This is a genomic window from Pseudomonas sp. GZD-222 (assembly GCF_049310525.1).
In the GTDB taxonomy this organism is placed as follows: Bacteria; Pseudomonadota; Gammaproteobacteria; order Pseudomonadales; family Pseudomonadaceae; genus Aquipseudomonas.
In genome coordinates, this window is sequence record NZ_JBMOWO010000114.1 from 57099 (window position 1) to 114286 (window position 57188).

At 61.3% G+C, this 57188-nt stretch carries 52 protein-coding genes (2 of these 52 cut by a window edge); 26 read left to right on the forward strand and 26 right to left on the reverse strand.

Annotated elements, in window-relative coordinates; genetic code table 11:
- Nucleotides 1-3112: the 3' portion of a hypothetical protein gene (locus ACO6VD_RS21520; protein ID WP_422421963.1), read on the forward strand. The gene continues 2378 nt to the left of window position 1, outside the view; the window shows 3112 of its 5490 coding nt (coding positions 2379-5490); the start codon falls outside the window, past its left edge; the stop codon is at nt 3110-3112.
- 46 nt (nt 3113-3158) lie between these two features.
- Here ACO6VD_RS21520 and ACO6VD_RS21525 read toward each other — a convergent pair whose 3' ends face one another.
- From ACO6VD_RS21525 to ACO6VD_RS21560, 8 genes are all read right to left on the reverse strand, one after another.
- A complete protein-coding gene (locus tag ACO6VD_RS21525; protein WP_010221227.1) occupies nt 3159-3374 on the reverse strand; it encodes a TOBE domain-containing protein in 216 nt (71 codons plus the stop codon).
- 18 nt (nt 3375-3392) lie between these two features.
- On the reverse strand, nt 3393-4205 hold the full coding sequence (gene ssuB / locus ACO6VD_RS21530) for an aliphatic sulfonates ABC transporter ATP-binding protein (RefSeq protein ID WP_422421966.1): 813 nt from the start codon (nt 4203-4205) through the stop codon (nt 3393-3395).
- Nucleotides 4202-4996 (reverse strand): aliphatic sulfonate ABC transporter permease SsuC, encoded by a 795-nt coding sequence (gene ssuC, locus ACO6VD_RS21535; RefSeq protein WP_422421968.1) that lies wholly within the window; start codon nt 4994-4996, stop codon nt 4202-4204. Before ssuC ends, ssuB begins: the two co-directional genes overlap by 4 nt.
- Before the next feature lie 10 nt (nt 4997-5006).
- Nucleotides 5007-6155 carry an FMNH2-dependent alkanesulfonate monooxygenase gene (gene ssuD / locus ACO6VD_RS21540; RefSeq protein WP_400170366.1) on the reverse strand — a complete coding sequence of 383 codons (1149 nt, stop codon included), beginning with the start codon at nt 6153-6155 and terminating at the stop codon, nt 5007-5009.
- A 59-nt stretch (nt 6156-6214) separates the two neighbouring features.
- Nucleotides 6215-7180 (reverse strand): sulfonate ABC transporter substrate-binding protein, encoded by a 966-nt coding sequence (locus tag ACO6VD_RS21545; protein ID WP_422421970.1) that lies wholly within the window; start codon nt 7178-7180, stop codon nt 6215-6217.
- 94 nt (nt 7181-7274) lie between these two features.
- Nucleotides 7275-7868, reverse strand: coding sequence for an NADPH-dependent FMN reductase (ssuE, locus tag ACO6VD_RS21550; protein ID WP_400170368.1), 594 nt, complete (start codon nt 7866-7868; stop codon nt 7275-7277).
- 200 nt (nt 7869-8068) lie between these two features.
- On the reverse strand, nt 8069-8707 hold the full coding sequence (locus ACO6VD_RS21555; RefSeq protein WP_038605590.1) for a peroxiredoxin: 639 nt from the start codon (nt 8705-8707) through the stop codon (nt 8069-8071).
- A 159-nt stretch (nt 8708-8866) separates the two neighbouring features.
- Nucleotides 8867-10228, reverse strand: coding sequence for an OprD family porin (locus ACO6VD_RS21560; RefSeq protein WP_422421972.1), 1362 nt, complete (start codon nt 10226-10228; stop codon nt 8867-8869).
- Between the two features lie 542 nt (nt 10229-10770).
- On the opposite strand from ACO6VD_RS21560, the gene tauA reads away from it, so the two are divergent.
- Genes tauA through tauD form a run of 4 tightly spaced genes read left to right on the forward strand, consistent with a single transcriptional unit; the run spans nt 10771 to nt 14244 of the window.
- Entirely contained in the window at nt 10771-11748 is a 978-nt protein-coding gene (gene tauA, locus ACO6VD_RS21565) for a taurine ABC transporter substrate-binding protein (protein WP_422421973.1), read from the forward strand.
- 12 nt (nt 11749-11760) lie between these two features.
- On the forward strand, nt 11761-12555 hold the full coding sequence (tauB, locus tag ACO6VD_RS21570) for a taurine ABC transporter ATP-binding subunit (protein ID WP_422421975.1): 795 nt from the start codon (nt 11761-11763) through the stop codon (nt 12553-12555).
- Nucleotides 12552-13391 carry a taurine ABC transporter permease TauC gene (tauC, locus tag ACO6VD_RS21575; RefSeq protein WP_422421977.1) on the forward strand — a complete coding sequence of 280 codons (840 nt, stop codon included), beginning with the start codon at nt 12552-12554 and terminating at the stop codon, nt 13389-13391. Before tauB ends, tauC begins: the two co-directional genes overlap by 4 nt.
- A gap of 19 nt (nt 13392-13410) precedes the next feature.
- Entirely contained in the window at nt 13411-14244 is an 834-nt protein-coding gene (gene tauD / locus ACO6VD_RS21580; RefSeq protein WP_422421979.1) for a taurine dioxygenase, read from the forward strand.
- A gap of 75 nt (nt 14245-14319) precedes the next feature.
- Here the strand turns inward: tauD and betT are convergent, their stop codons facing one another.
- Both betT and epsC read right to left on the reverse strand, forming a co-directional pair.
- The gene (betT, locus tag ACO6VD_RS21585) at nt 14320-16320 is read right to left on the reverse strand and encodes a choline transporter BetT (protein ID WP_422421980.1); all 2001 of its coding nucleotides are present in this window, start codon (nt 16318-16320) and stop codon (nt 14320-14322) included.
- Nucleotides 16321-16493: 173 nt separating this feature from the next.
- Nucleotides 16494-17426 (reverse strand): serine O-acetyltransferase EpsC, encoded by a 933-nt coding sequence (gene epsC, locus ACO6VD_RS21590; RefSeq protein WP_400170376.1) that lies wholly within the window; start codon nt 17424-17426, stop codon nt 16494-16496.
- 192 nt (nt 17427-17618) lie between these two features.
- On the opposite strand from epsC, the gene ACO6VD_RS21595 reads away from it, so the two are divergent.
- From ACO6VD_RS21595 to ACO6VD_RS21645, 11 genes are all read left to right on the forward strand, one after another.
- Nucleotides 17619-18617: a D-cysteine desulfhydrase gene (locus ACO6VD_RS21595; protein ID WP_422421982.1), complete on the forward strand. Its 999-nt coding sequence runs from the start codon at nt 17619-17621 to the stop codon at nt 18615-18617.
- A 107-nt stretch (nt 18618-18724) separates the two neighbouring features.
- Complete coding sequence (tcyJ, locus tag ACO6VD_RS21600) at nt 18725-19519, forward strand: cystine ABC transporter substrate-binding protein (RefSeq protein WP_400170378.1); 795 nt, start codon at nt 18725-18727, stop codon at nt 19517-19519.
- Complete coding sequence (gene tcyL, locus ACO6VD_RS21605) at nt 19516-20181, forward strand: cystine ABC transporter permease (protein ID WP_051939131.1); 666 nt, start codon at nt 19516-19518, stop codon at nt 20179-20181. Before tcyJ ends, tcyL begins: the two co-directional genes overlap by 4 nt.
- Nucleotides 20182-20187: 6 nt before the next feature.
- Nucleotides 20188-20949: an L-cystine ABC transporter ATP-binding protein TcyN gene (gene tcyN / locus ACO6VD_RS21610; RefSeq protein ID WP_422421985.1), complete on the forward strand. Its 762-nt coding sequence runs from the start codon at nt 20188-20190 to the stop codon at nt 20947-20949.
- A gap of 169 nt (nt 20950-21118) precedes the next feature.
- A complete protein-coding gene (locus ACO6VD_RS21615) occupies nt 21119-21841 on the forward strand; it encodes a hypothetical protein (protein ID WP_422421986.1) in 723 nt (240 codons plus the stop codon).
- 174 nt (nt 21842-22015) lie between these two features.
- Nucleotides 22016-23257 (forward strand): SfnB family sulfur acquisition oxidoreductase, encoded by a 1242-nt coding sequence (locus tag ACO6VD_RS21620; protein WP_422421988.1) that lies wholly within the window; start codon nt 22016-22018, stop codon nt 23255-23257.
- Nucleotides 23258-23278: 21 nt separating this feature from the next.
- Nucleotides 23279-24484, forward strand: coding sequence for an SfnB family sulfur acquisition oxidoreductase (locus tag ACO6VD_RS21625; RefSeq protein WP_422421990.1), 1206 nt, complete (start codon nt 23279-23281; stop codon nt 24482-24484).
- Complete coding sequence (locus ACO6VD_RS21630) at nt 24484-25869, forward strand: LLM class flavin-dependent oxidoreductase (protein WP_422421992.1); 1386 nt, start codon at nt 24484-24486, stop codon at nt 25867-25869. The genes ACO6VD_RS21625 and ACO6VD_RS21630 overlap by 1 nt, the downstream gene beginning before the upstream one ends.
- Nucleotides 25862-26668, forward strand: coding sequence for a MetQ/NlpA family ABC transporter substrate-binding protein (locus tag ACO6VD_RS21635; RefSeq protein ID WP_422421994.1), 807 nt, complete (start codon nt 25862-25864; stop codon nt 26666-26668). The genes ACO6VD_RS21630 and ACO6VD_RS21635 overlap by 8 nt, the downstream gene beginning before the upstream one ends.
- A gap of 1 nt (nt 26669) precedes the next feature.
- Nucleotides 26670-27797, forward strand: coding sequence for a methionine ABC transporter ATP-binding protein (locus ACO6VD_RS21640; protein WP_422421996.1), 1128 nt, complete (start codon nt 26670-26672; stop codon nt 27795-27797).
- Nucleotides 27787-28431 (forward strand): methionine ABC transporter permease, encoded by a 645-nt coding sequence (locus ACO6VD_RS21645; RefSeq protein ID WP_128323237.1) that lies wholly within the window; start codon nt 27787-27789, stop codon nt 28429-28431. Before ACO6VD_RS21640 ends, ACO6VD_RS21645 begins: the two co-directional genes overlap by 11 nt.
- An 83-nt stretch (nt 28432-28514) precedes the next feature.
- On the opposite strand, the gene ACO6VD_RS21650 is transcribed toward ACO6VD_RS21645, so the two are convergent.
- Nucleotides 28515-29570 (reverse strand): haloacid dehalogenase-like hydrolase, encoded by a 1056-nt coding sequence (locus ACO6VD_RS21650; RefSeq protein WP_422421998.1) that lies wholly within the window; start codon nt 29568-29570, stop codon nt 28515-28517.
- A 241-nt stretch (nt 29571-29811) separates the two neighbouring features.
- Here ACO6VD_RS21650 and ACO6VD_RS21655 point away from each other — a divergent pair, with 241 nt between their 5' ends.
- Complete coding sequence (locus ACO6VD_RS21655; RefSeq protein WP_422422000.1) at nt 29812-31203, forward strand: L-cystine transporter; 1392 nt, start codon at nt 29812-29814, stop codon at nt 31201-31203.
- 91 nt (nt 31204-31294) lie between these two features.
- Here ACO6VD_RS21655 and ACO6VD_RS21660 read toward each other — a convergent pair whose 3' ends face one another.
- Entirely contained in the window at nt 31295-31813 is a 519-nt protein-coding gene (locus ACO6VD_RS21660) for a dihydrofolate reductase (protein ID WP_422422002.1), read from the reverse strand.
- 63 nt (nt 31814-31876) lie between these two features.
- On the opposite strand from ACO6VD_RS21660, the gene ACO6VD_RS21665 reads away from it, so the two are divergent.
- Nucleotides 31877-33268, forward strand: coding sequence for a DUF2868 domain-containing protein (locus tag ACO6VD_RS21665; protein WP_422422004.1), 1392 nt, complete (start codon nt 31877-31879; stop codon nt 33266-33268).
- The gene (locus ACO6VD_RS21670; RefSeq protein WP_422422006.1) at nt 33261-34625 is read left to right on the forward strand and encodes a GTPase/DUF3482 domain-containing protein; all 1365 of its coding nucleotides are present in this window, start codon (nt 33261-33263) and stop codon (nt 34623-34625) included. Before ACO6VD_RS21665 ends, ACO6VD_RS21670 begins: the two co-directional genes overlap by 8 nt.
- On the opposite strand, the gene ACO6VD_RS21675 is transcribed toward ACO6VD_RS21670, so the two are convergent.
- The 7 genes from ACO6VD_RS21675 to ACO6VD_RS21705 all read right to left on the reverse strand — a co-directional run bounded on the left by ACO6VD_RS21675 (nt 34608) and on the right by ACO6VD_RS21705 (nt 43571).
- The gene (locus ACO6VD_RS21675; RefSeq protein WP_422422008.1) at nt 34608-35162 is read right to left on the reverse strand and encodes a phosphonate degradation HD-domain oxygenase; all 555 of its coding nucleotides are present in this window, start codon (nt 35160-35162) and stop codon (nt 34608-34610) included. The two genes, ACO6VD_RS21670 and ACO6VD_RS21675, sit on opposite strands and share 18 nt — an antisense overlap.
- Nucleotides 35163-35172: 10 nt before the next feature.
- Nucleotides 35173-36300, reverse strand: coding sequence for a TIGR03364 family FAD-dependent oxidoreductase (locus ACO6VD_RS21680; RefSeq protein ID WP_422422010.1), 1128 nt, complete (start codon nt 36298-36300; stop codon nt 35173-35175).
- 132 nt (nt 36301-36432) lie between these two features.
- Nucleotides 36433-37458 (reverse strand): putative 2-aminoethylphosphonate ABC transporter substrate-binding protein, encoded by a 1026-nt coding sequence (locus ACO6VD_RS21685; RefSeq protein ID WP_400170393.1) that lies wholly within the window; start codon nt 37456-37458, stop codon nt 36433-36435.
- A 41-nt stretch (nt 37459-37499) separates the two neighbouring features.
- On the reverse strand, nt 37500-39224 hold the full coding sequence (locus tag ACO6VD_RS21690; RefSeq protein ID WP_422422012.1) for a putative 2-aminoethylphosphonate ABC transporter permease subunit: 1725 nt from the start codon (nt 39222-39224) through the stop codon (nt 37500-37502).
- A gap of 1 nt (nt 39225) precedes the next feature.
- Nucleotides 39226-40290: a putative 2-aminoethylphosphonate ABC transporter ATP-binding protein gene (locus tag ACO6VD_RS21695; RefSeq protein ID WP_038605521.1), complete on the reverse strand. Its 1065-nt coding sequence runs from the start codon at nt 40288-40290 to the stop codon at nt 39226-39228.
- A 145-nt stretch (nt 40291-40435) separates the two neighbouring features.
- The gene (locus ACO6VD_RS21700) at nt 40436-41305 is read right to left on the reverse strand and encodes a LysR family transcriptional regulator (protein ID WP_422422014.1); all 870 of its coding nucleotides are present in this window, start codon (nt 41303-41305) and stop codon (nt 40436-40438) included.
- A gap of 7 nt (nt 41306-41312) precedes the next feature.
- Complete coding sequence (locus ACO6VD_RS21705; RefSeq protein WP_422422016.1) at nt 41313-43571, reverse strand: heavy metal translocating P-type ATPase; 2259 nt, start codon at nt 43569-43571, stop codon at nt 41313-41315.
- A gap of 82 nt (nt 43572-43653) precedes the next feature.
- Between ACO6VD_RS21705 and cadR the strand changes: the two genes are divergently transcribed.
- The 4 genes from cadR (at nt 43654) to ACO6VD_RS21725 (ending at nt 46387) form a co-directional block, all read left to right on the forward strand.
- On the forward strand, nt 43654-44097 hold the full coding sequence (cadR, locus tag ACO6VD_RS21710; protein ID WP_422422017.1) for a Cd(II)/Pb(II)-responsive transcriptional regulator: 444 nt from the start codon (nt 43654-43656) through the stop codon (nt 44095-44097).
- A gap of 329 nt (nt 44098-44426) precedes the next feature.
- On the forward strand, nt 44427-44687 hold the full coding sequence (locus ACO6VD_RS21715) for a hypothetical protein (RefSeq protein ID WP_422422019.1): 261 nt from the start codon (nt 44427-44429) through the stop codon (nt 44685-44687).
- A gap of 226 nt (nt 44688-44913) precedes the next feature.
- Nucleotides 44914-45402, forward strand: coding sequence for an Hcp family type VI secretion system effector (locus tag ACO6VD_RS21720; RefSeq protein ID WP_422422020.1), 489 nt, complete (start codon nt 44914-44916; stop codon nt 45400-45402).
- Nucleotides 45403-45409: 7 nt separating this feature from the next.
- Complete coding sequence (locus ACO6VD_RS21725) at nt 45410-46387, forward strand: hypothetical protein (RefSeq protein WP_422422022.1); 978 nt, start codon at nt 45410-45412, stop codon at nt 46385-46387.
- A gap of 932 nt (nt 46388-47319) precedes the next feature.
- Here the strand turns inward: ACO6VD_RS21725 and ACO6VD_RS21730 are convergent.
- The 3 genes from ACO6VD_RS21730 to ACO6VD_RS21740 are packed head-to-tail and all read right to left on the reverse strand — an operon-like array spanning nt 47320 to nt 49945.
- Nucleotides 47320-48291, reverse strand: a complete 972-nt coding sequence (locus tag ACO6VD_RS21730; RefSeq protein WP_038605514.1) for a thymidylate synthase — start codon at nt 48289-48291, stop codon at nt 47320-47322.
- A 47-nt stretch (nt 48292-48338) separates the two neighbouring features.
- The gene (gene lgt, locus ACO6VD_RS21735) at nt 48339-49148 is read right to left on the reverse strand and encodes a prolipoprotein diacylglyceryl transferase (protein ID WP_400170401.1); all 810 of its coding nucleotides are present in this window, start codon (nt 49146-49148) and stop codon (nt 48339-48341) included.
- A 14-nt stretch (nt 49149-49162) separates the two neighbouring features.
- Entirely contained in the window at nt 49163-49945 is a 783-nt protein-coding gene (locus ACO6VD_RS21740) for a sulfite exporter TauE/SafE family protein (RefSeq protein WP_422422025.1), read from the reverse strand.
- 129 nt (nt 49946-50074) lie between these two features.
- On the opposite strand from ACO6VD_RS21740, the gene ACO6VD_RS21745 reads away from it, so the two are divergent.
- The gene (locus tag ACO6VD_RS21745; RefSeq protein WP_422422027.1) at nt 50075-50821 is read left to right on the forward strand and encodes an NRDE family protein; all 747 of its coding nucleotides are present in this window, start codon (nt 50075-50077) and stop codon (nt 50819-50821) included.
- Nucleotides 50822-50944: 123 nt separating this feature from the next.
- On the opposite strand, the gene ptsP is transcribed toward ACO6VD_RS21745, so the two are convergent.
- Together ptsP and ACO6VD_RS21755 are read right to left on the reverse strand one after the other, a co-directional pair.
- Entirely contained in the window at nt 50945-53224 is a 2280-nt protein-coding gene (gene ptsP / locus ACO6VD_RS21750; RefSeq protein ID WP_422422029.1) for a phosphoenolpyruvate--protein phosphotransferase, read from the reverse strand.
- A 22-nt stretch (nt 53225-53246) separates the two neighbouring features.
- Nucleotides 53247-53726, reverse strand: coding sequence for an RNA pyrophosphohydrolase (locus ACO6VD_RS21755; RefSeq protein ID WP_010222140.1), 480 nt, complete (start codon nt 53724-53726; stop codon nt 53247-53249).
- 140 nt (nt 53727-53866) lie between these two features.
- On the opposite strand from ACO6VD_RS21755, the gene ACO6VD_RS21760 reads away from it, so the two are divergent.
- Nucleotides 53867-54523 carry an HAD family hydrolase gene (locus tag ACO6VD_RS21760; protein WP_422422030.1) on the forward strand — a complete coding sequence of 219 codons (657 nt, stop codon included), beginning with the start codon at nt 53867-53869 and terminating at the stop codon, nt 54521-54523.
- 127 nt (nt 54524-54650) lie between these two features.
- Here ACO6VD_RS21760 and ACO6VD_RS21765 read toward each other — a convergent pair whose 3' ends face one another.
- Both ACO6VD_RS21765 and ilvA read right to left on the reverse strand, forming a co-directional pair.
- Entirely contained in the window at nt 54651-55079 is a 429-nt protein-coding gene (locus ACO6VD_RS21765) for a DUF2269 family protein (RefSeq protein WP_422422032.1), read from the reverse strand.
- A 38-nt stretch (nt 55080-55117) separates the two neighbouring features.
- Nucleotides 55118-56632 carry a threonine ammonia-lyase, biosynthetic gene (gene ilvA / locus ACO6VD_RS21770; RefSeq protein WP_400174141.1) on the reverse strand — a complete coding sequence of 505 codons (1515 nt, stop codon included), beginning with the start codon at nt 56630-56632 and terminating at the stop codon, nt 55118-55120.
- Nucleotides 56633-56768: 136 nt separating this feature from the next.
- Between ilvA and rpiA the strand changes: the two genes are divergently transcribed.
- A protein-coding gene (gene rpiA / locus ACO6VD_RS21775; RefSeq protein ID WP_038605494.1) for a ribose-5-phosphate isomerase RpiA crosses the window boundary here: on the forward strand, nt 56769-57188 show its 5' portion. 252 nt of this gene lie beyond the right edge of the window; 420 of the gene's 672 nt are visible here — the first part of the coding sequence; its start codon is at nt 56769-56771; its stop codon lies beyond the right edge, outside the window.

Here is a 57188-nt window from a genome sequence, read left to right on the forward strand (position 1 = left end):
GAAGATCAATCTCACCTTCGTCGCCAATCTGGTGAAAGAGCTGGACCTGGCCGGAGCCTACGAACAGCAGATACTCAGTGCCTTCAAAGGACAGGCGGATGAGACGGCTTGGGAAGCACAATTGCGCCAGGAAATCCACAGCTCACCGTTCGAACATCAGCTGTCGATTATCAATCTGGGCAGATCGGTTGACCTGGACCTGGAAGGCCAGCAGTTGCTCGAACGTTTCTGCCGGGAACAACAGGATCACACCCTGACCCGAACCACCAGCTACCGTACGCTGGAATTGATTCCCGGCGTCGCGGCGGATGGTTCGAGCAACAGGGTTGACCTGTCCGGCGTCTTCGTTCTGCAGGCTACGACCGGCCCCACCCTCCTGCTGCTGCCCGACGCTCCCAATGGGAAAGTCATCAGCCAGCACAACAATGCTGAGGATGCTTGTCGTGCTCTGGAAGAAATGGCCGTCTCCGAGCCAATGCGCAGCTACCTTGCCGGCCGGCCCCTGGAAGGCGATGCAAGCGAGCACCTCAGTTATATCAACACTGCGGTATTGCAGCAGTACTCAGGTTTCATCGGCCTCGGGTCATTGCGCCAGGAGTCGTTGGCGCTGCTTCAGGCCAGTTTGCATATGGGACGATTGATTCTGGAGAATCGGGCATCGTCTCGCAGCCAGAGCGATTTGTTCCTCGAACAGGAAGCCATCCGTCACGGCCGAGTGTACGACTACATCAAAATGGCTTTGGGTCTGGTGCCGTTGGTTGGTACTGCCATCGCCCTGTTCGATGGATGGAACGCTGCCAACGCGAGCGTGGAGGCCTTCCTGCGGGGAGATTCCGGCGAAGGAATCGAACACCTGAACAGTGTGTTCCTGTCGCTGGTAGACGCCCTCCTTGATCTGACACCTGCCTCTCTGGTGCCCAACAGCAACGCCGTGGCACGCACAAGCACTCGCCAGCGCCCGATGGGCTTGCGGCGCATCACGGTGACACGCCGCAAACACCCGGAACCGTTCGTCGGCTATGCCTCCGAGGCACCTGCAGGCCGTTGGGTGGATCATCCGGCAGACTATGGCGCGGGTGTACTTCGACATCCCGAAACCCACTCGGATTACATCGTGCACCAGGGACAGTACTACCAGGTCGAGTGGGACGAAACCTACCGTACCTGGCGGCTCAAAGGCACCCATGCGCGGACTTACAAGCAACCCGTGAGGCTCAGCGAAGCGGGCGTTTGGGCATCTCATGGCAGCTTGAGTGGGCAGATCATCGACAATGGCCTGGCTGGCGGGGGTAATTATCTGGGCACCTTGTACAACCAAGGCTGGCAAACCTTGCGTGGCTACCTGAGACCCGAGCCCGCGCTCATGTCGCCGGTGGATGTAGTGAGCAGTATCGCTGCGGAGCGTCGGATCCAGAGTACCCGGAGCTTGGAAAAACTAAGTGCATTGAACAAGGCGCAGGGCTATGGGCCTGATGGCCCAGTAGGAACACCCGCTGACCACGCGACCATCAAACGGACACTGCAAGAAGCCTCGGAGCAACTCCAGGAGTTTTTAACCTTCCATGAGCAGAGCCTGGACCGTCTACGCACGATCCGCCCGCACCTGCGCCCCGAGGACTACCGAAACATGAGTCAGGGCCTGGCTTTCGGTCTTGGCAGGAACCACCCGACGCTGATTTCTCTACGCCAATCACAAGTGCACAAGTCGTTCAGCGAACTGACTCGACTCCACCGGATGATGGAAGAAGCCCCCGGCAACCCGTTGAACCATCTCAAATTGCTGCAAAACGCACATAGGGAACTGGCCGCTACCCTGGAGCGACTGGAGGCGGAGATCCGCCGCATCAACCCTGTACGTAATCGGCTGCACAAAGACAACCTGACGACCTACGAGCAACACATCGCCGACCTCGACATCTCACAAGATCCCCACCACTACCGGGTGGTGCGGTTATCGTTCCTGGCTGCCGGTATCTTCAAGGCACCGACAGCGGACAGCTATGACTTCCTGCTGATGTTGCGCAGAGTGGAGGGGGAGACTCAGGAGTTGCGTAATGCCTTGTTCAGCCACGGCGATCTAGCCGCAGCCGGGCTCAGCCGCGCCGAGTCGCACCGTTTCCTGCTGCAACTCAAGCAGCGCTATCAACGCTTCGTCAACCACATGCTCAGCTGGCAGGACACTTTTCCTGACCTTATTACAACCGAGACAACCCGGCAGACACGGCAAGAACTAGCCAGTTTGATCAACGAGATCAACGGCGCGCTTTCTGCCACCGCGCCGGTCAAGAAACCTGTCGGCAACCGTGGCCCCAGCAGGCCACGCCTGTTTGAAACCGTCGACCAGCAGTTGCTGATCGGTCACGAGATCAGTGTGAATGGTCAAGCAGCAATGGTCGTCAAGCGCATGGTGAACAGTGAAGTACATGCCACTTTTACCCGTGCCCCGGACGGCAATTGGCAATCGGCTCTATCAACACCTGCAGTCCCTTCCGCCGCGCTCCAGTCACTGGTAGCCACAGCGAACAAACGGCTGGCAGATGTTCCCGCGCAGCGCGCCAAACTACTGCAGTACAAAGGGCTGAACATGCTGCCTGCCGACTTGCAGGACCTGGCGCATGGCTATGCTGCCACGCTGCGGGATTTGGCGCAGGATATCACTCACAAAACCGGGAACGACCTCACCGATGCCCAGAAAACCTTGGTCCAGCACCTTGAACAGGCAGTCGCTGAGCTGGGTAGTTTTGGCCGGCAGCTACGCATCGAGCAGATAAAGGCCAACCAGCAGCCCACCGTCGGACACCTGCAATACCTGCATGCCGAGAAGCAGGTAAGGATCCATTGGTCACGAACACTGGAACCGGCCAAGAACAAACAGGGCAGAGCGATCGAGTACCTGGAGGAGTACCGTATAGACGACATTTCAAGCAATACCCCGCTCTGGTACGCTCACTTTCACTTCAAGCAGAAACCGGGCAGAGGCTTTCCGCGCCTGGAGGCAGGCCACCTGAAACTGGCAAGTGAGGTGAACCTGGGTATCGGCGCATGGCGAGGTCCCATAACTGAAAGCCAGGCCAACGCATTGTTCGAAGGTTTGCGCCCGCACGACGCCTGAACTGAACGATCACGCCCTGGCCAGCGCATGGCCAGGGCGTTGGTCATTACAACTTGGCGATAGACACTTCAGTCGACTTCACAAAGGCAATCACTTCACTGCCAATGGTCAGCTCCAGCTCGCGCACGGAGCGGGTGGTGATCACCGAGGTGACGATACCCGACGCGGTCTGCACGTCGATTTCCGACAGTACCGGGCCTTCGAGGATTTCCTTCACGGTGCCTTTGAACTGGTTACGTACGTTGATCGCTTTGATGGTCATCGGTTTGCTTCCTTCAGGTCAGTGAGCCCAACGCAGTTGCGTCGGCAAAGGTGCTACGGGTTCCGGCTCGGGCGGTGCACCCGGCACCGAGAGCACGCGGTTGAGAACTTCGGTTTCCAGCGCCGCCAGGCGATGGGAGCCGCGCACACGGGGGCGTGGCAGGTCGACGATCAGGTCCAGGCCCACTTCACCGTCTTCGATGAGAATCACCCGGTCGGCGACCGCAACCGCTTCGCTGACATCATGGGTCACCAACAGAACGGTAAAGCCATGCTGGCGCCACAGCCGTTCGATCAGCTGCTGCATTTCGATTCGGGTCAGGGCATCCAGCGCACCGAGCGGTTCGTCGAGCAGCAACAGGCGCGGCTGGTGGATCAGGGCACGGGCCAGGGCCACACGCTGCTTTTGTCCGCCAGACAGTGCTGCCGGCCACTCATTGGCACGTTCGGCCAGGCCGACGGCCTCCAGGGCTTGCAGCGCCTGTGGCCGCCAGTTACCCGACAAGCCCAGGCCGACGTTGTCGATCACCTTCTTCCAGGGCAGCAGACGCGCCTCCTGGAACATCAGCCGGGTATCTTCACGGGCCTCGCTCAACGCTGCCGAACCGGCCAACAGTTCGCCGCCGCTGGGCTGGTCGAGGCCGGCGAGCAAGCGCAACAGGGTGCTTTTGCCACAACCGCTACGCCCGACGATGGCAACGAACTGCCCGGCAGGAATGTGCAGGTCGATGTCGCGCAGCACCTGGCGCTGGCCAAAGGTTTTCTGCAGGTTGTTGGCCGCCAGCGGTATGCCGCGCAACAGCCGTGCCGGTGGTTCTTTGAGGATGGTCATGCGCCCTCTCCCCGCGTCGGTTGATAAGCCGGATGCCAGCGCAGCCAGACCCGCTCCAGGCCCCGCGCGGCCAGGTCGGCAAGCTTGCCGAGCACGGCGTAGAGCACAATCGCCAGGACCACGACATCGGTCTGCAGGAACTCGCGGGCGTTCATCGCCAGGTAGCCGATACCGGCGTTGGCCGAAATGGTTTCGGCAACGATAAGAGTCAGCCACATGAAGCCCAGGGCGAAACGCACACCGACCAGGATCGAAGGCAAGGCCCCCGGCAAAATCACCTGGCGAAACAGCTCGAAGCCAGACAAGCCATAGCTGCGCGCCATTTCCACCAGCGCCGGATCGACGTTGCGGATGCCGTGGTAGGTATTGAGGTAAATCGGGAACAGGGTGCCCAGGGCCACCAGGAAAATCTTCGCCGACTCATCGATGCCAAACCACAGAATGACCAACGGGATCAGCGCCAGGTGCGGCACGTTGCGGATCATCTGCACCGAACTGTCGAGCAGGCGTTCGCCCCATTTCGACAGACCGGTGATAAAGCCCAGGGCCAGGCCGATCGCACCGCCGATCAGAAAGCCAAGCGCGGCGCGCCAGCCACTGATCGCCAGATGGGTCCAGATTTCACCGCTGCGCACCAGCTCGACACCGGCGCTGAACACAGCGCTCGGTGCCGGCAGGATGCGCGTCGACAGCCAGCCAACGCTGACTGCCAGTTGCCAGACCGCCAACAGCAGCAGCGGTAGCGCCCAGGGCGCCAGGCGCTGCGGCCAGGGAGTGGATACACGACTCATGGCGATATCCTCAGCGCTGCGCTGCGGACTTTGGCAGGATGTCGTTGGCGACCATCTCGCCGAACGGGCTCACGTAACCCGCGCTTTTCGGCAGCTCAGGGCGCTCCACATCCAGGTGCGGGAAGAGCAATTCAGCAACCCGGTACGACTCTTCAAGGTGTGGATAGCCGGAGAAGATGAAGGTATCGATGCCCAGTGCGGCATATTCCTTGACCCGTTCGGCCACGGTCGGGCCATCGCCCACCAGTGCCGTACCGGCACCGCCACGCACCAGACCGACGCCGGCCCAGAGATTGGGGCTGACTTCCAGGTTGTCGCGGTTGCCGCCGTGCAGTGCGGCCATGCGTTGCTGGCCGACCGAATCAAAGCGCGCCAGCGATGCCTGGGCGCGGGCAATGGTGTCGTCGTCCAGGTGCGAAATCAGCCGCTCGGCAGCCTGCCAGGCTTCAGCGTTGGTCTCACGCACAATGACGTGCAGACGAATGCCGAAGCGCACGGTACGACCCTGCTTGGCGGCCTTGGCGCGGACTTGCTCGATTTTTTCGGCAACGGCCGCCGGTGGCTCACCCCAGGTCAGGTACAGCTCGACCTGTTCGGCAGCAAGATCCTGAGCCGCTTCGGAGGAGCCACCAAAGTACAGTGGCGGACGTGGCTGCTGGATCGGCGGATAGAGCAGCTTGGCGCCTTTGACCTGAATATGCTGACCGTCGTAATCGACGGTTTCGCCTTCCAGCACCCGGCGCCAGATGCGGGTGAATTCCACTGAAGCCTGGTAGCGCTCTTCATGGCTGAGGAACAGGCCGTCACCCGAGAGCTCTTCCGGATCACCACCGGTGACCAGGTTGAACAAGGCACGGCCGCCGGACAGACGATCCAGGGTTGCGGCCTGACGTGCTGCCACGGTCGGCGAGATGATGCCCGGGCGCAGGGCGACCAGGAATTTCAAACGCTGGGTCACCGGAATCAGCGACGCGGCGACCAGCCAGGAGTCCTCGCAGGAGCGCCCGGTCGGGATCAACACACCACCAAAACCCAGGCGGTCGGCAGCCTGGGCGACCTGCTGCAAATAACCGTGATCGACTGCTCGCGCACCCTCGGAGGTGCCCAGGTAGTGGCCGTCGCCGTGGGTAGGAAGAAACCAGAAAACGTTGAGGCTCATTGGAGTTGTCTCCTAAGGGGAACGCAAGCCGGGACCAGGTCCCGGCACGGGCGAATCAATCAAGGCGCGGTAGCGACCTTGGCCGGGGGAGTCCAGATCACATCCTTGATGCTCAGCGGCTTGGGAATCAGCTTGAGCGAGTGGAAGGTATCGGCGATTTTCTGCTGGGCGCTGACCACGTCAGGGGTCAGGAAGTGCGCGCCATAGCCCTGGCGCTTGACCGACGTCAGAGTGATGTCGGCCGGCAGGCCAAGCAGCGGTGCGACCTGGTCGGTGACTTCCTGCGGGTTGGCCTTGGACCACTCGCCTACGGCGCGTACTTCCTCGACCAGCGCGTTGATCACTTCTGGGTGCTTTTGCGCATAAGGCTTGGTAGCCAGGTAGAACTGGTGGTTGTCGACGATGCCTTTGCCGTCACGCAGCGTGCGTGCTTGCAGCTGCTGCTCGGCGGCCGCCTGATAAGGGTCCCAGATCACCCAGGCATCGACACTGCCACGCTCGAACGCGGCGCGGGCATCGGCCGGAGGCAGGAATACCGGCTGGATATCGGTGTATTTAAGGCCGGCGTCTTCCAGGGCGCGTACCAGCAGGTAGTGCACGTTGGAGCCTTTGTTCAGCGCAACTTTCTTGCCCTTGAGTTCCTTGACCGACTGGATCGAAGAACCTTTGGGCACCAGGATCGCTTCGCTGTGTGGTGCAGGCGGCTCGTACGCCACATACAGCAGGTCAGCACCCGCCGCCTGGGCGAACACCGGTGGGGTTTCGCCAGTGACACCGAAATCGATTGAGCCGACATTCAGGCCTTCCAGCAGCTGCGGGCCACCGGGGAACTCCGTCCATTGCACCTGTATGCCCTGGGCCGCCAGACGCTTCTCCAGCGAGCCCTTGGCCTTGAGCAGCACCAGAGTGCCGTATTTCTGATAACCGATACGCAGGCTTTCAGCCTGAGCTTGAGTAATGGCGCCGAAGGACACAGCCGCAGCAAACAGAGCGACCAGACCACGACGCAAAATGACAGTGCGCATAGCGCTCTCCTTTTGCTGTTGGGGTTCAGGCTGCACCTGCTTGCCCGTTGGCGGGCGAGTAAGGTGGGAACTACAGAAAATCGGGTGGTGCGGCTCAGATGCTCCAGCGAGCGCTGAGCAAACGCTCATTCAGGACACCGGGCGCGACCGGTTTCGGTCGGCGTGCCAGGGCACTGTGAAACAGTTCAAGCGATTCGTTCAGACGCTGCTCCAGGACCGGTGCCAGGTGCGCAGCAGCATTGCCTTCGCCGTAAGTGATCTGGCTGTCGTCAGCGAAGATCCCCTGCAGGGTTTCCTGGGCCTTGAGCGCCGACAATACCGGCTTGAGTGCGTAATCCACTGCCAGCATATGGGCGATGCTGCCGCCAGTGGCGATGGGCAGTACCACCTTGTGGCTCAAGGCGCGTTCTGGCAGCAGGTCGAGCAGGGTTTTCAGTGCACCGGCAAACGACGCCTTGTACACCGGGGTTGCCACCACCAGGCCGTCGGCTTGCTCTACCAATTGCAGAAAGTGCTGCACTCTGGGGCTGTCGAAACGGGCATGGAGCAGATCTTCGGCCGGAAAGTCCCGCACCTGGAAGGTCACCACTTCAACGCCCTGGCTCTGCAACCACTGGCGGCTGCGCTCGAGCAGCACGCCGGAGCGCGAACGTAAACTGGGACTACCACCGAGAGAAACAACCAGCATTGGAGCGCATCCTTGATCGTGTTCTAGAGGGCCGCGAGTTTGAGTTCTCGCTGGAATGCAGAGACCTTAACAGCTCGACACATATATCTATAAATCATATTTTTTCATTTGTTTATTCCTTTACGAGCTATACGTTTTTCAACGACCCCCAATAAAAAAGGGCCGTCGAAACGGCCCAAAATCCCTGCTATGGCTAAAGATCAGCGGTTGGGTTGCGGGGTCAGGCGCAGGTACGGCTTGACCGCTCGGTAACCCTTCGGAAAGCGTTGCTTGATTTCATCTTCGTCTTTGAGCGATGGCACGATCACCACCTCGTCACCGTCCTGCCAGTTGGCCGGCGTGGCGACCTTGTGGTTGTCGGTCAGTTGCAACGAGTCGATCACCCGCAGAATCTCGTGAAAATTGCGCCCGGTACTGGCCGGATAGGTAATGGTCAGGCGGATCTTCTTGTTCGGGTCGATAACAAACAAGGAACGCACTGTCAGGGTATCGCTGGCGTTGGGATGAATCAGGTCGTAGAGGTCGGACACCTTGCGATCGGCATCGGCCAGGATCGGGAAGTTGACAATGGTGTTCTGGGTTTCGTTGATGTCTTCGATCCAGCGGTGATGGGAGTCCACCGGGTCCACCGACAGGGCAATGGCCTTGACCCCACGTTCGGCGAACTGTTCCTTGAGCTTGGCGGTGAAGCCCAGCTCGGTGGTGCATACCGGGGTGAAGTCGGCCGGGTGCGAGAACAGCACGCCCCAGCTGTTGCCCAGCCATTCATGGAAGCGAATCTTGCCTTCGCTGGATTCCTGTTCGAAGTCGGGGGCGATGTCGCCGAGTCTGAGGCTCATGGTGCGGCTCCTTGGCTGGGTTCGTTATGGGGTTACTGTGCCTGCATCGGAATAAAAACAAAAAGAATAAATATTGATTTATTTATAACTTTTTTAACTATCAATTGGCAGGCAAAAAAAAGCCTCGCATTGAGCGAGGCTTCTTCGTTTCAACCGGACTTACATGAAGCTGTAAGTGTAGTTGAAGATCAGACGGGTCTGGTCCATGTCATCGCCAGCTTCGCCGCTACCACGGTACACACCATGACGCAGGCTGGCGCCCAGGCCTTTGAGGGTACCTTCTTGGATCACGTAGTCGATGCGCGCATCGCGCTCCCACTCGTTGTAGGAGCCGTTACCGCTCTTGTTACGGATGTCATCGCCACGAAGGTATGCAATCGAAGTCTTCAGACCTGGCACACCCAATCGAGCGAAGTCGTAGGAGTACTGACCGAAAGTAGTGTTCTCACCCGCACGAGCAAACTGGTTAATCATGCTATCAGTGAACAGATAGAAGCTAGCTCCACCGGCGCCTTCCGAGGAAGAGTTACGACCATCGGTGCGAACGTTGCCCTGATTCAGCCAAACAAAACCACCATCATCACCGATCTGTTGATGACCGAGCATCAGCGCGTGGCCACCGAGAGTGTAAGTGAACATGGCGCTCCAGGTCTTGTTGTCGACCTCGCCGGCGTTCTTGGCATAACCGCCGTTGTTGCTGAAGGCATAACCCTCTTCACCATTCTTACCATCGCCACTGCTGTCAAAGTAACGCAGATCGGTCTTGAACGATTGGTCTTCAGCGATAGGCAGAACGTGTACCAGGCCCAAGAAGTGCTGCTTGTAATAGTCTTCCAGGTTCGAGTAGTAGTACTGCAGAGTCAGGTCTTTGGTGACCTTCCAGTCACCACCGGCGAACTGGAACTTGTTGCTGTCGCGATAGCCACGGTTGGTACCGGAAGTGGCGCCAGCAATGGAAAGACCAGTACGGTTGCTCGACGCACGACCCATAGCGTGAGTCAGCTGGCCGGCATTCAGAGTCAGGTTATCGATTTCTTTCGACTGAATGGTGCCGCCTTCAAAGGTTTGTGGCAGCAGACGACCGTCGTTGGAAACCAGGATTGGCAGGTTAGGTGCCAACGCGCTACCGAAGTGAGCTTCGGTTTTGGAGAAGCGAGCCTTGGCGTTAGCGCCAAAGCGACCCCACTGGCTTACAGCCGAACCATCAGTGTCACTTGGGAAGAAGCTGCTGTTGTCTGGATGGTGGCCTTTACCGCCATCCAAATGAATCCCCCACAACGCTTGCGCGTCAATACCAAAACCCACGGTACCTTCGGTGAAACCCGAGATGTAGTCGAGTTTGAAGCCTTGGCCAGATTCACGGTTGTCCGCGTTCTTGCCATGAGCATCACGGTTGTCGTTGTCGAAATACATGGTCCGCGAACTGAGCGACAGCTTGCTGTCTTCAACGAAACCCGCGGCATTCGCCTGCTGGGCCAGAACCCCTACGGCCACGGCAAATGCCAATGTGGACTTGTGCATGTTTTGCTCCTCTCATTTCTAATTCTTGTGTGTCGCTTACGGCAGGATCTGTTGTCCTGCTCGACGTCGATTGGCGATTAGCACCAAAGCGTGACCGTCAAGTCAATCGTAACTATTCATTTCACTACTTTGGTCTAATGCGCCAGCCATGGCGGTCAAGGATAATGACAATCCTATAATTCCAAAAAGACTATTTTCGTAATTTTTCAGATTATTACGGAATATAGACCTAAATTTTCTCCGCTGCCGTTATCGGCACACCTGCTAATTCCTAAAGGGTATTTGAAAGCGTTTCTTTAGATCGCTTGGCTTTGTCGTCACTCTCCCCCAACGACAAGGCCCCCTTCACGGCCAGACTCCCATCATTTCGTGTTCTGCTGACCCTGGCCTTGACCATCGTCACGTTCGCAGAGCTCGTCAGCCCCCTGCGCTTACAGCAAATGGCTCCTAAGCTAATTCTAAAAAGTTATTTATTTTAAGTTTCTTAGATCATCTAGTCTTTGGCCACACAACACCGACATCCGCCTGAGAAGGAGTTCACCATGACCCTGCATGCTCCGCTGCGCCTGTTTGCCGCCCTGACCCTGGCTGGCGCCAGCTGGTTCGCTCAGGCGGCTGACCTGACCGTTGCCTACCAAACCACCGTGGATCCGGCGAAAGTCGCCCAGGTCGACGGCGACTATGAAAAAGCCAGCAAGGCCAGCATCGACTGGCGCAAGTTTGACAGTGGCGCCGACGTGATCACTGCCGTGGCCTCCGGCGACGTGCAGATCGGCTACCTCGGCTCCAGCCCCCTGGCCGCCGCTGCCACCCGCAAGCTGCCAGTGGAAACCTTCCTGATCGCCACCCAGATCGGTGCTGCCGAAGCCCTGGTGGCCCGCGAGGGTGCCGGGATCAACTCGCCCCAGGACCTGATCGGCAAGAAAATCGCCGTGCCCTTCGTTTCAACCGGCCATTACAGCCTGCTGGCCGCACTTAAACAGTGGAACATCGACCCGGCCAAGGTGCAGATCCTCAACCTCGCACCACCGGCAATCATTGCCGCCTGGAAACGAGGTGACATTGACGCTACTTACGTCTGGGACCCGGCCCTGGGTGTAGCCAAGGAAAACGGCAAGGTGCTGATCACTTCCGGCGAACTGGCCGAGAAAGGCGCGCCGACCTTCGATGCCTGGATCGTACGCAAGGACTTTGCCGCCAAGCACCCTGAAATCGTCAAGGCATTCGCCAAAGTCACCCTGGATGCCTACGCCGACTACCGCAAGGATCCACAAGCCTGGCTGGCCAACCAGAGCAACGTCGACAAACTGGTCAAGCTCTCCGGCGCCAAGGCGTCCGACATCCCCGCCTTGCTGAAAGGCAACGTGTTCCCGCTGGCCGCAGACCAGGTCGCCGCGCTCGGCGCACCGACCACCCAGGCCATCACCGACACCGCCACCTTCCTCAAGGAACAGGGCAAGGTCGATGCCGTACTGCCGGACTACGCGCCGTACGTCAGCGCCAAGTTCATCGCCAACTGATCGGAGCTTGTCATGGCATTGCTTGAGCTGGAGCGCATCAGCGCACAGTACCCCGGCGCAGCCGAACCGGTGCTGGCCGACATCAACCTGAGCCTGGGCCCACAGCAGTTGCTGGTGGCCCTCGGCCCTTCGGGCAGCGGCAAGACCTCGCTGCTCAACCTGATCGCCGGATTCGTAACGCCCAGCGCCGGGCGCATCACCCTCGACGGTGTTCCGGTACAAGGGCCCGGCGCTGAGCGCGGTGTAGTGTTCCAGGACGATGCCTTGCTGCCCTGGCAGGATGTGCTGGCCAACGTCGCCTTCGGCCTGGAGCTGGCCGGTGTGCCGCGCGCCGAGCGTGAACGCAAGGCCCGCGAGATGCTCGCTCTGGTCGACCTGGCCGACTTCGGCACACGGCGCATCTGGCAATTGTCCGGCGGCCAGAAGCAGCGCGTGGGCCTGGCTCGCGCACTGGCCGCCGATCCGCGCGTGTTGCTGATGGATGAGCCGTTCGGTGCCCTCGATGCCTTTACCCGTGAACAGATGCAGGAGCTGCTTCTGCAAGTCTGGAAGCGCACTGCCAAACCGGTGTTCCTGATTACCCACGACATCGAAGAAGCGGTGTTCCTCGCTACCGATCTGATCCTGCTGGCACCCAATCCGGGGCAGATCGTCGAGCGCCTGCAACTGGACTTCGGTCAGCGTTATGCCGCTGGAGAATCGGCCCGGGCGATCAAGTCCGACCCACGTTTTATCGAAACCCGCGAGCACGTGCTCAGCCGGGTGTTCTCTCAACGCAGCGCCGCCGTGCGGCAGGAGTTCGCATGAGCAGCCTGGAAGTGCCGGTTGCGGCCAAACGCAGCAGCCCGTCAACGCCGGCAGTGAAGATCCGCCGCAGCCTGAGCACCCGCTGGATCAGCGGCCTGACCCTGGCCAGCCTGCTGTTGCTGTGGTGGGCGGTGACCGCCGCTGAGTGGATCGAGCCGTTGTTTCTACCGTCCCCTGAAGCGGTGCTGGCCAAGGCCTGGTTGCTGCTGACCCAGGGTTATATGGAATCGACGCTGTGGCAGCATCTGGGCGCAAGCCTTGGGCGTATCGGACTGGCACTCGGCGCGGCGATTGCCACGGCGATTCCGATCGGCATTGCCATCGGCCATAACCGTATCGCCCGCGGCATCCTTGATCCGCTGATCGAGTTCTACCGCCCTATCCCACCCCTGGCCTACCTGCCGCTGATCGTGATCTGGTGTGGCATCGGCGAGTTGTCGAAGGTGCTGCTGATTTACCTGGCGATCTTCGCTCCGATCGCCATCGCGACGGCCACCGGTGTGCGCACGGTCGACCCGACCAAGCTGCGTGCCGCGCAATCGCTGGGTGCCACGCGGGCGCAACTGATCCGCCACGTCATCCTGCCCAGCGCCCTGCCCGAGATCCTTACCGGTGTACGCATCGGCCTCGGGGTGGGGTGGTCGACCCTGGTCGCCGCCGAACTGATCGCCGCCACCAGCGGCCTGGGCTTCATGGTTCAGTCAGCCGCGCAGTTTCTGGTAACCGATGTGGTGGTGCTGGGCATCCTGGTGATCGCACTGATTGCCTTCGCCCTGGAAATGGGGCTGCGCGCCCTGCAGCGTAAATTGGTGCCCTGGCACGGCCAGAGTCATTGAAGACAAGTCGAGAATAACCATGAGCCTGACCATTACTCCGCTGAGCACTGCACTCGGCGCACAGATCAGCGGCATAGACCTCAGCCACGCGATCAATGACGAACAACGCGACACCATTGAACAGGCCCTGCTCAAACACCAGGTGCTGTTCTTCCGTGACCAGCCGATCAACCCGCAGCAGCAGGCCGCTTTCGCTGCGCGCTTTGGCGATCTGCATATCCACCCGATCTACCCCAATGTGCCAGAGACCCCGCAGGTGCTGGTGCTCGATACCGCCGTGACCGATGTGCGCGACAACGCCATCTGGCACACCGACGTGACCTTCCTGCCGACCCCGGCATTGGGCGCGGTACTCAGCGCCAAGCAGCTGCCAGCCTATGGCGGCGATACCTTGTGGGCCAGCGGCATCGCTGCCTTCGAGGCCTTGTCGGCACCGCTCAAGCAACTGCTCGACGGCCTGACTGCCACCCACGACTTCACCAAGTCGTTCCCGCTGGAGCGCTTCGGCACCACGCCCGAAGACCTGCAACGCTGGGAAGCGACGCGGCGCAACAACCCGCCGCTGTCGCACCCGGTGATCCGCACCCACCCGGTGAGCGGGCGCAAGTCGCTGTTCGTCAATGAAGGTTTCACCACGAAGATCAATGAGCTGAACGAAGCGGAAAGCGAGGCGATCCTGAAATTGCTGTTTGCCCATGCCACGCGGCCGGAGTTCACCATCCGCTGGCGCTGGCAGGAGAATGACGTGGCCTTCTGGGACAACCGCGTGACCCAGCATTACGCCGTGGATGACTACCGGCCACAACGGCGGGTGATGCACCGGGCGACGATTCTGGGGGATGCACCATTTTGATGGTTTTCGCGGGGCAAGCCCGCTCCCACAGGGGGCATGTTGCCTCTGTGGGAGCGGGCTTGCCCCGCGATGCGCTTAACGCACCAGATGCAAGAACTGCATATGCCGTTCGTACTGGTCGAGGATGTCGTTGATGATCTGTTCCTTGCTGTAGCCCACCAGGTCATAGTCCTGGCTGCCTTCGCTCAGATGCACCTCGGCCCGGTAGTAGCGGCGGTTCTTCAACTCCTGGGTACCCAGCCCGCCCAAGGCGAATGATGGTGTGAAGTAACCACGCATCTGCACCTGATAGATGAAGGGCTGCTCCTCGCCATGACCAATCTTCAGACTGACGTTGTCATGGCTCGGGTCTTCCTGGGTAATGACGTTCAGGCCCTTCTCGACGAACACCTCGGTCACCTCGGCAATCGCCGGGCGCACCACGTCATCCATGAACCGGTAGACCTCATCGCGCGACGGGAAATGCACCGCCTGGCTCAGACGCTGACGCCAGCCACCACGGCCACGCCGCGAGTTGGCGAACGGCGCGAGAGAATGCATCTGCGCAATCTGACGCTGCGACTCCAGGTAGAACGCCTTGTGCAGGCCCCACATCATGGCCAGCAGAATCACCGAGAACGGCAACGAGGTCAGTACCACCGCCGATTTCAGTGAGTCGATGCTGCCGGCGAACAACAGGCCGATGGTCACCAGGGCCGTCATTGCGCCCCAGAACACCCGCAACCAGTTCGGTCCGTCTTCGTCTGCGTTACCGCCACGGGCGGACAAGGTCGACAGGACCACGGTGCCGGAATCGGCCGAGGTGACGAAGAAGACAAAGCTGATGAACACCGTGACCGCGATGACCGCCTTGCTCCAGGGGTAGGTTTCCAGCAGCAGGTAGAGGGTCATCGACGGGTTGTCGATCGCGGACTGCCCTAGCGCCGTCATGCCGTGATCAAGCACCTGGGACATTGCGCTGTTGCCGAAGATCGACATCCACGCCAGGGTGAAACCCAGCGGGATCAGCAGCACGCCGAAGACGAACTCACGGATGGTCCGGCCACGGGAGATCCGCGCAATGAACAGCCCGACAAAGGGCGCCCAGGCAATCCACCAGGCCCAGTAGAACACGGTCCAGCCACCCAGCCAGTCTCTGGCTTCGTTGTAGGCATAGACGTCGAAACTCTTTCTCGGCAGTGCGCCAAGGTAGTCACCGAGGTTCTGGATCAGGGTATTGAACAAGTGCTGGGTAGGCCCGGCGAACAGCACAAACAGCAGCAACGCACAGGCGAGGAACATGTTGATGTCGGACATCACCCGCACACCCTTCTCGACTCCGGCCACGGCAACCGCCACCGCCGCGCCCATCATCAGGGTGATCAGCGCCACCTGCACCCATTGGGTATGCGGAACGCCGAACAGATAATCCAGGCCCGAGTTCAGGTGCAGTACACCAAAGCCCATGTCGGCACCCAGGCCAAACACCGTGGCGATGATGCCGAAACCATCCACCGCATAGCCGATGGGGCCGTTGATGCGTTTGCCGATCAGCGGATAAAGCGCTGAGCGCAACGCCAGCGGCAGGTTATGACGATAGGCGAAATAGGCCAGGGCCATACCGACGAAGGCGAACACCCCCCAACCGTGCAGGCCCCAATGCAGGAACAGCAACTGCATGGCCTGGCGCCCGGCCTCGACCGTTCCGGCTTCACCCTGCGGTGGCTGGAGCATATGCGTCAGCGGTTCGGAGACGCAGAAGAAGAACAAGGTGATGCTGATACCGGCGGCGAACAACATGCCGGCCCAAGACAAATAGCTGAACTCGGGTTCGTCGTGGTCGGCACCGAGCTTGATCTTGCCGTAGCCGGACAAGGCGGTGACCACCACGAAGACCAGGTACAGCGTCATCGCCAGCATGTAATACCAGCCGACCGTATTGGCCGCCCAGTTCTGTGCCGCCAGCAACCATTCACCGGCCGCTTGCGGATTACTGATGACCACCAGTGCGAAAATGAGGATAAAACTCGCCGCGAAATAGAAAACCGGCGGATTCATGCGGATCTTGCCGCTGGATGTAGGACTCGGTGCACCCATTAAACGTGCACCTCGAGATGAGGGGAAAGGCTTGGATTGAACGGGTTCAGCAAAGGGATTCCTCCTGTTGAACGCCGGCAGCGGACCACCGTTTTAACTTGAACAAGCGTTCAAGTTAAACATGGATGGGGTCCGCAATGCGACCCAATGCCGCAATCCAAGCCCTGCTGCGGTTACTTCTGGGTCCCGTCATCGTGCTGCAGATTGGCCTGGGTCAGGTTGCTGCCCGGCGCCACACTGCGGGTCAACCAGACGTTGCCGCCGATGGTCGAACCCTTGCCGATGGTGATACGTCCCAGAATAGTTGCACCGGCATAAATCACCACGTCGTCCTCGACGATCGGGTGGCGCGGATGGCCCTTTTGCAACTGGCCGTCTTCATCCGCAGGGAAGCGTTTGGCCCCCAGGGTCACGGCCTGGTAGATGCGTACCCGCTCGCCGATGATCGCCGTTTCACCGATCACCACGCCGGTACCGTGGTCAATGAAGAAGCTCTGGCCGATCTGCGCCCCCGGATGGATATCGATGCCGGTCGCCGAATGCGCCAGCTCGGAACTGATTCGCGCCAGCAAAGGCAGGCCGGCGCGGTAAAGGTGATGGGCCAGGCGATGATGGATCACCGCCAGAATCCCCGGATAGCACAGCAACACCTCATCGACACTGCGCGCCGCCGGATCGCCATGGAAAGCCGCCAGCACATCGGTATCGAGCACGCTGCGCAGGCCCGGCAACGCCGCTGCGAAGTCCTGGATCAGGCGCAGCGCCTTGGCGTCGACATCGGCGGTGTTGCACTTGCCGTGACGGGCGACATAACGCAGCTCCAGACGCGCCTGGGCCAGCAAGGCAGTCAGGGCCGAATCGAGGGTGTGGCCGACATAGAAGTCTTCGCTTTCCTCACGCAGGTCCACCGGACCCAGGCGCATGGGAAACAGCGCACCGCACAATTGCTCAAGGATGTGGCGCATGGCCTCGCGCGAAGGCAGCTCGCGCCCGCCTTGCTCGCCACTGCTGCGACCATTGCTGCTGCGCCATTTGTCACGGGCGCTACGCAAGCCGGCAACAATACCCTGCAGTTGCCAATGCCCAGTCTGCGCGTTTTCGCTCACGGTTACGTCTCCTGCCGCGGCGGCGATAAGGGAATGAGAGGGCCGCCAGATAGACACTCACTTTACGGCAAATGGCCTTGAGAAAAAAAATAACCCTTTATTCCAAAACGCGATAAAGGTGGCATAAGGCCGGGAGTTGCCCACTGGCCCAGTGCTGCCTATAGTCGGATTTTCCCTTGCAGATGCACCGCCATGATCGACCGACAGCTTTCCCGCTTCAATCGTCTGGACCTGCTTGGCGCACCGACCGCGCTGGAAAAGCTCCACCGCCTCTCGGCCTGGGTCGGCCGCGATATTTATGTCAAACGCGACGACTGTACGCCCCTTGCCTTGGGCGGCAACAAATTGCGCAAACTTGAATACCTGGCCGCCGATGCCTTGAGCAAGGGCGCCGATACCCTGGTCACGGCCGGGGCGATCCAGTCCAACCATGTGCGTCAGACCGCTGCACTGGCGGCGAAGCTGGGCCTCGGTTGTGTCGCGCTGCTGGAAAACCCGATCGGCACCGACTCCGCGAATTATCAGGGCAACGGCAACCGCCTGCTGCTGGAGCTATTCGACGCCAAGGTCGAGCTTGTGGATAACCTCGACAACGCCGACGAACAACTGCAAGCCCTGGCCGTACGCCTGCACGCCAGCGGGCGCAAACCCTACATCGTGCCTATCGGTGGCTCCAACGCACTTGGCGCCCTGGGCTATGTGCGCGCCGGGCTGGAACTGGCCGAACAGATCAACCACTGCGGCCAGACCTTCGCCGGCGTCGTCCTCGCCTCCGGAAGCGCCGGCACCCACAGCGGCCTGGCCCTGGCCTTGGCTGAAGCCTTGCCACAACTGCCGGTGATTGGCGTCACGGTGTCGCGCAGCGACGAGGCCCAACGGCCCAAGGTACAGGGCCTGGCTGAGCGCACTGCGGAACTCCTGGGCGTGCGCATCCCGGCTGCGTTCAAGGTTGAGCTGTGGGATGAGTATTTCGCGCCGCGCTATGGCGAACCGAACGCCGGCACGCTCGCCGCGATTCGCCTGCTGGCGAGCCAGGAAGGCTTGTTGCTCGACCCGGTGTACACCGGCAAGGCCATGGCTGGGTTGCTCGACGGTATCGCGCGCCAGCGATTCGACGACGGTCCGCTGATTTTCCTGCATACCGGTGGGGCACCGGCATTATTCGCCTACCCTGAGGTCTGGAATAGCTAAGTTATATATTCACAAATAATATAAGAAAATGACTTTATATTATTTTTAAGCCTATTAGCGTCACCCTATAGTCGCCAACCACTACACAACAACATTGGGGCTTCGTCATGACAGTAATCGCTAAACAGATTCTCAATGCGGGCGTCGCCCTGCTGCTGGGCGCCACGCTGCTCGGTCAGGCGGTTGCCGGCGAGCAGCTGAAAACCATCAAGGACAAGGGTGTTATCAACATCGGCCTGGAAGGCACCTACCCGCCGTTCAGCTTCGTCGATGAAAGCGGCAAACTGTCGGGTTTTGAAGTGGAGCTGTCAGAGGCCCTGGCCAAGGAGCTGGGCGTCAAGGCGAAGATTCAACCCACCAAGTGGGACGGCATCCTGGCTGCCCTGGAGTCCAAACGTCTGGACGCCGTGGTGAACCAGGTGACCATCTCCGAGGAACGCAAGAAGAAGTACGACTTCTCCGAGCCTTACACCGTTTCCGGCATTCAGGCGCTGGTGCTGACGAAAAAGGCCGCCGAGCTGAACATCAAATCCGCTGCCGACCTGGGCGGCAAGAAAGTCGGGGTAGGCCTGGGCACCAACTACGAACAGTGGGTCAAAGCCAATGTACCGACCGCTGACGTGCGCACCTACGAAGACGATCCAACCAAGTTCCAGGAACTGCGTGTCGGCCGTATCGACGCCATCCTGATCGACCGTCTGGCCGCGCTGGAATACGCCAAGAAAGCCAAGGACACCACCGCCGCCGGTGACGCATTCTCGCGCCAGGAAGCCGGTATCGCCCTGCGCAAGGGCGAGCCTGAACTGCTCGACGCCATCAACAAGGCACTGGACAAGCTGCGTGCCGACGGCACCCTGACCAAGCTCTCTGAGAAGTACTTTGGCGCCGACGTGACTAAATGATCGAAGACAGCCTGCAGCTTGCGCTCGACAGCGCGCCCTTTCTGCTCAAGGGCGCGTACTTCACCGTCATTCTCAGCCTCGGCGGGATGTTCTTCGGCTTGCTGCTGGGCTTTGGCCTGGCGCTGATGCGCCTGTCGCGCATCAAGCTGGTGAGCTGGATCGCACGGGTCTATGTGTCGTTCTTCCGCGGCACCCCGCTGCTGGTACAGCTGTTCGTGATCTATTACGGCCTGCCCCAGGTAGGCCTGGAGCTGGACCCGCTACCGGCGGCGCTGATCGGCTTCTCGCTGAACATGGCCGCCTATGCCTGTGAAATTCTGCGCGCAGCGATCGGCTCCATCGACCGCGGTCAGTGGGAGGCCGCCGCCAGTATCGGCATGACCCGTGGCCAGGCCATGCGCCGGGCCATCCTGCCCCAGGCGGCGCGCACCGCACTGCCGCCGTTGGGCAACAGTTTCATTTCGCTGGTCAAGGACACCGCCCTGGCCGCGACCATCCAGGTGCCGGAGCTGTTCCGCCAGGCGCAGTTGATCACCGCACGCACCTTTGAAGTCTTCACCATGTACCTTGCCGCCGCACTGATCTACTGGGTGCTGGCCAGCGTTCTGGCGCACCTGCAGAACCGCCTGGAAGCGCGAGTCAACCGGCACGACCAGGAGTAACACGGCATGATCGTGGTAGAGCGACTGAGCAAACAGTTCAATGGCCAGACTGTACTGAACGACATCAGCCTCACGGTCGAGGCGGGCGAAGTCATCGCCATCATCGGCCCCAGCGGCTCCGGCAAGACCACCTTCCTGCGCTGCCTGAACCTGCTGGAAACCCCCAGCAGCGGCCGCATTCAGGTCGGTGACGTGGCCATCGATGCCAACCAGCCGCTGACCAAACAGCAGGGGCTGATCCGCAAGCTGCGCCAGCAGGTCGGCTTCGTGTTCCAGAACTTCAATCTGTTCCCTCATCGCACAGCCCTGGAGAACGTCATCGAAGGCCCGCTGGTGGTCAAGAAGACGCCCCGCGAGCAGGCCGTGGCCCTGGGCATGAAGCTGCTGGCCAAGGTCGGCCTGGCGGGGAAAGAGGCGTCGTATCCACGCAAGCTGTCCGGCGGTCAGCAACAACGGGTAGCGATTGCCCGGGCCCTGGCCATGGAGCCGCAAGTCATTCTGTTCGACGAACCGACCTCGGCGCTGGATCCGGAGCTGGTCGGCGAAGTGCTGGCGACCATCCGCGGCCTGGCCGAAGAACGGCGCACGATGATCATCGTCACCCATGAAATGAGCTTCGCCCGGGATGTGGCCAACCGGGTGATCTTTTTCGACAAAGGCGTGATTGTCGAACAGGGCGAAGCCCGGGCGTTGTTCGCTCACCCCAAGGAAGAACGAACCCGGCAGTTCCTCGGCAAGTTTCTCGGTACCCAGAACACCGGGTACTGATTTCCCGGCCAGATCCCCCTACCCTCCTCGCCCGCAGGTTTCACTGCGGGCGTAGTCCTGTTCCGAAGTTGACCGTCGCCCGCCAGAAGGCACAGCTCGGGCTTGATCCTTTTGCTGCACTGGCCAATAACCGCCCATCCCGCAGATGTTCATGCCAAGGATGCGCGCCATGCCTCATATCCGTCAGACAAGCGAACTTTTCCCACCAACTCTTCCGGGCATTAACGCCGCCGGTATCGGGCGCAACAGCGCTGCTCGACTCTGTGCACAGATACCCGTTCAGCCACTGATGGAAGCCGGCGATCTTCTGCTGCTGTTCTGGGGACAACGCTTTGTCAGCGCCCACACCCTGCAAGCGCGCGAAGTGAAAGACGCTATCGACATGCGCATACCCGCAAGCTACCTGCACAACGGTATCCATCGCCTGCACTACCGTCTGCTCAAGCCCGGCAAGCGCCCGCTGCGTTCGCCCGAGCAACAGGTACAGGTCAAGCTGGACTGCCCCGGAGGCAATGGCGCTGACGAGTACCTGCAGCCTTTGCAGTTGCCCCGCCAGTTGCGTCGTGAGGGCCTTTGCCTCGCTGCCTTGAGCGACGCCGTGCCTTGCACCCTGGCCCCTTACAGAAACATGGCCGAAGGTGACCGGATTACTGTGCGCTGGGGTGACCTACGCCTGGATCTGCCTGCTCTGAAGCAGTCTCAAGTCGGCAACCCGGTGCAGGCGCAAATCCCCCTGGCACTGATCTGCGAAGCGGGTCCAGACCGGCACATGGAACTGAGCTACTGCATTCTCGACCGGGTCGGCAATCGGTCGCATTGGGCACCCACCACGCAATTACAGGTATTCGCCGAATGCCCGCCGAGTACTTCTATATATATTCCAAAAATGTAGTTTATTTAATTTTTATACGCCTTTAGGGTATATGAACCGGACCACCGGACCAGCGCATTTCGGTCGGCGCAGCCAGCGCCGACGTTTCCAATACGTGAGGTAAGGTATGGTCAGGAACACAATCACCCCAGTGCGTAACGCCAGGGCATTGAGTACAGCCAAGGAGCAGTACTGATGTCCAGTCTGGCAGATACGAACGTCCACAGTGATCTGGACAGCGCCCCGCTGCTGTTGCCGGCCAAGGTGCTGCGCAGTGATGCCGAAGCCCTGCAGGCCGCCCATGAGCTGGCCGAAGTGGCCCGCCATCAAGCCGCCCGACGCGACCAGCAACGCAAACTGCCCTGGGCAGAAATCGAACAGTTCACCCGCAGTGGCCTGGGCAGCATTTCCATTCCCCGCGCTTACGGCGGTGCGCAGGTGTCGTTTGTCACCATCGCCGAGGTGTTTCGCATCATCAGCGCCGCGGACCCGGCGCTGGGACAAATCCCGCAGAATCAGTTCGGCATCCTGCAGTTGCTCAAGGGCACAGCCAGCGAGCGCCAGAAGGACCTGCTGTTCAAATCGGTGCTCGACGGCTGGCGTATCGGCAATGCCGGGCCGGAACGTGGCAGCAAGCACACCCTGGAGCTCAAGGCACGAATCACCCGCGAGGGCGATCACTATGTGCTCAGCGGGCAGAAGTTCTACTCCACCGGCGCGCTGTTTGCGCACTGGGTGGCGGTAAAAGCACTGAACGATGAAGGCCGTCAGGTCATGGCCTTTGTTCGCCGCGGCACTCCTGGGCTGCGCATCGTCGATGACTGGTCCGGGTTTGGCCAGCGCACCACCGCCAGCGGCACCGTGCTGCTGGACCGGGTTCAGGTCGATGCCGAGCTGGTCATCGACAACTGGCGCCAGAACGAGGTGCCGAACATTCAGGGCGCTGCCTCGCAACTGATCCAGGCGGCCATCGACGCCGGCATTGCCGAAGCGGCCGTCGCCGACGCCATCAGCTTTGTCCGTGAGAAGTCACGGCCATGGATCGACGCCAAGGTCGAGCGCGCCAGCGATGACCTCTACGTGATCGCCGATATCGGTCGTCTGCAACTTGAGCTGCATGCGGCCCAGGCTTTGTTGAGCAAGGCGGCGCGCACCCTTGATGAGGTCAACGCCGCACCGGTGGATGCCGCCTCCGCTGCCCGCGCCTCGATTGCCGTGGCTGAAGCCAAGGTGCTGACCACTGAGATCGCCCTGCAGGCCAGCGAAAAGCTCTTCGAGCTCGCCGGCAGCCGCGCCACCCTCGCCGAGTTCAACCTCGACCGGCATTGGCGCAATGCCCGCGTGCACACCCTCCACGACCCGGTGCGCTGGAAATACCACGCTGTCGGCACTTATCACCTCAACGGTACGTTGCCTGCCCGGCATTCCTGGATTTGACCAGACCACTGGAGCCCTTTTATGAGCCTTCTGCCGCAACCGCACGATAACGTCGCGGTCATCCACACTGACGCCCAGGCGTTGCAAACTGCCGAAGAAGTGGCCGTTCAGCTGCGTCGCGATAGCGCCCTACGCGACCGCGAACGCCGTCTGCCGCACGCTGAACTGGCACTCTTTTCTCATTCCGGGCTGTGGGGCATCAGTGTCCCTAAAGCCTTTGGTGGCGCAGGCGTGTCGAACGTCACCCTGGCCAAAATCATCGCCCGTATCGCCCAGGCCGACGCTTCGCTCGGGCAGATTCCGCAGAATCATTTCTATGCCCTGGAAGTGCTGCGGGTAAATGGCAGCCCGCAGCAACAGCAGCGCCTCTACGCCGACGTACTGGCCGGCAAACGCTTCGGTAACGCCCTGGCCGAACTGGGTACCAAGACCGCCCACGACCGCACTACGGCACTGAGCCGTGACGGTGACGGCTACCGCATCAACGGCCGCAAGTTCTACGCCACCGGCGCCCTCTACGCCCAACGCATTCCTACGTCAGTGATCGACGAGCAGGGTATCCAGCAACTGGTCTTCGTCCCGGCCGACAGCGCCGGGCTGCAAGTGATCGACGACTGGAGCGGCTTCGGTCAGCGCACCACCGGTAGCGGCTCGGTGCAGTTCGACAATGTCCGGGTTGCCGCTGAGGATGTGGTGCCGTTCCAGAGTGCCTTCGAACGACCCACCACCGTTGGCCCGCTGGCGCAGATTCTCCATGCCGCCATCGACACCGGCATCGCCCGTGCTGCCTACGAAGACGCCCTGCAGTTCGTGCGAACCCGCAGCCGTCCGTGGATTGACTCCGGCATCGACAAGGCCAACGACGATCCGTTGACCCTGAAGTCCTTCGGTCATCTGGCAATCCGCCTGCATGCTGCCGAGGCCCTGCTTGAGCGCGCCGGCGAATTCCTCGACCAGGCCCAGGCCGAGCCCAACGCCAGCACTGTCGCCGCCGCCTCGATCGCCGTGGCCGAGGCTCGCGCGATCAGCACCGAAATTTCCCTGGCCGCCGGCACGACCCTGTTCGAACTGGCCGGCAGCCAGGCCACCCTCGCCGAACATGGCCTCGATCGCCACTGGCGCAACGCCCGCGTCCACACGCTGCACGACCCGGTGCGCTGGAAGTACCACGCCATTGGCAATTACTACCTCAACGATGAGAACCCACCGCTGCGGGGGACCATCTGATGGCCAAGAAAAAAATCCTCCTCAATGCTTTCAACATGAACTGCATTGGCCACATCAATCACGGCCTGTGGACCCACCCGCGGGACACCTCGACCCAGTACAAAACCCTGGAGTACTGGACCGAGCTGGCTCAGTTGCTTGAGCGCGGACTGTTCGACGGCCTGTTCATCGCCGACATTGTCGGGGTCTACGACGTCTACCAGAACAGTGTCGAGGTACCGCTCAAAGAGTCGATCCAGCTGCCGGTCAACGACCCCTTGCTACTGGTCTCGGCCATGGCTGCGGTAACCCGCAATCTGGGCTTCGGCCTGACCGCCAACCTGACCTACGAGCCGCCCTACCTGTTCGCCCGCAAGCTCTCGACCCTCGACCACCTGAGCCGTGGCCGGGTCGGCTGGAACATCGTCACCGGCTACCTGGACAGTGCAGCCAGGGCCATGGGCCTTGAGCAGCAAGCTGAACACGACCGCCGCTACGATCAGGCCGACGAGTACATGCAGGTGCTGTACAAGCTTCTGGAAGGTAGTTGGGAGCAAGGCGCAGTCGCCAATGATCGCCAGCAGCGGGTCTATGCCCACCCGGAAAAAGTCCACAAGGTGAACCACCAGGGCGAGTTTTACCGGGTCGAAGGCTACCACCTGTGCGAACCCTCGCCGCAGCGCACGCCAGTGCTGTTCCAGGCGGGCAGCTCCGAGCGCGGCCTGGGTTTTGCCGGCAACCACGCCGAGTGCGTGTTCATCAGTGGCCAGACCAAGGCCGGCACCCGCGCCCAGGTCGACAAGGTCCGCGCTGCCGCAGTAGCCGCCGGCCGTGATCCCGAGGCGATCAAGGTGTTCATGGGCGTGACCGTGATCGTCGCCCGCAGCGAGGAACAAGCCTGGGCCAAGCACGCCGAATACCTGCGCTACGCCAGCGCCGAAGCCGGGGTTGCGCACTTCGCCAGTTCCACGGGTATCGACTTCTCTGCCTACGAACTGGACGAACCGATCCAGTACGTCAAAAGCAACGCCATTCAATCGGCGACCAAGACCCTGCAGAACAACGACTGGACCCGACGCAAGCTGCTCGACCAGCATGCCCTCGGCGGGCGCTACATCACCCTGGTCGGCTCACCGACCCAGGTCGCCGACGAGCTGGAAAGCTGGATCGCTGAAACCGGCCTCGACGGCTTCAACCTGACCCGCACCGTAACCCCGGAAAGCTATGTCGACTTCATTGACCTGGTGATCCCCGAGCTGCAGCGTCGCGGCTCGTACAAGACCGCCTACGAACAAGGCACCCTGCGCGAAAAACTCTTCGCCAGTGACCAGCCACTGCTGCCCGCCGACCATCCCGGCGCCAGCTATCGCCACACCACCCCGACTGGAGCGCTACAGCATGCTTAAGACCTTCCTTGCCCGCCCTGTCGCGGCCCTGCTGCTGACCCTGGGTCTGTCCGGTCTGGCCCAGGCCGGCGACGCGCCACTGAAAGTCGGCACCACCGCTGCCTTCGCCATTCCGCTGGAAGCGGCGGTCAGCGAAGCGAAAAAACAGGGACTGACTGTCGAACTTATCGAGTTCAGCGACTGGATCGCGCCAAACGTCAGCCTGGCCAGCGGCGATATCGACGTGAACTACTTCCAGCACATCCCCTTCCTGGAAAACGCCAAGGCTGCCGCGGGTTTCGATCTGGTGCCCTATGCACCGGGGGTGATCAACAACGTCGGCCTGTATTCCAAGCAGTACAAAAGCTTCGATGAACTGCCGCAAGGCGCCAGCGTGGCCATCGCCAACGACCCGATCAACAGCGGACGCGGCCTGCAGCTGCTGGCCAAGGCCGGTCTGATCACGCTCAAGCCCGGCGTTGGCTACAAGGCCACCGAAGAGGACATCGTCGCCAACCCCAAGCAGCTGAAGATCCTTCAGGTCGAGGCGGTACAACTGGTACGTGCCTACGATGATGCCGACCTGGTCCAGGGTTATCCGGCCTACGTCCGCCTGGCCAATACCTTCGACGCCACCTCGGCCCTGCTGTTCGACGGCCTCGATCACAAGGAATACGTGATCCAGTTCGTCATCCGCCCGCAAAACAAGGACGATCCGCGCCTGGCCAAGTTCATCGACATCTACCAGCACTCGCCTGCCGTACGTGCCGCCCTCGACAAGGCCCACGGCAAGCTCTACCAGCCAGGCTGGGAGAGCTGAGATGAGCGCCGCCACCGCCCTCCTGGCGCCGGGAGAACACCCGCTTGCGCCACTGCACCAGGCTCAGCGACTGGCCTTGCACCCGGAGCTGGGCAGCGCCCACGTGCGCTTCATCGGCCTGGGCAAGACCTACCCGGGGCAAGCCGCCCCGGCGCTGGAAGCCATCGACCTGAACATCCAGCGCGGCGAAATCTTCGGCATTATCGGCCGTAGCGGCGCGGGCAAGTCGTCACTGATCCGCACCATCAACCGTCTCGAACAACCCAGTACCGGCCGGGTACTGATCGACCAGGTGGACATCGGCGAGTTCGACGAAGAGCGCCTGGTACGCCTGCGCCGGCGCATCGGCATGATATTCCAGCACTTCAACCTGATGTCGGCCAAGACCGTGTGGCAGAACGTCGAGCTGCCGCTGAAGGTCGCCGGCGTGCCCAAGGCCCAGCGCCAGCGCAAGGTTGCCGAGCTGCTGGAGCTGGTCGGGCTTGAGCAAAAACACCAGGCCTACCCCGCGCAATTGTCGGGCGGGCAAAAGCAACGCGTCGGCATCGCCAGGGCACTGGTGCACGACCCGGATATTCTTCTGTGCGATGAAGCGACCTCGGCCCTCGACCCGGAAACCACCGCGTCGATCCTTGAACTGCTGCGCGACATCAACCAGCGCCTGGGCCTGACCATCGTCCTGATCACCCACGAGATGGCGGTCATCCGCGATATCTGCCAGCAAGTGGTGGTACTTGAGCGCGGACGCATCGTTGAGCAGGGCGCAGTCTGGCAGGTTTTCGGCGATCCCCGCCATGAGGTCAGTAAAACCTTGCTGGCACCGTTGCAGGCCGCCTTGCCTGCTGCCTTGCAGGCACGCCTGCAACCCCGGGCGAGCAGCCCCGACGCCGCGCTGGTGCTGAATCTCAAGGTCAGCGGGACGGACCACGAAGCACCGGAGTTATCCACATTGTTCGCCAGCCTCGGTGGCCGGATCAGCTTGCTGCAAGGTGGGATCGAGCCCATCCAGGGGCGGCCTTTGGGGCAACTGGTGGTGTCGGTGGCAGACTCGCCGCACAGCCATGAACAGATCATCGTACGGGCCCGGCAGTGGGCCACGCAGGTAGAGGTATTGGGTTATGTGGACTGATCGCCTGCTCCAGGGTGTACTGGATACCCTGCTGATGGTCGGGGTGTCATCGCTGATTGCGTTACTGGCCGGGATACCGCTTGCGGTGATCCTGGTAACCAGCGGCAAGGGCGGGATCTTCGAAGCGCCAGCCCTGAACCGGGTGCTCGGGGCCTTCGTCAACCTGTTCCGCTCGATCCCGTTCCTGATCCTGATGGTCGCCCTGATTCCCTTCACCCGCCTGATCGTCGGTACCACCTATGGTGTCTGGGCGGCCGTAGTGCCGCTGACCATTGCCGCCACGCCGTTCTTTGCGCGGATTGCCGAAGTCAGCCTGCGCGAAGTCGACCATGGCCTGATCGAAGCCGCCCAGGCCATGGGTTGCCGACGCTGGCATATCGTCTGGCACGTGTTGCTGCCCGAGGCCCTGCCGGGCATCGTCGGCGGCTTTACCATCACCCTGGTGACCATGATCAACTCCTCGGCCATGGCCGGTGCCATCGGTGCTGGCGGCCTGGGCGACATCGCCTACCGCTACGGCTACCAGCGCTTCGACAGCCAGATCATGCTCACCGTGATTGTCATGCTGGTGGTACTGGTGGCGCTGATCCAGCTGGGCGGTGATCGGTTGGCCAAAGGCCTGAACAAACGCTGATCCCCGTTGGGAGCGGGCTTGCCCCGCGATAGCGGTCTGTCTGCCACACCGCATCGCGGGGCAAGCCCGCTCCCACAGGGTTCCTATTGGATCTGCTCGGGGGTGACAATCACCCAGTTCTTGTCCGCCGTTACCGGCAGCCCCTCTTTGGCCTGGGCTGCCGCGTTCTGGGCAATCATGCCGTTGAGCTGGTCCATGTACTTGGCTTTGCGGTTTATCCACAGGTGAATGCCACCCTTGCTGACATCGACACTGTGAAACTGCATGTAGCCGTCGCTGGTAGGCGTGTCGCCGCCAACCAGCACTGGCTTCTTCCACTGATCGATGTAAGTAAGGATGGCGGCCTGCTTGCCCGCCATCCAGGTCGCCGGGGTCCACAGGTAAGGGGTCAGTTCCAGGCCCATGTTGGCCTGCGGGTCATAACCACCCGCACTGATCTGCTTGCGTGCAGTGGTCAGGGCGCCGCTCTCGCGGTCCTTGAGCAACAGGCTGACGCCAATGACATTCTGCGGTTTGACGTTGTAGCCGTACCTGGGGTCGGAGGCGACCATTCGCACCAGCTCTTCGGAGGCGGCGGTCATGACATACACCTCGATGCCATTGGCCATCAGCTTGTTGAACAGCTCAGTCTGGCCGGTGAAGATTTTCGGTGGCTGCACCTCGATGGCCTTGACCTGATCACCCTCGTAATAGGTGCTGGGGATCGGCTTGCCAGAGGCCATCAGCTCATCGACATAACCCTTGAGCTCCTTGAGGGTGAAGCCGGAAAACACCTGGGCGACCCAGGGGTAGCAGACCATGTCGTCGACTTCGCAGAGCCGGTAGTAATAGCTGAACAGGCTTTCCTTGTGGTCGGCGGTGTCCTTGAACGGCATCAGTTTCAAGGAAGGATCGAGTTTTTCCCGGCTGAGCAGTCCTTTGTTTTCCATGAACGGCAACAGCGACTCTTCGAGATCGAAGCGGTAGCTGGTGTTGTCCATGTCAAACACCGCGTAGTTGCCCTGGTTGGCATTCGCCGCGATCATGCTGTCCAGTTGTCTGGCAGCGTCAGCAGGCCAATGCTTGAGTTCACTGGCCCAGGCTTGACCGGCCAGCAGCAGTGCCAGGCCGGCGGCGAGAACTTTCGGAGCAGACGTCATGTGCATTTCTCCAGAAAAGAGGCTCGCCCACGCTAGCCAAAGTGCACGCGCCAGCACGACCTGACAGCGACGCCGACACAGCCCTCAGCGGCGCCATACGTACCATTCGCGACACGCCTATATTCCAAAAACGACTATGCAAATTACCTTTTGATATAAATTCGTTCGTTTTCATGCTGTTAGCATTTCTGTTCGCAATCGCACACAGAGGCGATGCCCCCGCCTTTTCTCTGGAGCTTCAATGAATCTGCCGCTGTCACTCAATCTGCTGGCGTTCCTGGCATTGCTGCTAGGCCTGGCCCAAACCCGTCATGGCAACTGGAGCCTGGCCAAGAAGGTTCTGGTCGGTCTGGTCCTCGGCGTACTGTTCGGCGCTGCCCTGCATGCCATCTATGGCGCGGGCAACCCGGTGCTCAAAGCCACCATCAGCTGGCTCGATCTGGTCGGTAACGGTTATGTGCAGTTGCTGCAGATGATCGTCATGCCGCTGATCTTCGCCTCGATCCTCAGCGCCGTGGCCCGTCTGCACAATGCGTCGTCGCTGGGCAAGATCAGCTTCCTGACCATCGGCACCCTGCTGTTCACCACAGCGATTGCCGCGCTGATCGGTATCGTGCTGACCAACCTGTTTGGCCTGACCGCCGAGGGCCTGATCGCCGGTACCGCCGAAACCGCACGGATGCAGGCGATCCAGAGCGACTACGTGGGCAAGGTCGCCGACCTGAATATCCCGCAGCTGCTGCTGTCGTTCATCCCCAGCAACCCGGTGGGCGACCTGGCCCGGGCCAAGCCAACCTCGATCATCAGCGTGGTGATCTTTGCCGTGTTCCTCGGCATGGCTGCCCTGCAGCTGCTCAAGGATGACGCGGAAAAGGGCAATCGCGCCCTGGCCGCCATCGACACCCTGCAAGCCTGGGTGATGCGCTTGGTGCGCCTGGTGATGAAGCTCACCCCGTACGGCGTACTGGCGCTGATGACCAAGGTGGTGGCCAGCTCGAACCTGGACGATATCCTCAAGCTCGGCAGTTTCGTAGTGGTGTCTTACATCGGTCTGGGGCTGATGTTCGTCGTGCATGGCGTGCTGCTGGCGATCAGCGGCGTCAACCCGCTGCGCTTCTTCCGCAAGGTCTGGCCGGTACTGACCTTTGCCTTCACCAGCCGCTCCAGCGCAGCCAGCATCCCGCTGAGCATCGAGGCGCAAACCCGTCGCCTGGGTATTCCGCAATCGATCGCAAGCTTTGCCGCATCGTTCGGCGCGACCATCGGCCAGAACGGTTGCGCCGGTCTGTACCCGGCCATGCTGGCAGTGATGGTGGCTCCGGCCGTTGGCATCAACCCACTGGATCCGCTGTGGATTGCCACGCTGGTAGCCATCGTGACCCTGAGTTCGGCGGGCGTTGCCGGTGTCGGTGGCGGTGCAACCTTTGCCGCGCTGATCGTGTTGCCGGCCATGGGCCTGCCCGTTGAACTGGTGGCGTTGCTGATCTCGGTTGAACCGCTGATCGACATGGGCCGTACGGCGCTGAACGTGAATGGTTCGATGACGGCGGGGGCGATTACCAGCCAGATGATGCAGCAGACCGACAAAACGCTGCTGGAAGCTCAGGAGCATGCGGAACTGACGCACTCCTGACAGCCTCATCGCGGGGCAAGTCGGGTCGCCGCACCGCCGCTCCCACAGGTTCTTCATACCTTGGTGGGAGCGGGCTTGCCCCGCGATGCATTCAGAGCTTCTCCCACACCTCGAAGTGATACGCCGGCTTCTCTCCCTCCGCCGGATTCTCCTGGCTCGACGCCAACCGCCACTGCGCCGCATCAAACTCAGGGAACCACGCATCCCCTTCCGGGCTCAATTCGACCCGCGTCAGGTACAGCCGATCCGCCAGACCACGCTCAATCGCCTGGGTATACAGCTGCGCGCCGCCAATCAGCATCAGCTCATCAACGCCCTGCTCCAGCGCCCACTGCTCGGCGCGCAGGATGGCTTCGTCGAGCGAAGTAAACACTTCGGCGCCGTCGAGCTGCAGTCCCGGCTGGCGGCTGACCACCAGGTTCAAACGCCCGGGCAATGGCCGCCCCAGCGAGTCCCAGGTCTTGCGCCCCATGATGATCGGCTTGCCCAGGGTGGTGGCCTTGAAATACTTGAAATCCCCCGGCAGGTGCCAGGGCATGCTGTTGTCGATGCCGATCACACGGTTCTCGGCGAGCGCCGCGATCAGGCTGAGGGGAAGTGATGTTTTCATGTCGGCGAGGATAGCAAAGCCCGATCTTCGATGCCTGGGTTATGCTTTGGGCTGACTTGATCAATGGAAGACCGTGTGACTGCACTGACTGACCTGGACAAACGCTGGCTCACTGAAGCGGTTCGCCTGCGCGAGGAACACGCAGGCCCCCTGGAGGATCAGGAAGCCAATCGCCGCGCCCGGCAACTGGGCGGCGACCTGCCGGCGCGCATCGAACAGCGCGCCTTGTGGCTGGCCGAACGCGACGGTATGCGCAGCGCCCTGCAGCACTGGAAGCAAGGTGCGCGGTTGGCCCTGGTGGTGTTGCTGGTACTGGCGATCTTCAGCGGCGCCGGCCTGGCACTGGCCGCCCTGGGCGACAGCCAGCGGCCGGTGAACGTGTTCTGGGCCTTGGGCAGCTTGTTGGGCTTGAACCTGTTGTTGCTGGCAGGTTGGGCCTTGGGCTTTTTCTTCGCCGGTGAGCAAGGTGCGACGCTGGGCAGGCTGTGGTTATGGCTCAGCGAAAAATTCGCCCGTGATGCCCAGGCCGCACATTTAGCGCCCGCGCTGCTGGTGTTGCTGCAACGCCAGAAGCTCAATCGCTGGTTGCTCGGCCTGCTGGTCCACAGCTTGTGGCTGGTGGCCTTGGCCACGGCGCTGGTGATGCTGCTGATTCTGCTCGCCACCCGGCGCTACGGTTTCGTCTGGGAAACCACCATTCTCGGCGCCGACACCTTCATCGGACTGACCCAGGCCCTCGGCGCCCTGCCCGCCTTGCTCGGTTTCAACGTACCGGACATCGACATGATCCGCGCCAGTGGCGACAGCCAACCCGCCCTTGAGCTGGCTCGCCAGGCCTGGGCCAGCTGGCTGCTCGGGGTGCTGCTGGTGTTCGGCATCGTTCCACGTTTGCTGCTCGCCGCCTTGTGCCTGTGGCGCTGGCGCAGCGGCCGCAAGCGCCTGGGCTTGGACCTCAACCTCCCCGGCTACAGCCAGTTGCGCGAAGCGTTGATGCCCAGCAGCGAACGCCTTGGCGTCAATGACGCCGCCCCGGATGCTCTGCCACAGATTGTCCGTGGCGTGGGTGATGAACACAGTGACGGCGCCTTGCTGGTCGGTCTTGAACTGGACGACCAGCGCCCCTGGCCGCCCGCCCTGCCCGCCACGGTCAACAACGCCGGGATTCTCGACAGCCGCGAATCGCGCAACAAGCTGCTCGAACAACTCAGTCGCTTCCCCCCGGCGCGCCTGGCCATTGCCTGCGACCCGCGCCGCTCGCCGGACCGTGGCAGCCTGGCGCTGCTCGCCGAACTGGCCCGCAACGCTGGCGCCACCCGCATCTGGCTGCTGCAGGCTTTGCCCGGCCAGGCCCTGGATGCTGATCGCCTGGGCGACTGGCATCAGGCCCTGGACCAGCTTGGCCTGACGCATGCCGACAGCGCCCCGCTGAACTGGTTGGAGCATGGCCATGACTAAGCCGCTGAAACTGGCCGTGGTCGGCCATACCAACGTTGGCAAGACGTCGCTGCTGCGCACCCTGACCCGCGATGTCGGCTTTGGTGAAGTGTCCCACCGCCCCAGCACCACCCGCCATGTGGAAGGTGCACGGCTGTCGGTGGACGGCGAGCCCCTGCTGGAGCTCTATGACACGCCGGGCTTGGAAGATGCCATTGCCCTGCTCGACTACCTCGAACGCCTGGAACGGCCGGGTGAACGCCTCGACGGTCCGGCGCGCCTGGAACGGTTTCTTCAGGGCAGTGAAGCGCGCCAGCGTTTCGAGCAGGAGGCCAAAGTGTTGCGCCAGTTGCTGGCCAGCGATGCCGGCCTGTATGTGATAGATGCCCGCGAGCCGGTACTGGCCAAATACCGGGATGAACTGGAAGTACTCGCCAGCTGTGGCAAACCGCTGCTGCCGGTGCTCAACTTTGTCGCCAGCAGCGACCATCGCGAGCCTGACTGGCGTGAAGCACTGGCCCGCCTTGGCCTGCATGCGCTGGTGCGCTTCGACAGTGTCGCGCCGCCGGAAGATGGTGAACGGCGCCTCTACGAAAGCCTGGCGCTGATGCTGGAAAAATCCCGCCCGGCACTACAACGGCTGATCGATGACCAGCAGGCTCAGCGCCTGGCCCGCCAGCTCAGTGGTAAACGCCTGATCGCCGAGTTGCTGCTCGATTGTGCCGCTTGCCGGCGTAGCGTGGTGGCTGAGCCAGGTGCTGAGGCTGCAGCCATCGAAGCCTTGCGCAAAGAGGTTCGCCAGCGTGAACAACGTTGCGTCGAGGCCTTGCTCAAGCTGTATGCCTTTCGCAAGGACGACGCCAGCGCCAGCGAGTTGCCGTTGCTGGACGGGCGTTGGGGTGATGACCTGTTCAACCCCGAGACCCTCAAACTCTTGGGTGTGCGCCTGGGCAGCGGTGTCGCGGCCGGCGCGGCGGCGGGTGCCGGGGTGGATCTGCTCGTTGGTGGCTTGACCCTGGGTGCTGCAGCACTGGTCGGCGCCATTGCCGGCGGCGCATTGCAGACCGCACGCAGCTACGGTTCGCGTCTGCTCGGCAAGCTCAAGGGGCAGCGGGAACTGACAGTGGATGACAGCGTGTTGCGCCTGTTGGCCCTGCGTCAGCATCAGCTGATCCAGGCCCTGGACAGTCGCGGGCATGCGGCGATGGAGCGGATCAAGTTGAGCGCGCCGCAGGAGCAAAGCTGGCGCGAGGGCAAGCTGCCGGAAGCCTTGAGCAGAGCCCGGGCGCATCCGCAGTGGTCGTCGCTCAATCCCGGCGCGCGACTCAATCAGGCCGAGCGCCAGGAGCAGATCGACTTGTTAGTGCAGGAGCTTTAGCGCCTTGGCCTTGAGCACATCCAGATCAATCACCGGCACATGCATCTCCTTGGCCAGCTCATCCCATTCGCGCATGCGCAGGCTCACCTTGCACAACGGATCGCGTTCGAAAGCATCGGCCTCAGCCTCGCTCATCACCCCACCCTGATACTCAAGGGTGCGGCGGCTGGCTTCGCTCAAACGCTGGTAGTAGCCCGGTTTGCGCAGCGTCAGATAGCGTTTGGCTTCGACATGGTATTGCACCAGTTTGGCCAGCCGCTCGCTGAAACCGCAGCGGCGCAGGTAGTTGGCGCCGACCTGTTCATGACTGACCACGCCATAGCCCCCCATGTTTCCCTCGGCATCGCCGCAGATGTGGCCGATGTCATGAAAGAACGCCGCCAGCACCACTTCATCATCGTAACCTTCATCCAGCGCCAGCTGCGCCGCCTGGGACATATGCTCCAGCTGCGACACCGGCTCGCCGATGTAGTCCTCATCACCATGCTGCTGGTACAGGGCGAATACTTCGCTGACAACCTGTTCGGCCGTTCTCATTGTTATCCCCTCAAGCGGATTCGTTGAACAGTCGAGCGATATGCCGCTCGGCCAGGGCGGGACCGACGCTCATGCCGACACCACTGTGCATCAGCGCCGCGTTGACACCTGGCGCCACCTGCAACAGCGAAAACGGTCCGGGACCGCCAGAACCATAGACGCCCTGCCAGCGTTCGACCACCTCGATGCGACCACCGAGCGTGTGCTCGGCCAGTTCGATCATCCAGTTGTCGACCTGTTCGGCATTGAAGGGTGCGGCATCGCTGCCATAGGCATGCGAGTCACCGATGATCAGCTCGCCATGGGGCGTGGGGCTGATCAGCAAGTGAATACCGTGCTCCATCAGGTGCGGGCTGTCCGCCTGCAACTGCGCCTTGAGTGCCTGGGCCTGAGGCAGGTCGGCGAAGGCGCCGTAATGCACACAGCTCAAACCGGTCAGCAGCGCATGCTGCAAGTCCAGTTGGAAACGCGGCCTGGCACGCAGCATCTGCAAGCGGCAGACCTGTGGTTGCAGCTTGGCGATGGGGTCGGCGAGCAGGGTCTGATAGTCATGCCCGGAGCAGACCACGATCTGCGCGGCGCTGAAATCGCCGGCAGTAGTCGAGACCTTTCCAGGTTCGATATCGCGAACCAGGGTGGAGAAATGAAACTGTACATCCAGTTCCTGCTGCAGGAAGCGGATCAGTGTGGGGATGGCTTCACGCGAGTACAGCTGCTGGTCGTCCAGCCCGCGCAAGGCGGCGCGGTGGTGGCGAAACTGGCCGCCATACAGATCGTTGAGCGCCGCACCCGACAACAGCTCGACCTGGTAGCCCTGCTCTACAGCCCGTTCGCCACAGAAAGCTTCAAGCAGTTCCTGCTCAAGGGCGCTGCGCGCGAACAACAGCGAGCCATTGCTCTTCAATTCGAAGCCGGCCTGCCGCGACCAGTGCGCCCAGATTCCGCGGCTGGCCTTGGCCAGATCGAGCATTTCTCCAGGAGGCTGGCCGGTGACCAGCGCCTGGCCGAAGTTGCGTAACGAGGCGCCCAACGGGGTAGCGGTGCGTTCGAAAACACGCACCTTGAGGCCGCGCCGGGCGGCGGCGTAGGCGTGGGACAGGCCTAGAATGCCGGCGCCGACGATTAATAGATCGGTCATTGGAGTGTCCTTCAGAATTAGCGTGTAGGAGCGGATTTATCCGCGATGGGCCACAACGTGGCCCCCGAAGCTGGGCCTGCTACGCAGTCCATCGCGGATGAATCCGCTCCTACAGATCAAGCCAACGCGGTCTTACTGCTGCGCCACCTTCTCCGACTTGCCGTCATAGCGCTTGCGCCATTCGGCGAGGATGCTGTCGCGGTTCTTCGAGGCCCAGGCAAAGTCGTTCTTGATCAGGCGCTGTTCGTAGTCAGCTGGCAGCTCGGTCTGCGGCTTGGCGATACCCGGCTGAGCGAGTACGGCGAAGTTTTCCTTGTACAGCTCCATCGCTGCCGGACTTGCCGAGAAGTCGGCCAGGCGCTTGGCGGCGTCTTCATGCTTGCTGCCCTTGAGCACGGCGGTGGCTTCGATTTCCCAGCCCAGGCCTTCCTTCGGCAGGACGATGTCCAGCGGCGCGCCCTGACGCTTGAGCTGCACGGCCGGGTATTCGAAGGAGATACCGATCGGGAACTCACCGGCCGCCGCCAGCTTGCACGGCTTGGAACCGGAGTGAACGTATTGGCCGATGTTCTGGTGCAGGCCGTCCATGTACGCCCAGCCCTGCTTCTCGCCAAAGGTCTGCAACCAGGCGCTGACATCGAGGAAGCCGGTGCCGGACGACGCCGGGTTCGGCATGACGATCTTGCCCTTGTACTCAGGCTTGGTCAGGTCCTGCCAGCTCACCGGCTTGGTCAGGCCCTGCTTCTCGGCTTCGATGGTGTTGAAGCAGATGGTCGCCGCCCAGACGTCCATACCGACCCAGGCTGGTGGATTGGCAGCATCGCGGTAGTTACCGCCGATTTTGTCCAGATCCTTCGGTGCGTAGCTTTGCAGCATGCCTTGCTGGTCGAGGATCGCCAGGCTGGAAGCAGCCAGGCCCCACACCGCGTCAGCCTGCGGGCGGTCTTTTTCGGCCAGTAGCTTGGCGGTGATGATGCCGGTGGAATCGCGTACCCACTTGATCTCGATATCCGGGTTGGCCTTTTCGAAGGCCTGCTTGTAGCTCTTGAGCTGTTCGGCTTCAAGCGCGGTATAAACCGTCAGCTGGGTGTCGGCAGCAGTGGCCTGCAGGCTGAACGCAGTGAGGACGGCAGCGGCAAGAGCAAGTGGCTTGAACATGATGCGGTTCCTTTGAACGGTACGAGGGATGGGTAAGGCAATCATTGGCCCGGCGCGCGCTGGCGCCAGGCTTGGGAACGTTGCAGCAGGCCACGCGAGGCCCAGGCCAGCAGCAGCGAAACGCTGGCGCTGGTGAGCAGGATCAGGGTCGACATCGCCGCCGCGCCGCCGACATTGCCGGCATCGTCCATGTTCAACACGGCGACGGCGGCAAGGATGGTGTCCGGGCTGTAGAGGAAGATCGCCGCCGACACCGTGGTCATTGCCGAGACGAACAGGTAGCGGACGATGTCCAGCAACGCCGGCAGGCAGATCGGTACGGTGACCCGCAGAAAGTGCCGGTACAGCGGCGCCTTGAGCGACAGCGCAGCAGCTTCGAACTCGCCGTCGAGCTGGCGCAGGGCGGTGGTCGCAGTCATGTTTGCGGTGGTCAGATAGTGAGCAATGGTGCACACCACCAACAGCGCCATGCTGCCGTAGAACACATGCAGGGGGTTGCTGGTCAGGTTGAAAAAAAACACATAGCCCAGGCCCAGGACCAGGCCGGGTACCGCCATCGGCACGAAGCTGAGCAAGCGCAGCAGCAGATTGAGCGAACGCTGGCCCTTGGTTTTTTCCATCAGGTAGGCGCCGGTGAAAATCACCGCGCTGCCGATCAATGCGGTGCCCAGCGCCATGGTCAGGCTGTTGGTGTATGCCAGCCAGCCACCACCCGCGGTTTCATCGAACTGATAGTGCTTGAGCGACAAGGTCATGTTGTACGGCCAGAAGGTCACCAGCGATGAGTACACCGCCATGCCCACGACCAGCAGCAACACCGCACATACCGTCAACACCACGGCCAGGAACCAGGCATCGCGACGACGCGACGGCTGCGGGATATACACCTGCGCACGGCCACTCATGGCATCGCCCTGACGGCGGCGCAGCCAGGCATCGACGGTGAAGCTGAGCAGCGCCGGCACCAGCAGGACCATGCCGATCAAGGCGCCGCGACCGAACTGCTGCTGGCCGACCACTGCCTTGTAGGCTTCCAGAGCCAGCACCTGATAATCGCCACCGACCACCACTGGCACGCCGAAATCGGTGATGGTCAGGGTGAACACCAGGCAGAACGCCGCGAACACCGCCTGACGGGTAGCCGGCCAGGTGATGCTGTGGAAGGCGCGCCAAGGACCGGCGCCCATGCTCGACGCGGCATCGAACAAGCGTGCGTCGGCCAGCGACAGCGCCGACAGCAGGATCATCAGGGCATGCGGAAAGGTGTAGATGGCCTCACCGAGGACAATGCCCCAGAAGCCATAGATATTGTCGCTGAGCAGCCCGCGCAACAGCCCCTGGTTGCCAAACAGGTAGACCAGGGCAATGGCTGGCAGCATCGACGGCGCCAGCAATGGCAGCAGCGAAATGCCGCGCCAGATGCGCTTGCCGGGGATCAGCGTGCGCTGCAGGGCGTAGGCGAACAGGTAAGCCAGCGGCACGACAATCGCGGCGACGCTGAGCGAGACTTTGAGGCTGTTGCCCAGCAGCCAGTGAAAGTTGGCGCTGGCAAACAGTTCCCGTGCGGCGACCAGGCCACCGCCCTGCCCGGCATCGCTGCTGAAACCACGCCAGAAGATCGCCAGCAGCGGCATCAGCACCGCAACCGTCAGCAGGAGCAGCAGCAACCATTTACCGCCGACCACGAACAGTCGATCACCCAGTGAAGCGCCGGAACGCTGTGCTGCCTTCGCCTGCGCGATCGGCATGGCCATTGGCGCGGCCATCTCAGGCAAACACCTGCAGGCTGCGCGGTGGCAGGGCGACCCAGATGTCCTGGGAGCCCAGGCGCGGCATCGACTCGGGCGCAACTTCGGCCAACAGTGCGTGCCCCGGCAACTCGTTGAACTCGAAACTCATGCGGCAACGGTTACCGAGGAAGGTGATTTCGCGCACCCGCGCCGGAAACAGGTTCTCTTCATGCACCGGCGGGTTGACGCTGATCGCTTCCGGGCGGCAGAACAAACGACCGCTGCGCGCCTGGCCGGCACCGTCGGCCAGACGCATGTTCAGGCCGCCGACCTGGGCGTGGCTGTCGGTGTGACGCTGGAACGGCAGCCAGTTGCCCTGGCCGACGAACTCGGCCACGAACGGCGTGGCGGGTTTGTCGTAGATTTCCTGGGGCGTGGCGTATTGCTCGACCTGACCGTTGTTCATCACCGCGATGCGGTCGGCCATGAGCATGGCCTCGTCCTGGTTGTGGGTGACCATCAGGGTGGTGATGCCCAACTGGCGTTGCAACTGACGCAGTTCGGTACACAGGTGCTCACGAACCCGGGCGTCGAGGGCCGACATCGGCTCGTCGAGCAGCAGCAACGAAGGTGCCGGGGCCAAGGCGCGCGCCAGGGCTACCCGTTGCTGTTGGCCACCGGAGAGCTGGCCGGGGTACTTTTTCTCGCTACCGGTCAAACCGACCAGCTCGAGCATCTGTGCCACCCGCTGGCGCACTTCGTCACGACCGCTGCCGGCCAGGCCGTAGGCGATGTTGGCCTCGACCGTCAGGTTCGGGAACAGCGCATAGGACTGAAACAGGATGCCGTAGTCACGGGCCTGGGGCGGCAACTCGGAAATGTCGCGGTCGCCGATGTACAGGGTGCCCCGGTCCTGGCGTTCGAGGCCGGCAATGCAGCGCAGCAGCGTGGTCTTGCCACAGCCGGACGGGCCGAGCAGGCACACCAGTTCACCGGCGGCGATGTCGAGGGAGACATCCTGCAGGGCGGTAAAGGCGCCGAAGCGCTTGTGGATACCGCGCACTTTCATCTGTGCGCCTGGGTTTGCGACCGGAGTGTTCATGGCAGGACCTCATCGAACGAATGAGGGCCATGCTAGGGAGGTAATGCGAAGGTTCTGTGGCTGGGAAGCAAAAGATGGCGATAGTGGTATAGGCAGATTTGGGTGTTGAGATAAATGATTCCCCAGAACCCCGCTCCTACAAAGGTTAGATCTCTAGCGCCGACACTTCCTGGGCCAACCCCAGGAAAGCCGCAGGCAAACGCGCCTGCCTGCGCTCCTTCAGGCAATACAGGTATTCATGCATCACCGGTGCATTTTCCAGGCTCAACACCCGCAGTTCAGGGTTATGCGGTACTTCATGACGAGCGATGAGGCTGATGCCGATGTTGCGCAACACCGCTTCACGGATCGACTCGCGGCTGCCGATCTCCAGGATCGAACCAACCTTCACCCCGGCCTCTTCAAGCATCTGCTCGGTCAATTTGCGTGTCGTCGAGCCTTGCTCACGTACCAGCAGGCAGTGCCCGGCCAGTGCCGACAGCGGCAGCGATTCGCGAGTGGCCAGTGGGTGATTGCGATGCACTGCCACCACCAACGGGTCGGTACCCAGCACCCGGCGAACCAGTCGCGCGTCTTCAACCAGTTGTGACGAAGCCGCAAGGTCCACGCGGTAGTCTTCAAGCAGCTCCAGCACTTGTTGGGAGTTGCCGATTTCTACCGAGACCTCGACCTGCGGCAAACGCTCGCGAAAGATCTTCACCAGGTCGAGGATGTAGTACGGCGCGGTGGCGGCAATGCGCAAACTACCCTGGCCCTGGCCACTGTTGCGCAGGAAGAACTCGATGTCCGCCTCTTGCTGCAACAGGGTCTTGACCATCGGCAGCAACCGCGCGCCGTCGTCGCTGAGGGTCAGACGCCGACCGCCGCGGTAGAACAGCTCCACCGCGTACTGGCTTTCCAGGTTGCGGATCTGCGTGGTCACGGTCGGTTGGCTGAGCCCGAGTTTCTTCGCCGCCAGGGTAATGCTGCCCAGGCGGGCAACCATGTAGAAGGCTTTCAACTCGGAACTCAACATACATCCTCTATTTTCGCAGCAGGCGCAGGCCGTTGAAGACCACCAGCAAACTCACGCCCATATCGGCGAACACCGCCATCCACATGGTTGCCATACCGGCGAAAGTGATCGCCAGAAAGACCGCCTTGATCCCCAGCGCCAGCACGATGTTCTGGGTCAGAATCGTGGCGGTCTGACGCGAGAGCCTGACGAAGGCCGGGATTTTGCGCAAGTCATCATCCATCAGCGCCACGTCGGCGGTCTCGATCGCCGTGTCGGTACCGGCGGCGGCCATGGCAAAACCGATCTCCGAGCGTGCCAGTGCTGGAGCGTCGTTGATGCCATCGCCGACCATGCCGACCCGATGCCCCTGGGCGTAAAGATCTTCGATGGTCTTGAGCTTGTCGGCCGGCAACAGGTTGCCATGGGCCTGGTCGATGCCGACCTGAGCGGCGATGGCCTGAGCAGTATGAGGATTGTCGCCGGTGAGCATGACAGTCTTGATACCCAGCTCATGCAGTTCGGCAATCGCCTCGCGGCTGCTGTCCTTGACGGTGTCGGCCACGGCGAACAGGGCCAGCGGACCGGACTTGTCGAGCAGCAGCACCACGGTCTTGCCCTGACGCTCCAGGGCATCGAGCTGGGCTTCCAGCTGTGGCGAGCACAGGCCCAGCTCTTCGACCAGGCGATGGTTGCCCAGGTGGTACAGCTCACCGTCGATTTCGCCGCGCACACCGCGACCGGCCAGGGCTTCGAACGCCGCGACTTCACGCAGGGCCAGTTGCTGCTCGTTGGCAAATACCGCAATAGCACGCGACACCGGGTGGTCGGAACGGTCAGCCAGGCTGGCGGCCAGCGCCTGCGCCCGGTCTTCGAACAGTGGCTCAAGCACGACATGATCCGTCTGTACCGGCTTGCCGTGAGTAATGGTGCCGGTCTTGTCCAGCGCCAGGAAATCGAGCTTGCGCCCGCCTTCCAGGTACACCCCGCCCTTGACCAGAATGCCTTTGCGCGCCGCTGCGGCCAGGCCGCTGACGATGGTCACAGGTGTGGAGATCACCAAGGCGCATGGGCAGGCCACTACCAGCAACACCAGGGCGCGGTAGATCCAGTCGAACCAGGCGCCGGCCATGAACAACGGTGGTATCACCGCGACCGCAAGGGCAAAGGCGAACACCGCCGGGGTGTAGATCCGCGAGAACTGATCGACAAAGCGCTGGGTCGGCGCACGGGCACCTTGGGCCTCTTCCACGGCCTTGATGATCCGCGCCAGGGTCGATTGCCCGGCGGCCGCCGTCACCCGGTATTCCAGGGCACCAGCCTGGTTGATGGTGCCAGCGAAAACCTTGTCGCCCGGGCCTTTTTCCACCGGCAGGCTTTCACCGGTAATCGGTGCCTGGTCGATGCTCGACTGGCCACTGACCACTTCGCCATCGAGACCGATTCGCTCACCGGGGCGTACCCGTACCAGTGCCCCCAGCGCCACCTGCTTGACCTCGACCTCACGCCACTGACCGTCGGCCTGCTGCACCGTGGCCATGTCCGGGCTCAACTGCATCAGCCCGCCAATCGCATTGCGCGCACGGTCCAGCGAGCGCGCTTCGATCAACTCGGCGACGGTAAACAGGAACATGACCATCGCCGCTTCCGGCCACTGACCGATCAGCACGGCGCCAGTGACGGCGATGCTCATCAGCGCATTGATGTTCAGGTTGCGGTTCTTCAGGGCGATCCAGCCCTTTTTGTAGGTGCCCAGGCCGCAGCTGAGGATCGACACCAACGCCACCAGCGCAACCACCCAGGACGGCGCCAGCTCGGCGAAGTGAATGCCCTCGGCGGCAAGGGCAGCAACCCCCGACAGTGCCAACGGCCACCAGTGCTTCTTGACCGGCGCAGGAGGTGCAGCAGGTTCCTCGCTGCTCTCGGTCAGCGGCTCGGCCTGCATACCCAGCGACGCCACGGCCTGCTCGATGGCCAGGGTATCGCCATGGGTATGGCGAACCCCGAGAATGCGATTGATCAGGTTGAACTCCAGCTGCTCCACACCCGCAAGCTTGCCCAGCTTGTTCTGGATAAGGGTCTGTTCAGTCGGGCAATCCATGGCCTCAATGCGAAAGCGGCTCAGGCGCGCATTGCCACTGGCCGCTTCACTCAACTGCACCAGAGACGGCGCGGCATCATGGGAACAGCAGCTATGGGCATGCTTGGCATGGTCATGGCTGGCGTGATCGTGACTGGCGTGATCATGAGGGTCTTTACCCAGGGTATGGCTGACAGGCTGGTTCATGGGTTCATCCTTAAATGTCCTGTTGCCAAGTGAACACCCTGTAGCCACTATAGGGTCAAGCAACCTGCCGAGGTATTTTCAGATGAAGATCGGAGAACTGGCCAAAGCCACCGACTGCGCAGTGGAAACCATCCGTTATTACGAGCGGGAAAACCTGCTGCCGGAGCCGGCGCGCAGCGAGGGAAACTACCGGATGTACACCCAGGCCCACGTCGAGCGCCTGACCTTCATCCGCAACTGCCGCACCCTCGACATGACCCTGGAAGAAATCCGCAGTCTGCTGCGCCTGCGCGACAGCCCGGACGACCAGTGTGAAAGCGTCAACGCCTTGATCGACGAGCATATCCAGCACGTCAATGCGCGAATCGACGGGTTACAGGCGTTGCAGGCGCAACTGCTGGAGTTGCGTCAGCATTGTCATTCCAAGGAAGTGCAGTGCTCGATCTTGCAGCATCTTGAAGTCAACGGCGCCGTGACGGCCCCCGAGGCCGAGCATTCACATGTAGGCAGAAGCCACGGCCACTGACGGAAATCCACCGAGGTTGTCGTACTCCCGGAATCAGCAAGAAAGCTTCAGATTTGGGTGCTTTCGGAACTATCCTACGCACGCTGCCGTGTTTTCTCTATTGTTGAGAAAGTGCATCAGGGCTAGTTTCCTCGGGTCGTCCATATTGGCGACCGGGTGTGAGAGCCCGCCCTGACCTATTGGCAGCGTTGTCATGGCAGCCGTGCGCGGGCAGACTTTTGTCTGGCCGGGTTCCTAGGTCTTCGGTCTCTCACCCCGCGTGCGGCTGCCACCCTACTCCTGTGAGAGGGACTGGGAGGTAGCTCCTGTCTGATCCTAGGAGTTACGCTATGAAAAAGATCGTTCCAGACCCACCAAATTCCCTCATTACCACTCCCTACTTCTCCATCCACAGCGACCTCATCCCCCCAGACTCCCTGGCCTTCGCCAGCGAACTCCTGCGCGGCATCCACGAAACCACCGACGAACTCTGCCGCGCCCACGCCAATGAACCCGGCCAGGGCATGCTGGTAAATGTGCTGCATTCGGCCGAGATGGCCAGGGCGCTGGTCGAGCATGCGCTGTGCAAGCTGCAAGGAGTCAAGCCATGAGCATGGAGACCGGCGAGATGATTTGGGGTAGAGATTGAAGAAGGCTTGACCCCTGCTGGGAGTGGTTAAGCCCCCTCCCAGCGAACATCCAGCTGCTTTCAGACCCCTCCTACGCACGCTGTCGCGCTTTCTCATTGTTGAGAAGGTTCATGAGGACTAGTTTCCTCAGGACGTCGCGCTGATGTACGCCGACACGGAGCATTGACCATCACCAAGGAGTGGCAATATGGCGTTTGACGCATTCATAAAGATCGACGGTATACCTGGCGAAGCGCTGGACGAAAAATACCGGGACTGGATTGAAATCACCGGCTATAGCTTTGGGGCCCACCAAAGCACCTCCGCAACCGCCAGCTCGGCGGGCGGCGCATCCTCTGGCCGCACAACCATGACCGCATTCACGTTCACCAAGGCAATGGATAAGTCCAGCTGCAAGCTGCTGGAAGCCAGTTGCGCAGGCGAGCATTTGAAAGAAGTGACCTTGGCGCTTTGCCGTGCGGGCACTGACAAACTCAAGTACTTCGAGATTGTTCTTGAGCAAGTCATCATCGCTGACTACATGCAAAACGCTGGTACAGGTGTCCCTCAGGAAGTAGTGCAGCTGGATTTCGGTCGCATCAAAACTACCTACACCCAGCAAAAGCGTATCGATGGTGCCGGCGGCGGGAATGTCGCAGGCGGCTGGGATCGAATTGGCAACAAACGGTATTCGTGAGGCGAACATGGCTGAGCCTCAGGTTTTCATCAATACCAGAACCCAGACTTTCGAATCCTTGAGAGCCGGGCTTAACCTTTCCGGCATCGCGAATCGCAAATTCATCGCCCTCAACAGCCACATCACCAACAGCGTTGTGCTGGCGGGGGAGTTCGTCATCCTCGGCGATCTGTCCACGCCCTCAAGTACCAGCCAAGAGGCTTACATGATGGCCAAGGCGAATGAAGTTCATATCGCCCTGCTGTCGAACAACACCGACGCCGACGACTTCCTGCTGGACAACTTTGACCTGCTCCAGGAAATGCTCGCCCACGGCGCCCTCGGCGCAGGGGTGGTAAGTGACGCCTGGAGCAAACACCTGGAAGCCATTCGTAAATCCTTGCTCGACATCGAAAAGCTCCATAACGAATATTTGCGTACAGGCTCTCCAGCGGCTCGGGACAAGTTCTATGTCGAGCGTGCCGTGTTATTCGGCAAGCTGGGGTCTCAGCTCGACAACGTGGCGGCATACGGTGCCGGACTGCAACAACAAGGGTCCATCAAACGAATGCTCGGCATTTCCACGAAAAGCTTCCTGCGCAAGGGCGAAATCGACGGCTACGCCGGCAAGATCAGCGGTGTGGCCAAAGCTGCGAAGATTGTGAAAAAAGGTACCTATATAGGTATTGCGCTGGATGTCGCAGCCACCGCGCTTAGTATCCAAAAAGCCTGTTCAATGGGCCGGGAAGAGCAGTGCAGGAAGGCCAAGTATGTGGAGGGGGCTTCATTGGTGGGTGGATTGGGAGGGGGAGCCGCGCTGGGTTATTTAGGAGGTGGTGTCGCAGCCCTTGGCTGCGTCTTCGTTTTAGGCATCGCCACTGGCGGCCCAGGAGCCTTAGTGTGCGGTGTTGTAGGCGGAGCAATGGGAGGATGGGCAGGCGGTGAAGCCGGACAGTACGGTGGTGAGAAGATTGGTGAGTATTTATATGAGAAATATACTCAATGACTCAAATACCTATAGGCCTAATTGCAAGCTTCATTTTAGTACCCTTACTCTTTACCTGCATCTGGGTAGGCTACGTCGCACATGCTTACACAGAAAAGGCGGAAGCTTTTTTAAGCAACAGCAATATTGTCGTGGGTACCAAATCAATATACTCACAAGCAGGTTTCCCGGGGAAAATTATGCGCAACTGCATTCTTACCATGTCCCTGATGATCAAGAACCCATCCATTAAGAGAGGACTGCTGGAGCTTAATGACGTAAAAAGTTTCCCGAAAAATCTGATGCGACTGCTATTCGTAACGTGGGGCTTGGTCTTCTTGGAGTGTGCTGCCATGATGGCATTTAGAATCTGCTCATATTTCATAGAGTGATGCTTGTGCTGTGGCAAGCGGTGCGGGTGACATCGGTAGCGGCAGAGGCGAGCAGCTTGGTGAGTATTTATATGGGAAATATACTCAGTGACTCAGGTGCCGATAGGCCTAATTTCAGGCTTCTTCCTAGCATTCTTATTTTTTATATTAATATTGGTAGGCTACGTGGCACATGCTTATACAGAAAAGGCGGAAGCTTTTTTAAGCAACAGTAGGATTATAGAGGACACTCGGTCAATGTATTCCCAAGCAGGCTTGTCGGGAAAAGTTATGCGCACTGGCACTCTCACTATGGCTCTTATATTTAAAAGCGCTTACATAAAGAAAGGGCTATTGGATCCAGATGAGGCAAGGTACTTCCCGGATGATTTGAAGCGACTGCTATTCATATCGTGGAGCTTGCATTGCTTGGGATGTGCCGCCTTAATGGCATTTGGCATCTACTCTTATTTCATAGAAAGATGGTAGCTTGCGAAAATATGACCAACCTTATCGCAGGTCAAACCCGCGATAAGGTTAGCGGTTATCTACAGAAGTAGAATTCCCCACAACTGCAGCCAATCAAACCGCCATCGGCGCCGTCATCGGCGCATGGTGCTCGTAACCTTCCAGGCTGAAGTCACTCGGCTCGACCTTCTCCAGCCACTCCGGCTCGTACACGCCTGTCTTGGCATACTCAGGCACACGATCATTGATCACCAGCTTCGGTGCCGCCAGCGGCTCGCGCTTGAGTTGTTCGTTGAGCATGTCCAGGTGGTTCTCGTAGACGTGCGCATCACCGATGAAATAGGTGAACCAGCGCGGCGTGTAGCCGGTCAGGCGGCCTACCAGCGACAGCAGTGCGGCGCCTTCGGTGAGGTTGAACGGTGTGCCCAGGCCCAGGTCGTTGGAGCGGATGTAGAGGGTCAGGGAGATTTCCTTGGTCTCGACATTCGGGTGGAACTGGTACAGCAGGTGGCACGGCGGCAGGGCCATTTCGTCGAGCTGCGCGCAGTTCCAGCCGTGGAACAGGATGCGGCGGCTGCCCGGGTCTTTGTGGATGGTGTCGATGCACTGGCGAATCTGGTCGATGGCCTTGTACAGCACCACGAAGGCTTCGCCGTCTTCTTCGGCTTCGGCAATCTTCTGGAAGCCCTGGCTCTGCGCCAGTTCGATCGCGGCCGGGTTGCTCAGCGGGATACGCTTGTAGGCCGGCCACTGGCGCCATTGCACGCCGTAGATCTCGCCGAGGTCATCGTGCCCCTGGCGGAACGGGTTGGCCAGCCACTGGGCGTTTTCGTTGGCGTTCTGGTCCCAGACCTTGCAGCCCAGTTCACGGAACTCGCCGGCATTCTTTACGCCGCGCAGGAAGCCGACCATCTCACCGATAGCCGACTTGAACGCCAGCTTGCGGGTGGTGATGGCCGGAAAGCCTTTCTGCAGGTCGAAGCGCAGCATGGCGCCAGGCAGGCTGATGGTGCGGATACCGGTACGGTTACCTTGCAGGGTGCCGTTTTCGATGACGTCGCGGACCAGATCTAGATACTGTTTCATGGCTTACCTGTAGCAAAGACGGCAGGGGATCGCCCTGCCGTGGAAAATCAAACGGCGGCCTTGACCGTGGGTTTGCGGTTGTAGGCCCACCAGATCAGGAAGATGCCACCGACAATCATCGGCACGCAAAGCAACTGACCCATGGTCAACCAGCCGAAGGCGATGTAGCCAAGCTGGGCATCGGGTACCCGCACGAACTCTACGATGAAACGGAAAATGCCGTAGAACAGCGCGAACATGCCGGAAACGGCCATGGTCGGGCGCGGCTTGCGCGAGTACAGCCAAAGGATCAGGAATAATGCCACACCTTCCAGGGCGAACTGGTACAGCTGCGACGGGTGACGTGGCAACTGGGCCGGATCGCTGAACGGCGGGAAGACCATGGCCCACGGCACATCGGTAGCCTTGCCCCACAGTTCGGCGTTGATGAAGTTGCCGATCCGCCCGGCGCCCAGGCCGATCGGCACCAGCGGCGCGACGAAGTCCATCAACTCGAAGAACGACTTGTTGTTGCGTTTGCCGAACCACAGGGCGGCGAGCATTACCCCGATAAAACCGCCGTGGAACGACATGCCGCCCTTCCATACTTCGAAGATCAGCGCCGGGTTGGCGAGATAGGCATGCAGGTCATAGAACAGCACATAGCCCAGCCGCCCGCCGACGATCACGCCCATGGACAGCCAGAACACCAGGTCCGAGAGCTTTTCGCGGCTCCAGGTTGGGTCGAAGCGGTTCAGCCGCCGCGAGGCCAGCAGCCAGGCGCCGCCGATGCCGATCAGGTACATCAGGCCGTACCAATGGATTTTCAGCGGTCCCAGGGCAATGGCCACGGGATCTATCTGCGGGTAAGGCAGCATGGTGACTCCTCTCGTTAAAGCAAAAAGCTTAAGCCGACGCAGAACAGCAGCGCGGCGAACAGCCGTTTGAGCAGGCGCGGCGACAATTTATGCGCCAGACGCGCGCCGAAGCGGGCAAAAAACATGCTGGTCAGGGCAATCCCCAGCAGCGCGGGCAGGTAGACAAAGCCCAGGCTATGCGCAGGCAGGTGCGGGTCGTGCCAGCCAAGCCAGATGAAACTCAGGGCGCTGGCCACCGCAATCGGAAACCCGCAGGCCGAGGACGTTGCCACGGCCTGCTGCATCGGCAGGCTGCGCCAGGTCAGGAACGGCACAGTCAACGAGCCACCGCCGATGCCGAAGATCGCCGAGGCCCAGCCGATCACGCTGCCTGCGGCCGTCAATCCGGGCTTGCCGGGAATGCCGCGGCTGGCCTTGGGCTTGAGGTCGAGGGCCATCTGCACGGCAATCACCAGGGCAAACACGCCGATGATCTTCTGCAGCATCGGCCCCTGAATGGCCGAGGCGGTCTTGGCGCCGATACCGGCACCGACCAGAATCCCCAGGGTCATCCAGACAAAGATCGGCCACTGCACCGCACCCTTGCGATGGTGCTCGCGAATGGCGTTGATCGAGGTGAAGACAATGGTCGCCAGCGACGTCCCCACCGCCAGGTGGGTGAGCACCGAGGCATCGAAACCCTGCAAGGTGAAACTGAACACCAGCACCGGCACGATGATGATGCCACCGCCAACGCCGAACAGCCCGGCCAGCACGCCTGCGCAGGCGCCCAACAGCAAATAGAGCACGAATTCCATTGTCGCCCCCGTCAATTCAGTCCGGCATGGTAACGGAAGGGAGGCCTGCGGCTCTAGTGAAGACACATTAAGTCGATGGATCAGGCCGGGCGCTATGGGTAGAGTGGGCAAAAACACAGAGGACCACCTATGTGTCTGATTGTCTTTGCCTGGCGGCCCGGGCATACCCAGCCACTGATCGTCGCGGCCAACCGTGATGAGTTCTATGCCCGCCCCAGCCGCATGCTCGGGGCTTGGGACGACGCACCCGGCGTCTATGCCGGGCGCGACCTGGAAGCCGGCGGTACCTGGCTCGGTGTCGGTCCGGCGGGGCGTTTTGCCGCGCTGACCAATATTCGCGACCCGCAACAAGCCCTGGGTGCGCGCTCACGGGGCGAACTGGTGGCGGCCTTCCTGCGCGGTGAGCTGGGTGTCGAAGCCTATCTGGATCAGGTCGCCAGCCGCAGCCAGCAGTATTCGGGGTTCAACCTGCTGGTGGGCGATAACCACGTGCTGGGCTACCTGAGTGCCCGTGACGCGCAGGTACGGCTGCTTGGCGAAGGTGTTTATGGCCTGTCCAACGCCGGACTGGATACGCCCTGGCCGAAGCTGGTCAAGGCCCGTGCCGGGCTGATGCAGCATCTGGCCGACCCGCAGCCCGAAGCCTTGCTGACGTTGCTTGGGGATAACCTCCAAGCGGCGGACGGCGAGCTGCCGGAAACCGGTGTAGGCCTCAGTACCGAGCGGTTACTGTCGAGTGTGTTTATCGCCAGCCAGAACTATGGGACGCGGGCCAGTACGGTGTTGATCGTCGAGGCGGATGGTCGGCGGCGGTTGGTGGAACGCAGCTTCGGGCCGTTCGGGGGGCATCTGGGGGAAGTGGATTTGCAGGTTTGATCGCTGTAGGAGCGGATTTATCCGCGATGGGCCGCATCGCGGCCCCAAAAGATGGGCCTGCTACGCAGTCCATCGCGGATAAATCCGCTCCTACAAAGACAGTGGCCATAAGGCGGCCAGATGTCAGAGGTTCTTCGCCGACCCCGGATTGATCATCCGCGCCAGCCCCAGGTTCTTCAGGGCCAATTGCAGCGAACTGTGGATAACTTGCGGGTTGTCGATGCCCATGGCCTGGGCCAGCAGCTCCTGGGACTTGCTCAGGCTGACCTGACGCAGCATCCACTTCACCTTCGGCAAGTTGGTGGCGTTCATCGACAGGCTGTCGAAACCCATGGCCATCAGCAACACCGCGGCCGCCGGATCACCGGCCATTTCGCCGCAGATACTCACCGGTTTGCCCTCGGCATGGGCGTCGCGCACCACGTTCTGCAGGGCTTGCAGCACGGCCGGGTGCAGGTAGTCGTAGAGATCGGCAACCCGCGGGTTGTTGCGGTCTACCGCCAGCAGGTACTGGGTCAGGTCGTTGGAACCGACCGACAGGAAGTCCACCTGGCGCGCCAGCTCACGGGTCTGGTAGACCGCCGCCGGGATTTCGATCATCACGCCCACCGGCGGCATCGGCACGTCGGTGCCTTCGTCACGCACCTCGCCCCAGGCCCGGTGGATCAGGTGCAGGGCTTCTTCAAGCTCGTGGATACCGGAAATCATCGGCAGCAGAATGCGCAGGTTGTTCAGGCCTTCGCTGGCCTTGAGCATGGCCCGGGTCTGCACCAGGAAGATTTCCGGGTGGTCGAGGGTCACGCGGATACCGCGCCAGCCAAGGAAGGGGTTGTCTTCCTTGATCGGGAAATACGACAGCGCCTTGTCACCACCAATGTCCAGGCTGCGCATCGTCACCGGCAAGGGATGGAAGGCCGCCAGTTGCTCGCGGTAAATCGCCAGCTGCTCCTTTTCGCTGGGGAAGCGCTGGTTGATCATGAACGGCACTTCGGTGCGGTACAGCCCGACCCCTTCGGCGCCACGCTGCTGAGCGCGGGCGACATCGGCGAGCAGACCGGTGTTGACCCACAGCGGCATGCGGTGGCCATCGAGGGTGATGCAGGGCAGCTCGCGCAGGGCGTCCAGCCCCTGGGCCAGCTGGCGTTCCTCTTCGACCACCTCGGCATACTGCTTGCGCAGCACGTCGCTGGGGTTGGTGTAGACATCGCCCTTGTAGCCATCGACGATCATGTCGATGCCGTCGACCTTTGAATACGGCAGGTCAACCAGGCCCATCACGGTCGGAATGCCCATGGCCCGAGCCAGGATCGCAACGTGGGAGTTGCCCGAGCCCAGTACCGAAACCAGGCCGACCAGCTTGCCTTCCGGCACTTCGCCGAGCATTGCCGGGGTCAGTTCTTCACTGATCAGAATGGAGTTGTCGGGATAGACCAGCGTCTGCTGCCGTGCTTCCTGCAGGTAGGCCAGCAGACGCCGGCCCAGATCCTTCACATCGGAAGCCCTCTCCCGCAGGTAGGCGTCATCCATCAGCTCGAAGCGGTTGACGTGCTCGCCCACCACCTGGCGCAAGGCGCCCTGGGCCCATTGCCCGGTTTTGATCACCTGCACCACTTCGCCGCCCAGGGCCGCGTCTTCGAGCATCATCAGGTAGACGTCGAACAACGCGCGCTCTTCCGGGCGCAGCTGGGTGGCGAGTTTGGCGGACAGGCTGCGCATGTCGGCGCGCACGCCTTCCAGCGCATTGTTGAAAAGGATCAGTTCGGCGTCGATGTCCTCGACGGTCTTGTCCGGCACCACATCGAGGTCGGCCGGTGGCAGCATAACCACCGCCTTGCCCACTGCCGCGCCGGGCGAACCGGGCACGCCGACGAACTTGGCCTCCTGGATACCCTTGCCCTGGCGACCCAGACCACGGATCGAGCCAGTGGCTTCGGCATGCGCAATTACGCCGGCCAGCTGGGCGCTCATGGTCACCAGGAAGGCTTCTTCACCTTCATCGAACTGGCGGCGCTCTTTTTGCTGGATAACCAGAACCCCGACCACACGCCGGTGGTGAATGATCGGCGCACCGAGGAACGAAGCGAAGCGCTCTTCACCGGTTTCGGCGAAGTAGCGGTAGCGCGGGTGGTCGGCGGCGTTTTCCAGGTTGAGCGGCTCTTCCCGGGTGCCGACCAGACCGACCAGGCCCTCGTTCGGGGCCATGCTGACCTTGCCGATCGAACGCTTGTTCAAGCCTTCGGTGGCCATCAGCACGAAACGGTTGGTCTCGGGATCGAGCAGGTAGACGGAGCATACCTGACTGCCCATGGCCTCTTTGACACGCAACACAATGATCCCCAACGCCGTCTTGAGATCCTTGGCGGAGTTAACTTCCTGGACGATCTTGCGCAGCGTATTGAGCATGGCTCGGGGTCGAACTCCGTCGTCAGTCGCGCGCCAACAGGCGCGGGGCAAGCTCTTTGAGAGCGCGGCGGTAAACCTCGCGCTTGAATGTCACCACCTGGCCCAGCGGATACCAATAACTGACCCAACGCCAGCCATCGAACTCCGGTTTCCCGGTCAGATCCATCCGCACCCGCTGCTCGTTGGAGACCAGGCGCAGGAGAAACCATTTCTGTTTCTGGCCGATACACAGCGGTTGGCTGTGGGTACGAACCAGACGTTGGGGTAAACGATAACGCAACCAGCCGCGGGTGCAGGCAAGAATTTCAACATCATCTCGCTCCAGCCCCACTTCTTCGTTCAGCTCGCGGTACAAGGCATCTTCCGGAGTCTCTTCAGGATTGATACCACCCTGGGGAAACTGCCAGGCATCCTGGTTGATCCGCCGAGCCCATAGCACCTGCCCAAGATCATTCGTCAGAATGATCCCGACATTGGGGCGAAAACCATCGGGGTCGATCACGGCAGCAACCTCGTAAACGCATGTCACCGCATTGTTCCACAAAGGTCACAAGGCCAGCAACGCGCCTGTTTACCTTATGTGCACCGATGTGAAAAGTCCGTATTCTGTGGGACTTTTCAGATGTTATGCGAGTGACTTAAATGCGCCTGGCTTTATTCGATCTGGACAATACCCTCCTCGGCGGCGACAGCGACCACGCGTGGGGCGACTACCTGTGCGAGCGTGGCATTCTCGACCCGGTGGCCTACAAGAACCGTAACGACGAGTTCTACCAGGATTACCTGGCTGGCAAGCTCGACCTCAATGCCTACCTGGAATTTACCCTGGAGATCCTGGCCAATACCGAAATGGCCCAGCTCGACGAATGGCATGCCGATTTCATGCGCGATTGCGTCGAACCGATCATCCAGCCCAAAGCCCTGGCCCTGCTGAAAAAGCACCGCGATGCCGGCGACAAGCTGGTGATCATCACCGCCACCAACCGTTTCATTACCGGGCCGATTGCCAAGCGTCTGGAAGTCGAGACGCTGCTGGCTACCGAATGCGAGATGGTTGACGGTCGCTACACCGGTCGCAGCACCGATGTGCCGTGCTTCCGTGAAGGCAAGGTGACGCGCCTGCAGCGCTGGCTGGAAGAAAACGGCTTTACCCTGGAAGGCAGCTATTTCTATAGCGATTCGATGAATGACCTGCCGTTGCTGGAGCAGGTGGCCAACCCGGTCGCCGTCGACCCGGACCCGAACCTGCGCGCCGAAGCTGAAAAACGTGGCTGGCCGGTGATCAGTCTGCGCGACTGATTGAGACTCAGCCTAGCCACCCGGTGGGAGCGGGCTTGACCCGCGATTGATAGTGGCCTCGCTACTGCTATCGCGGGGCAAGCCCGCTCCCACCGAATGGTGTGCCTCAAGTCAAAATAACATTTGATCAGACCGGTTTGGCGCCCATCAGGCCGGCGATAGCGATGAAACACACACCACTGAACACCGCCAGCGCCAGGGTGAACTTCGGGTTACCCACCGCCGGTGCCGTGCGCAGGCGATTGACCCGCGCCAACAGCCAGAACCAGCTGAACGCGCCGAAGGTGTAGATCACACTGGAGCCCAGCACCCAGGTCTGGCCCAACGGCCAGCCAATCAGGTGCACCAGCCACCAGCCGGTGAACGGCATGCTGACCAGGCAGATGCCCATCAACAGCCAGACAAACACCAGCGGCCGCTGCATCAGTCGGCTTGCTGCTGTCGTGTCGCCTTTACGCCGCGCCAACCAGGTCCAGATCGCCAGCCCCAGGGCACTGCCCAGCAACAGCACGGTGGCCGAGATGTGCAGGACCTTGAGAGTAGTCAGGTATTCCATGTCATTGCTTCCTTGTGAGCTGTCCTGAGCTTAGCTGTTCAGCCCAGGAACAGCCGGTACGCCGGATTGTCGGTTTCATCCCAGTACGGGTAGCCGATCTTGGCCAGGGCGGCTGGGACCAGGTGGCGCTCATCATCCGGAACTTGCAGGCCTGCCACCACGCGACCATCGGCCGCGCCATGGTTGCGGTAATGGAACATCGAGATGTTCCAGCGCCCGCCCAGCTTGTTGAGGAAGTTGAACAACGCCCCCGGACGCTCCGGGAACTCGAAACGCAGCACCAACTCGTCGCTGACCCGCGCCGCATGGCCACCGACCATGTGGCGGATATGCAGCTTGGCCAGTTCGTTGTCGGTCAGGTCGAGTACCGGAAAACCTTGCTCGCTGAGGCTCTGGATCAGGGCGCTGCGCGGGTCGGTGTCCGGATGGGTCTGCACGCCGACGAAGATATGCGCCTCGCCATCGGCATGGTAACGGTAATTGAATTCGGTGATCTGGCGCTTGCCGATGGCTTCGCAGAAGGCCTTGAAACTGCCCGGCTGCTCGGGGATGGTCACGGCGATGATGGCTTCGCGGCCTTCACCCAGCTCGGCACGCTCGGCAACATGGCGCAGGCGGTCGAAGTTGACGTTGGCACCCGAGTCGATCGCCACCAGGGTCTGGCCGTGGACGCCATTGAGCTCGACGTACTTCTTGATCCCCGCCACACCCAGTGCGCCGGCAGGTTCGGTGATCGAGCGGGTATCGTCGTAGATATCCTTGATCGCGGCACAGATCTCATCCGTACTGACGGTCACCACTTCATCCACATAGGTTTTGCAGATGTCAAAGGTGTGCTGGCCGATCTGCGCTACGGCCACGCCATCGGCGAACAACCCGACCTGCGGCAAGACCACGCGCTCACCCGCGGCCATGGCGGCCTGCAGGCAGTTGGAGTCGTCCGGCTCGACGCCGATCACCTTGATCTCGGGACGCAAGTACTTCACGTAGGCGGCAATACCGGCGATCAGGCCGCCACCGCCGACTGGAACGAAGATCGCATCCAGCTGGCCGGGGTGCTGGCGCAGGATTTCCATGGCCACCGTGCCCTGACCGGCAATGGTGTGCGGATCGTCATAGGGATGGATGTACACGAAGCCCTTTTCGTCGACCAGTTTCAGCGAGTAGGCCAGCGCTTCCGGGAACGAATCGCCGTGCAGTACGACCTTGCCACCGCGCGAGCGCACGCCTTCAACCTTGATCTCCGGGGTGGTCTTGGGCATGACGATGGTTGCCTTGATCCCCAGTTCTCGCGCCGCCAGGGCCACGCCCTGGGCATGGTTGCCGGCCGAGGCGGTCACCACGCCACGGGCCAGCTCTTCCGGGGTCAGCTGGGCCAGCTTGTTGTAGGCACCGCGAATCTTGAAAGAGAACACCGGCTGCAAGTCTTCGCGCTTGAGCAGGATGTTGTTGCCCAGGCGCTTGCTCAGTTGGCCGGCGGTCTGCAACGGGGTTTCGACGGCAACGTCGTAAACACGCGAGGTGAGGATCTTCTTGACGTACTGTTCGAGCATCGGGAAAGCATCACTGAGCGGTTGGGCGGGGTTTGCGAGTCTACCCCAGCGCCCTGTCGGGCGACCACAGCAAGTCCGGGGTTTTAGCCGCTATACTACGCGCCTTCACGATACTCCTCCCCGCTTCGGAGCCCGCATGACCCAGGACCAACTCAAACAGGCTGTCGCCCAGGCCGCTGTCGATTTCATTCTGCCCAAGCTCGACGACAAGAGCATTGTCGGCGTCGGCACCGGTTCGACCGCCAACTGCTTCATCGACGCCCTGGCCCAGCACAAGGCGGCCTTCGATGGCGCCGTGGCCAGCTCCGAAGCGACCGCCGCACGCCTGAAGGGTCATGGTATTCCGGTGTATGAGCTGAACACTGTCAGCGACCTGGAGTTCTATGTCGACGGCGCCGACGAGAGCGACGAGCACCTGAACCTGATCAAGGGCGGTGGCGCCGCCCTGACCCGCGAGAAGATCGTTGCCGCCGTGGCCAAGACCTTCATCTGCATCGCCGACGCCAGCAAGCTGGTACCGGTACTGGGCGCCTTCCCGCTGCCGGTTGAAGTGATC

Bases quoted from the DNA above. Each gene is read 5' to 3' on its own strand.
- ssuD (WP_400170366.1), bottom strand. From the start codon at position 6,155: ATGAGCCTCAACGTTTTCTGGTTTCTTCCTACCCACGGCGACGGCCAC.
- ACO6VD_RS21650 (WP_422421998.1), bottom strand. From the start codon at position 29,570: ATGACGTCTGCTCCGAAAGTTCTCGCCGCCGGCCTGGCACTGCTGCTG.
- ACO6VD_RS21625 (WP_422421990.1), top strand. From the start codon at position 23,279: ATGAGCCTTCTGCCGCAACCGCACGATAACGTCGCGGTCATCCACACT.
- tcyN (WP_422421985.1), top strand. From the start codon at position 20,188: ATGATCGTGGTAGAGCGACTGAGCAAACAGTTCAATGGCCAGACTGTA.
- tauA (WP_422421973.1), top strand. From the start codon at position 10,771: ATGACCCTGCATGCTCCGCTGCGCCTGTTTGCCGCCCTGACCCTGGCT.
- tcyL (WP_051939131.1), top strand. From the start codon at position 19,516: ATGATCGAAGACAGCCTGCAGCTTGCGCTCGACAGCGCGCCCTTTCTG.
- ACO6VD_RS21640 (WP_422421996.1), top strand. From the start codon at position 26,670: ATGAGCGCCGCCACCGCCCTCCTGGCGCCGGGAGAACACCCGCTTGCG.
- ACO6VD_RS21665 (WP_422422004.1), top strand. From the start codon at position 31,877: ATGGAAGACCGTGTGACTGCACTGACTGACCTGGACAAACGCTGGCTC.
- ACO6VD_RS21595 (WP_422421982.1), top strand. From the start codon at position 17,619: ATGATCGACCGACAGCTTTCCCGCTTCAATCGTCTGGACCTGCTTGGC.
- ACO6VD_RS21615 (WP_422421986.1), top strand. From the start codon at position 21,119: ATGCCTCATATCCGTCAGACAAGCGAACTTTTCCCACCAACTCTTCCG.
- ssuC (WP_422421968.1), bottom strand. From the start codon at position 4,996: ATGAGTCGTGTATCCACTCCCTGGCCGCAGCGCCTGGCGCCCTGGGCG.
- ACO6VD_RS21695 (WP_038605521.1), bottom strand. From the start codon at position 40,290: ATGAACACTCCGGTCGCAAACCCAGGCGCACAGATGAAAGTGCGCGGT.
- ACO6VD_RS21760 (WP_422422030.1), top strand. From the start codon at position 53,867: ATGCGCCTGGCTTTATTCGATCTGGACAATACCCTCCTCGGCGGCGAC.
- ACO6VD_RS21655 (WP_422422000.1), top strand. From the start codon at position 29,812: ATGAATCTGCCGCTGTCACTCAATCTGCTGGCGTTCCTGGCATTGCTG.
- cadR (WP_422422017.1), top strand. From the start codon at position 43,654: ATGAAGATCGGAGAACTGGCCAAAGCCACCGACTGCGCAGTGGAAACC.
- ACO6VD_RS21635 (WP_422421994.1), top strand. From the start codon at position 25,862: ATGCTTAAGACCTTCCTTGCCCGCCCTGTCGCGGCCCTGCTGCTGACC.
- ssuE (WP_400170368.1), bottom strand. From the start codon at position 7,868: ATGCTGGTTGTTTCTCTCGGTGGTAGTCCCAGTTTACGTTCGCGCTCC.
- ACO6VD_RS21690 (WP_422422012.1), bottom strand. From the start codon at position 39,224: ATGGCCGCGCCAATGGCCATGCCGATCGCGCAGGCGAAGGCAGCACAG.
- ACO6VD_RS21715 (WP_422422019.1), top strand. From the start codon at position 44,427: ATGAAAAAGATCGTTCCAGACCCACCAAATTCCCTCATTACCACTCCC.
- ACO6VD_RS21560 (WP_422421972.1), bottom strand. From the start codon at position 10,228: ATGCACAAGTCCACATTGGCATTTGCCGTGGCCGTAGGGGTTCTGGCC.
- ACO6VD_RS21660 (WP_422422002.1), bottom strand. From the start codon at position 31,813: ATGAAAACATCACTTCCCCTCAGCCTGATCGCGGCGCTCGCCGAGAAC.
- ssuB (WP_422421966.1), bottom strand. From the start codon at position 4,205: ATGACCATCCTCAAAGAACCACCGGCACGGCTGTTGCGCGGCATACCG.
- ACO6VD_RS21705 (WP_422422016.1), bottom strand. From the start codon at position 43,571: ATGAACCAGCCTGTCAGCCATACCCTGGGTAAAGACCCTCATGATCAC.
- ACO6VD_RS21745 (WP_422422027.1), top strand. From the start codon at position 50,075: ATGTGTCTGATTGTCTTTGCCTGGCGGCCCGGGCATACCCAGCCACTG.
- ACO6VD_RS21680 (WP_422422010.1), bottom strand. From the start codon at position 36,300: ATGACCGATCTATTAATCGTCGGCGCCGGCATTCTAGGCCTGTCCCAC.
- ACO6VD_RS21620 (WP_422421988.1), top strand. From the start codon at position 22,016: ATGTCCAGTCTGGCAGATACGAACGTCCACAGTGATCTGGACAGCGCC.
- ACO6VD_RS21700 (WP_422422014.1), bottom strand. From the start codon at position 41,305: ATGTTGAGTTCCGAGTTGAAAGCCTTCTACATGGTTGCCCGCCTGGGC.
- ACO6VD_RS21545 (WP_422421970.1), bottom strand. From the start codon at position 7,180: ATGCGCACTGTCATTTTGCGTCGTGGTCTGGTCGCTCTGTTTGCTGCG.
- lgt (WP_400170401.1), bottom strand. From the start codon at position 49,148: ATGCTGCCTTACCCGCAGATAGATCCCGTGGCCATTGCCCTGGGACCG.
- tauC (WP_422421977.1), top strand. From the start codon at position 12,552: ATGAGCAGCCTGGAAGTGCCGGTTGCGGCCAAACGCAGCAGCCCGTCA.
- ACO6VD_RS21555 (WP_038605590.1), bottom strand. From the start codon at position 8,707: ATGAGCCTCAGACTCGGCGACATCGCCCCCGACTTCGAACAGGAATCC.
- ACO6VD_RS21740 (WP_422422025.1), bottom strand. From the start codon at position 49,945: ATGGAATTCGTGCTCTATTTGCTGTTGGGCGCCTGCGCAGGCGTGCTG.
- ACO6VD_RS21685 (WP_400170393.1), bottom strand. From the start codon at position 37,458: ATGTTCAAGCCACTTGCTCTTGCCGCTGCCGTCCTCACTGCGTTCAGC.
- ACO6VD_RS21670 (WP_422422006.1), top strand. From the start codon at position 33,261: ATGACTAAGCCGCTGAAACTGGCCGTGGTCGGCCATACCAACGTTGGC.
- ACO6VD_RS21630 (WP_422421992.1), top strand. From the start codon at position 24,484: ATGGCCAAGAAAAAAATCCTCCTCAATGCTTTCAACATGAACTGCATT.
- tauD (WP_422421979.1), top strand. From the start codon at position 13,411: ATGAGCCTGACCATTACTCCGCTGAGCACTGCACTCGGCGCACAGATC.
- ACO6VD_RS21765 (WP_422422032.1), bottom strand. From the start codon at position 55,079: ATGGAATACCTGACTACTCTCAAGGTCCTGCACATCTCGGCCACCGTG.
- ACO6VD_RS21525 (WP_010221227.1), bottom strand. From the start codon at position 3,374: ATGACCATCAAAGCGATCAACGTACGTAACCAGTTCAAAGGCACCGTG.
- ACO6VD_RS21725 (WP_422422022.1), top strand. From the start codon at position 45,410: ATGGCTGAGCCTCAGGTTTTCATCAATACCAGAACCCAGACTTTCGAA.
- tcyJ (WP_400170378.1), top strand. From the start codon at position 18,725: ATGACAGTAATCGCTAAACAGATTCTCAATGCGGGCGTCGCCCTGCTG.
- ilvA (WP_400174141.1), bottom strand. From the start codon at position 56,632: ATGCTCGAACAGTACGTCAAGAAGATCCTCACCTCGCGTGTTTACGAC.
- ACO6VD_RS21675 (WP_422422008.1), bottom strand. From the start codon at position 35,162: ATGAGAACGGCCGAACAGGTTGTCAGCGAAGTATTCGCCCTGTACCAG.
- ACO6VD_RS21720 (WP_422422020.1), top strand. From the start codon at position 44,914: ATGGCGTTTGACGCATTCATAAAGATCGACGGTATACCTGGCGAAGCG.
- tauB (WP_422421975.1), top strand. From the start codon at position 11,761: ATGGCATTGCTTGAGCTGGAGCGCATCAGCGCACAGTACCCCGGCGCA.
- ACO6VD_RS21730 (WP_038605514.1), bottom strand. From the start codon at position 48,291: ATGAAACAGTATCTAGATCTGGTCCGCGACGTCATCGAAAACGGCACC.
- betT (WP_422421980.1), bottom strand. From the start codon at position 16,320: ATGGGTGCACCGAGTCCTACATCCAGCGGCAAGATCCGCATGAATCCG.
- ptsP (WP_422422029.1), bottom strand. From the start codon at position 53,224: ATGCTCAATACGCTGCGCAAGATCGTCCAGGAAGTTAACTCCGCCAAG.
- ACO6VD_RS21645 (WP_128323237.1), top strand. From the start codon at position 27,787: ATGTGGACTGATCGCCTGCTCCAGGGTGTACTGGATACCCTGCTGATG.